53 protein-coding genes and 2 pseudogenes (1 of these 55 only partly in view) are annotated in these 57,084 nt (G+C 58.9%); 21 read left to right on the top strand and 34 right to left on the bottom strand.

Going from position 1 to position 57,084, the window contains the following annotated elements; genetic code table 11:
* Positions 1–791 precede the first annotated feature (791 nt).
* From CAG41_RS28450 to CAG41_RS26395, 5 genes and pseudogenes are all read left to right on the top strand, one after another.
* The gene (locus CAG41_RS28450; RefSeq protein ID WP_139831492.1) at positions 792–1,367 is read left to right on the top strand and encodes a hypothetical protein; all 576 of its coding nucleotides are present in this window, start codon (positions 792–794) and stop codon (positions 1,365–1,367) included.
* A gap of 21 nt (positions 1,368–1,388) precedes the next feature.
* Positions 1,389–1,886: a PAAR domain-containing protein gene (locus CAG41_RS26385; RefSeq protein ID WP_085694693.1), complete on the top strand. Its 498-nt coding sequence runs from the start codon at positions 1,389–1,391 to the stop codon at positions 1,884–1,886.
* A gap of 4 nt (positions 1,887–1,890) precedes the next feature.
* Entirely contained in the window at positions 1,891–2,619 is a 729-nt protein-coding gene (locus tag CAG41_RS26390) for an alpha/beta hydrolase (protein WP_085694694.1), read from the top strand.
* Positions 2,616–3,173 carry a hypothetical protein gene (locus CAG41_RS28455; protein ID WP_139835000.1) on the top strand — a complete coding sequence of 186 codons (558 nt, stop codon included), beginning with the start codon at positions 2,616–2,618 and terminating at the stop codon, positions 3,171–3,173. Before CAG41_RS26390 ends, CAG41_RS28455 begins: the two co-directional genes overlap by 4 nt.
* A gap of 71 nt (positions 3,174–3,244) precedes the next feature.
* A pseudogene (locus tag CAG41_RS26395) lies at positions 3,245–3,514 on the top strand (transposase); the annotation flags it as partial.
* A 399-nt stretch (positions 3,515–3,913) separates the two neighbouring features.
* Here the strand turns inward: CAG41_RS26395 and CAG41_RS26405 are convergent.
* Positions 3,914–5,659: a phosphoethanolamine transferase CptA gene (locus CAG41_RS26405; RefSeq protein WP_085633798.1), complete on the bottom strand. Its 1,746-nt coding sequence runs from the start codon at positions 5,657–5,659 to the stop codon at positions 3,914–3,916.
* A 189-nt stretch (positions 5,660–5,848) separates the two neighbouring features.
* Positions 5,849–6,031, bottom strand: coding sequence for a DUF6026 family protein (locus tag CAG41_RS26410; protein WP_085586905.1), 183 nt, complete (start codon positions 6,029–6,031; stop codon positions 5,849–5,851).
* 274 nt (positions 6,032–6,305) lie between these two features.
* Between CAG41_RS26410 and gnd the strand changes: the two genes are divergently transcribed.
* From gnd to CAG41_RS26425, 3 genes are read left to right on the top strand one after another with little or no spacing between them, the layout of a single operon-like run.
* On the top strand, positions 6,306–7,286 hold the full coding sequence (gene gnd / locus CAG41_RS26415; RefSeq protein WP_085641191.1) for a phosphogluconate dehydrogenase (NAD(+)-dependent, decarboxylating): 981 nt from the start codon (positions 6,306–6,308) through the stop codon (positions 7,284–7,286).
* The gene (gene zwf / locus CAG41_RS26420; RefSeq protein WP_085633800.1) at positions 7,283–8,806 is read left to right on the top strand and encodes a glucose-6-phosphate dehydrogenase; all 1,524 of its coding nucleotides are present in this window, start codon (positions 7,283–7,285) and stop codon (positions 8,804–8,806) included. The genes gnd and zwf overlap by 4 nt, the downstream gene beginning before the upstream one ends.
* On the top strand, positions 8,803–9,624 hold the full coding sequence (locus tag CAG41_RS26425) for a Cof-type HAD-IIB family hydrolase (protein WP_085707681.1): 822 nt from the start codon (positions 8,803–8,805) through the stop codon (positions 9,622–9,624). Before zwf ends, CAG41_RS26425 begins: the two co-directional genes overlap by 4 nt.
* Before the next feature lie 136 nt (positions 9,625–9,760).
* Here the strand turns inward: CAG41_RS26425 and nhaB are convergent, their stop codons facing one another.
* The 3 genes from nhaB to CAG41_RS26440 form a co-directional block, all read right to left on the bottom strand.
* Complete coding sequence (gene nhaB / locus CAG41_RS26430) at positions 9,761–11,263, bottom strand: sodium/proton antiporter NhaB (RefSeq protein ID WP_085586909.1); 1,503 nt, start codon at positions 11,261–11,263, stop codon at positions 9,761–9,763.
* Positions 11,264–11,337: 74 nt separating this feature from the next.
* On the bottom strand, positions 11,338–12,627 hold the full coding sequence (locus CAG41_RS26435) for a hypothetical protein (protein WP_085633802.1): 1,290 nt from the start codon (positions 12,625–12,627) through the stop codon (positions 11,338–11,340).
* Positions 12,628–12,912: 285 nt separating this feature from the next.
* Positions 12,913–13,179, bottom strand: a complete 267-nt coding sequence (locus CAG41_RS26440; protein WP_085586911.1) for a hypothetical protein — start codon at positions 13,177–13,179, stop codon at positions 12,913–12,915.
* A gap of 344 nt (positions 13,180–13,523) precedes the next feature.
* On the opposite strand from CAG41_RS26440, the gene CAG41_RS26445 reads away from it, so the two are divergent.
* Complete coding sequence (locus tag CAG41_RS26445; protein WP_085586912.1) at positions 13,524–14,849, top strand: sigma-54 dependent transcriptional regulator; 1,326 nt, start codon at positions 13,524–13,526, stop codon at positions 14,847–14,849.
* Between the two features lie 82 nt (positions 14,850–14,931).
* On the opposite strand, the gene CAG41_RS26450 is transcribed toward CAG41_RS26445, so the two are convergent.
* The 9 genes from CAG41_RS26450 to CAG41_RS26490 form a co-directional block, all read right to left on the bottom strand.
* Positions 14,932–16,236, bottom strand: a complete 1,305-nt coding sequence (locus CAG41_RS26450; protein ID WP_085586913.1) for a transporter — start codon at positions 16,234–16,236, stop codon at positions 14,932–14,934.
* A 45-nt stretch (positions 16,237–16,281) separates the two neighbouring features.
* Positions 16,282–17,028 (bottom strand): hypothetical protein, encoded by a 747-nt coding sequence (locus CAG41_RS26455; RefSeq protein WP_085707682.1) that lies wholly within the window; start codon positions 17,026–17,028, stop codon positions 16,282–16,284.
* A 43-nt stretch (positions 17,029–17,071) separates the two neighbouring features.
* Positions 17,072–17,752, bottom strand: coding sequence for a C39 family peptidase (locus CAG41_RS26460; protein ID WP_085586915.1), 681 nt, complete (start codon positions 17,750–17,752; stop codon positions 17,072–17,074).
* A 64-nt stretch (positions 17,753–17,816) separates the two neighbouring features.
* Positions 17,817–18,821, bottom strand: coding sequence for a heme utilization protein (locus CAG41_RS26465; protein WP_085586916.1), 1,005 nt, complete (start codon positions 18,819–18,821; stop codon positions 17,817–17,819).
* A gap of 68 nt (positions 18,822–18,889) precedes the next feature.
* Positions 18,890–19,462 carry an adhesin gene (locus CAG41_RS26470; protein ID WP_085586917.1) on the bottom strand — a complete coding sequence of 191 codons (573 nt, stop codon included), beginning with the start codon at positions 19,460–19,462 and terminating at the stop codon, positions 18,890–18,892.
* 1 nt (position 19,463) lies between these two features.
* Positions 19,464–19,913, bottom strand: coding sequence for a hypothetical protein (locus CAG41_RS26475; protein WP_085586918.1), 450 nt, complete (start codon positions 19,911–19,913; stop codon positions 19,464–19,466).
* 358 nt (positions 19,914–20,271) lie between these two features.
* Positions 20,272–20,796: an AAA family ATPase gene (locus tag CAG41_RS26480; protein WP_085586919.1), complete on the bottom strand. Its 525-nt coding sequence runs from the start codon at positions 20,794–20,796 to the stop codon at positions 20,272–20,274.
* Entirely contained in the window at positions 20,793–21,359 is a 567-nt protein-coding gene (pnuC, locus tag CAG41_RS26485; protein ID WP_085707683.1) for a nicotinamide riboside transporter PnuC, read from the bottom strand. Before pnuC ends, CAG41_RS26480 begins: the two co-directional genes overlap by 4 nt.
* A gap of 199 nt (positions 21,360–21,558) precedes the next feature.
* Complete coding sequence (locus CAG41_RS26490) at positions 21,559–23,193, bottom strand: methyl-accepting chemotaxis protein (RefSeq protein WP_085586921.1); 1,635 nt, start codon at positions 23,191–23,193, stop codon at positions 21,559–21,561.
* 301 nt (positions 23,194–23,494) lie between these two features.
* On the opposite strand from CAG41_RS26490, the gene CAG41_RS26495 reads away from it, so the two are divergent.
* Both CAG41_RS26495 and CAG41_RS26500 read left to right on the top strand, forming a co-directional pair.
* Positions 23,495–24,325 (top strand): undecaprenyl-diphosphate phosphatase, encoded by an 831-nt coding sequence (locus CAG41_RS26495; protein ID WP_085707684.1) that lies wholly within the window; start codon positions 23,495–23,497, stop codon positions 24,323–24,325.
* On the top strand, positions 24,322–24,732 hold the full coding sequence (locus CAG41_RS26500) for a DUF1294 domain-containing protein (RefSeq protein WP_085586923.1): 411 nt from the start codon (positions 24,322–24,324) through the stop codon (positions 24,730–24,732). Before CAG41_RS26495 ends, CAG41_RS26500 begins: the two co-directional genes overlap by 4 nt.
* Before the next feature lie 179 nt (positions 24,733–24,911).
* Here CAG41_RS26500 and CAG41_RS26505 read toward each other — a convergent pair whose 3' ends face one another.
* Both CAG41_RS26505 and CAG41_RS26510 read right to left on the bottom strand, forming a co-directional pair.
* Positions 24,912–25,271 (bottom strand): MmcQ/YjbR family DNA-binding protein, encoded by a 360-nt coding sequence (locus tag CAG41_RS26505; protein WP_085586924.1) that lies wholly within the window; start codon positions 25,269–25,271, stop codon positions 24,912–24,914.
* Positions 25,268–26,176 carry a LysR substrate-binding domain-containing protein gene (locus CAG41_RS26510; protein WP_085641201.1) on the bottom strand — a complete coding sequence of 303 codons (909 nt, stop codon included), beginning with the start codon at positions 26,174–26,176 and terminating at the stop codon, positions 25,268–25,270. Before CAG41_RS26510 ends, CAG41_RS26505 begins: the two co-directional genes overlap by 4 nt.
* A 127-nt stretch (positions 26,177–26,303) precedes the next feature.
* Between CAG41_RS26510 and CAG41_RS26515 the strand changes: the two genes are divergently transcribed.
* Positions 26,304–26,915, top strand: coding sequence for an FMN-dependent NADH-azoreductase (locus CAG41_RS26515; protein ID WP_085633810.1), 612 nt, complete (start codon positions 26,304–26,306; stop codon positions 26,913–26,915).
* Positions 26,916–27,151: 236 nt separating this feature from the next.
* Positions 27,152–28,189 (top strand): dienelactone hydrolase, encoded by a 1,038-nt coding sequence (locus CAG41_RS26520; RefSeq protein WP_085586927.1) that lies wholly within the window; start codon positions 27,152–27,154, stop codon positions 28,187–28,189.
* A gap of 142 nt (positions 28,190–28,331) precedes the next feature.
* On the opposite strand, the gene CAG41_RS26525 is transcribed toward CAG41_RS26520, so the two are convergent.
* Positions 28,332–29,516, bottom strand: coding sequence for an MFS transporter (locus CAG41_RS26525; protein WP_085641203.1), 1,185 nt, complete (start codon positions 29,514–29,516; stop codon positions 28,332–28,334).
* 741 nt (positions 29,517–30,257) lie between these two features.
* Entirely contained in the window at positions 30,258–31,844 is a 1,587-nt protein-coding gene (locus CAG41_RS26530; protein WP_085586929.1) for an ABC-F family ATPase, read from the bottom strand.
* Positions 31,845–32,235: 391 nt separating this feature from the next.
* On the opposite strand from CAG41_RS26530, the gene lpxO reads away from it, so the two are divergent.
* From lpxO to CAG41_RS26545, 3 genes are all read left to right on the top strand, one after another.
* Positions 32,236–33,135 (top strand): lipid A hydroxylase LpxO, encoded by a 900-nt coding sequence (lpxO, locus tag CAG41_RS26535; RefSeq protein WP_085586930.1) that lies wholly within the window; start codon positions 32,236–32,238, stop codon positions 33,133–33,135.
* 213 nt (positions 33,136–33,348) lie between these two features.
* The gene (locus CAG41_RS26540) at positions 33,349–33,690 is read left to right on the top strand and encodes a hypothetical protein (RefSeq protein ID WP_085586931.1); all 342 of its coding nucleotides are present in this window, start codon (positions 33,349–33,351) and stop codon (positions 33,688–33,690) included.
* 51 nt (positions 33,691–33,741) lie between these two features.
* The gene (locus tag CAG41_RS26545; protein WP_085586932.1) at positions 33,742–34,893 is read left to right on the top strand and encodes a PQQ-dependent sugar dehydrogenase; all 1,152 of its coding nucleotides are present in this window, start codon (positions 33,742–33,744) and stop codon (positions 34,891–34,893) included.
* A gap of 200 nt (positions 34,894–35,093) precedes the next feature.
* Here the strand turns inward: CAG41_RS26545 and CAG41_RS26550 are convergent, their stop codons facing one another.
* Positions 35,094–36,194: a GNAT family N-acetyltransferase/peptidase C39 family protein gene (locus CAG41_RS26550; protein ID WP_085641205.1), complete on the bottom strand. Its 1,101-nt coding sequence runs from the start codon at positions 36,192–36,194 to the stop codon at positions 35,094–35,096.
* A gap of 92 nt (positions 36,195–36,286) precedes the next feature.
* Here CAG41_RS26550 and CAG41_RS26555 point away from each other — a divergent pair, with 92 nt between their 5' ends.
* The 3 genes and pseudogenes from CAG41_RS26555 to ilvA form a co-directional block, all read left to right on the top strand.
* Positions 36,287–37,861 (top strand): RimK family protein, encoded by a 1,575-nt coding sequence (locus tag CAG41_RS26555; RefSeq protein WP_085633820.1) that lies wholly within the window; start codon positions 36,287–36,289, stop codon positions 37,859–37,861.
* 7 nt (positions 37,862–37,868) lie between these two features.
* Positions 37,869–38,792 (top strand): magnesium transporter CorA family protein, encoded by a 924-nt coding sequence (locus CAG41_RS26560; RefSeq protein ID WP_085633822.1) that lies wholly within the window; start codon positions 37,869–37,871, stop codon positions 38,790–38,792.
* A gap of 202 nt (positions 38,793–38,994) precedes the next feature.
* Positions 38,995–39,981: pseudogene (ilvA, locus tag CAG41_RS26565) on the top strand (threonine ammonia-lyase, biosynthetic); the annotation flags it as partial.
* A 29-nt stretch (positions 39,982–40,010) separates the two neighbouring features.
* Here ilvA and eco read toward each other — a convergent pair.
* Complete coding sequence (gene eco, locus CAG41_RS26570; RefSeq protein ID WP_085707685.1) at positions 40,011–40,496, bottom strand: serine protease inhibitor ecotin; 486 nt, start codon at positions 40,494–40,496, stop codon at positions 40,011–40,013.
* A gap of 373 nt (positions 40,497–40,869) precedes the next feature.
* On the opposite strand from eco, the gene CAG41_RS26575 reads away from it, so the two are divergent.
* Positions 40,870–41,139, top strand: coding sequence for a DUF1652 domain-containing protein (locus tag CAG41_RS26575; RefSeq protein ID WP_085586938.1), 270 nt, complete (start codon positions 40,870–40,872; stop codon positions 41,137–41,139).
* On the opposite strand, the gene CAG41_RS26580 is transcribed toward CAG41_RS26575, so the two are convergent.
* Both CAG41_RS26580 and CAG41_RS26585 read right to left on the bottom strand, forming a co-directional pair.
* Entirely contained in the window at positions 41,140–41,538 is a 399-nt protein-coding gene (locus tag CAG41_RS26580) for a hypothetical protein (protein WP_085586939.1), read from the bottom strand.
* A gap of 90 nt (positions 41,539–41,628) precedes the next feature.
* The gene (locus CAG41_RS26585) at positions 41,629–41,898 is read right to left on the bottom strand and encodes a DUF2790 domain-containing protein (protein WP_085707686.1); all 270 of its coding nucleotides are present in this window, start codon (positions 41,896–41,898) and stop codon (positions 41,629–41,631) included.
* A gap of 492 nt (positions 41,899–42,390) precedes the next feature.
* Here CAG41_RS26585 and CAG41_RS26595 point away from each other — a divergent pair, with 492 nt between their 5' ends.
* Positions 42,391–42,687, top strand: coding sequence for a hypothetical protein (locus CAG41_RS26595; RefSeq protein ID WP_085707687.1), 297 nt, complete (start codon positions 42,391–42,393; stop codon positions 42,685–42,687).
* An 82-nt stretch (positions 42,688–42,769) separates the two neighbouring features.
* Here CAG41_RS26595 and CAG41_RS26600 read toward each other — a convergent pair whose 3' ends face one another.
* The 12 genes from CAG41_RS26600 to CAG41_RS26655 form a co-directional block, all read right to left on the bottom strand.
* Entirely contained in the window at positions 42,770–43,696 is a 927-nt protein-coding gene (locus tag CAG41_RS26600; protein ID WP_256582666.1) for a hypothetical protein, read from the bottom strand.
* 173 nt (positions 43,697–43,869) lie between these two features.
* Positions 43,870–44,835 (bottom strand): tetratricopeptide repeat protein, encoded by a 966-nt coding sequence (locus CAG41_RS26605; protein ID WP_085707689.1) that lies wholly within the window; start codon positions 44,833–44,835, stop codon positions 43,870–43,872.
* Positions 44,836–44,840: 5 nt separating this feature from the next.
* Positions 44,841–45,809, bottom strand: a complete 969-nt coding sequence (locus CAG41_RS26610; protein ID WP_139835001.1) for a tetratricopeptide repeat protein — start codon at positions 45,807–45,809, stop codon at positions 44,841–44,843.
* Between the two features lie 5 nt (positions 45,810–45,814).
* Positions 45,815–46,783, bottom strand: coding sequence for a tetratricopeptide repeat protein (locus tag CAG41_RS26615; protein WP_085707690.1), 969 nt, complete (start codon positions 46,781–46,783; stop codon positions 45,815–45,817).
* A gap of 5 nt (positions 46,784–46,788) precedes the next feature.
* Complete coding sequence (locus tag CAG41_RS26620) at positions 46,789–47,766, bottom strand: tetratricopeptide repeat protein (RefSeq protein ID WP_085707691.1); 978 nt, start codon at positions 47,764–47,766, stop codon at positions 46,789–46,791.
* A 448-nt stretch (positions 47,767–48,214) separates the two neighbouring features.
* Entirely contained in the window at positions 48,215–49,183 is a 969-nt protein-coding gene (locus CAG41_RS26625; protein WP_256582668.1) for a tetratricopeptide repeat protein, read from the bottom strand.
* A 5-nt stretch (positions 49,184–49,188) separates the two neighbouring features.
* Positions 49,189–50,160, bottom strand: a complete 972-nt coding sequence (locus CAG41_RS26630) for a tetratricopeptide repeat protein (protein ID WP_085707693.1) — start codon at positions 50,158–50,160, stop codon at positions 49,189–49,191.
* 5 nt (positions 50,161–50,165) lie between these two features.
* The gene (locus CAG41_RS26635) at positions 50,166–51,194 is read right to left on the bottom strand and encodes a tetratricopeptide repeat protein (protein ID WP_256582669.1); all 1,029 of its coding nucleotides are present in this window, start codon (positions 51,192–51,194) and stop codon (positions 50,166–50,168) included.
* The gene (locus tag CAG41_RS26640; protein ID WP_085707695.1) at positions 51,140–52,108 is read right to left on the bottom strand and encodes a tetratricopeptide repeat protein; all 969 of its coding nucleotides are present in this window, start codon (positions 52,106–52,108) and stop codon (positions 51,140–51,142) included. Before CAG41_RS26640 ends, CAG41_RS26635 begins: the two co-directional genes overlap by 55 nt.
* A gap of 5 nt (positions 52,109–52,113) precedes the next feature.
* Complete coding sequence (locus CAG41_RS26645; protein ID WP_085707696.1) at positions 52,114–53,112, bottom strand: tetratricopeptide repeat protein; 999 nt, start codon at positions 53,110–53,112, stop codon at positions 52,114–52,116.
* A gap of 15 nt (positions 53,113–53,127) precedes the next feature.
* A complete protein-coding gene (locus CAG41_RS26650; protein ID WP_085707697.1) occupies positions 53,128–56,664 on the bottom strand; it encodes a LysM domain-containing protein in 3,537 nt (1,178 codons plus the stop codon).
* Between the two features lie 29 nt (positions 56,665–56,693).
* On the bottom strand, positions 56,694–57,084 hold the end of the coding sequence (locus tag CAG41_RS26655; protein WP_085707698.1) for a DUF4123 domain-containing protein. The gene runs 467 nt beyond the window's last position; only the last 391 of its 858 coding nucleotides appear in the window; the start codon falls outside the window, past its right edge — the gene reads right to left on this strand; the stop codon is at positions 56,694–56,696.

Here is a 57,084-nt window from a genome sequence, read left to right on the forward strand (position 1 = left end):
GGTTGGGGGTGGGTTTGAACATGGTGAAGCTCCTTGATTGATGGAGCCGCCACGATTCGCTGCGAAACGAAGTGAGGTGGCAGCTGTACGCAGGTTCGCAGACCGGGAATCAAGGAACCCGGCATACCCGAGGGTATCCCGCGCACAGCCACCATAATGCAGCGCTGCCATCTACACCGATGGCAGCGGAACAGAACGCTGTGCGTCTTGATTGAGCCAGGCTGCGAAACCCGATCACTGATTTTTTAGTGACAGGCAAACGATAAAACCCGCCCCCAAGGCGTACAAGCCGGCGGATTCTGGCGTAGCTGTAGGCAATGGCGCAAGGTAGTGAAGGGGGATGGAATTCTTTCTAAACTTGTTTAAACAGCATTTTCTGAGTATTGAAAAGATTCTGTGATATCCATGAATGAAAACGGGACGGCAAAATAAATCCGTCCCGTTTTTTGATAGCGCGCCTGACTAGCTCGACTTGATCATCGCATCAAGGCTTAGTTTCATTATTCAATATCACGAACCGCGCAGTGTTGCCTGGCTCATTCATCCTCCGGCAAAAACGGTGAATGGAGCCCATACGCAGCAGTCATTGACACCAAAATCAAATTCGAAAAAGCGATTGAAGCCATGCACCGTCTGGTGCATCCTTTCGCCCCGAAAATTTACATGGACGTAAATAGTTAATGCACTCATCCCCAAGCACCGTGCCGCCCCCCAGCAGCTGCACGCTGCCCCCAGCTGTTCACCCAAGCGGCTTGAAGACTTCGCTTCGCCTTTACGGGGTGGTTCGTATCTTGGGAAGCAGCGACATCCCAGCCCGCGCACCGGTCGAAATTCTTTGCACACCCTGCGGCAATGGTAATGCCATACAAGCATTCGTATCGCGATTGGACGCCGAATTGGTCGCCCGCTCAATGCCAACCAGCGGCTACCGTGCCATCCCTTTGGCGCAATTCGACCCCACTGATGTCATCCACGCCCACCAAGGATGGCTCAGCGTCTTTCTATGCTGCGGGCTCAGCTCACAGCGTGGCTCCCTGTGCCTAGCAAATGGTCGTTTGCCCAGCCTTGGCTGGTTTGTCCATGCCCAGACCGGCCCGTGGGCACCTGGGCGATTCCTGCATTGGGGTGAGGAAGTCGCGCAGACACTGCTTGATGCCTACCGCAGTGTTGGCATGCCCAATTACAACTCCTGGCTCAACCAGCTTGATGATTATTCCAGTCACTCCATGGATGGCTGCACTGAACTCGCCTGGCAAGCACTCAAGGCCTGCAGTGCGCCCCAAGAAAGCTACCGAGCCATGTACAACCCCATGGATGAATGCTGGCGATTTTCAGACGCCCCCATTGACCTCCACTACCCCCTTTGAATACCTGAAAAGGACGTTCCCATGAGTGGCAAACCTGCTGCGCGCATTACCGATCCCACTGCGTGCCCAGTTTTGGGTCACGGCACCAATTCGCTGGTAACCGGCTCATCAGATGTGTTCTTCGAAGGCTTGGGCGCTGCCCGCCTAAACGACACCTCAGCGTGCGGAAGCCCGATTACCGGCAGTGTCTCTTCAACCGTATTAATCAATGGCTTCAATGCCGCCACCGTCGGCAGCGTTGGCGCTCATGGCAATACGGTGACGGCAGGCGCGAGCACTATCATTATCGGTGACACCTTCGTGCCTGCGCCCTTCAGTGGACTATCGTCGATGCCGGTGCACTTCAGCGACAAGATAAAGCTGGTCGACGAATCTACGGGTGAGCCTATTCCTAACCATGCCTACGGTATTCAGCGCGCCAATGGCAGCATTGAACATGGAGTCAGTGATGCGCAGGGCTATACCCATGTGGTGAGTTCGCATCTGGCTGAAAGCATCAAGTTATTTTTGGAAGATTAAGAACATGGAAGCAGAGAAAATCATTTTACCCAGTGGTAACTCAGCAAGTCTGGCGGCAACGCACACACTGACGCCGGTGAATAACTCACAAATAAAGGCCGTGCCTGTATCCACCCCCAAACCCATTATTTTTTACATTGGTGGTGCTGGAGACCAAGAAAGCTATTACTTCCAAGGTGCATTTCACAACATTGATGATGTCGACTTGCTAATGTCAAAAAGGATGGAAAACGCACAGCTTTCCGAAAAATACACAAAATACGTCTGGGGATATAACGAGGCTCGTGGGGACGGTGATATCAAAAAACACATCACCAATCTCATCCCTAACAGATCATGCCCTATCTATATAGTTGGACACAGCCTAGGCGGATGGAATGGCGCTCACCTCTCGAAAATATTGTCTGATGAAGGTTACAAAATCGCGCTCCTAATAACCTTGGATCCTGTCGGCAAAGGCTTTCTGGTTTGGTTGGGCTCTGATATCTACTACTCTGAACCAACTCCCGTTGCCGACATGTGGATCAATATCCGCGCAAACCCAATAAAGTCGGACGCGTCAGACCACGTTGCCAACTTCGGAGAACGATGGGTTGTGAGCCAAGGCCCAACGATAAATGCAACAGTCAACATAAACCACGCGTTTGCGAGCCACATGATGGTTGCCCCGATTCAAGGTGAAAAATGTGCGCTGGACTTCCTTTATGATGCATATGTGAAAAACATAAAATGATTAAAGCTAAAAAATTACTAATATTGGCCACTGCACTAATTTGCAGCGCATGCGCTCGGACACCCAACATCCCGGTTGCGTCATTGACGTTTGTAGGTTTTGCAAACTATGGCGACGCGCTACTTTACGTGACGCTCGAATCAGATCAAAACCTGATCGAGGTTTTCAATATCTACGAAAAACAGAATCAAAACACCCCTAAACTCGTATGCTCCTTGAATCATGACAAAAATTTCAATGTAACCCACACAATTAAAACACGAGGCGTGGGCCTTTTGGAAGCTGACGCCAAACCCAGTAAAGATGGACGCTTTTATTTCCGCTCTTCACTATCATTCAACGCAACCGAAGAAAGAGAGATATCTATCCCGATCTCGATCACCTCGGGCGCAGTATTAGAGACTCTGTTGGCGGGGCAAGAGAGCATCCCATGCCAGGTGTATATCACTGCTTATGGATTCAAGGCTTATTACACTAATACTGTATATATTCCTACTTCAGGCCTGATTGTACATTTAAAAAAAATGAATAATGCAGCTGAACGCCACCAGTAATTGTTTGTCGCTAACGCGCTAATTTACTCGTCGTATGGGAGTATCTTCGATAAAAATGGCACTTCGTAAAGGTCACCAAGCTGGATCTGGGTCAGCTCGGCTTTGAGAAAACTCAGCCCAAGGCCATCGGGCGCCCCGCCTACGACCCCGCCGATCAGCTCAAACTCTACCTTTATGGCTATTTCCAGCGCATTCGTTCGTCCCGTCACCTGGAAGCCGAATGCCAGCGCAACATCGAGGTGATGTGGTTGATCAACCGGATCAAACCCGACTTCAAGACCATCGTCGATTTTCGTAAGAACAACAAAGTCGCTTTCGTTACGACGTGCCGGGCTTTTGTGGACGGCTAAATAAATCCGTCCCGTTTCTTCCCTCTGTGTGAGCTGTAGGAACCTCTATGAGCTGTAGATTCCTCTGTGGCGAGGGCGCTTGCTCCCGCTGGTCTGCGAAGCGGCCCCAAATCCTGCGGTCGAGGTTTGCCTGGAACACCGCGTGCCCCGGCTTTGCGGCTGCTGCGCACCCGAGCGGGAGCAAGCTCCCTCGCCACAGGATCACAGGATCACAGGATCACAGGATCACAGGATCACAGGATCACAGGATCACAGGATCACAGGATCACAGGATCACAGGATCACAGGATCACAGGATCACAGGATCACAGGATCACAGGATCACAGGGATCGGGCCATCGGCCGCACGGGACATGCGCATGAAAAGGGGCCTTAGATGGCCCCTTTGTCTCACTGCTGCTGCACCACCTCGGTGGCCGCCGGTTTCTTCGGCTTCATCAGGCTGAAGTCGATCAACGGACGCTGCTCGCGTTCGTACGGGTTGCCGATCATCAGCGGGCGTGGCTTGAAGCTGTCGCTGACCAGGCTCTTGCTGCGGTCCAGTTCGTCGAAGCTCAGGCCGGCCAGATCCGCCCAGGTGTGGATCAGGTGCGAACTGCTGTAAGGGCGGCTCAGGTCGCCGACGAAGTTCCAATCATGGGTCTGGCGCCACTTCGGCGAGGCCCAGGCCATGAACGGGATGGTGTACATCGGTGCGGTCGGCTTGTTCTCGTTGCGGCCCAGGGTGGTGTGGCCGACCGAGTCGAAGACGTCTTCGCCGTGGTCGGAGAGGTACAGCAGGAAGCCGTTCGGATCGGACTTGGCGTAGTCCTTGATCAGGCTCGACACCACGAAGTCGTTGTACAGCACCGCGTTGTCGTAGCTGTTGTACGTCGGCACCTGGTCGTCGCGCAGGCCGGCCGGCACACCGTCGCGGTCCTGGAACTTGTCGAAGCTCGGCGGATAGCGGTACTGGTAGCTCATGTGGGTACCGAGCAGGTGCACGACGATGAGCTTGCGCGGCGCCGCGTCGGCCAGGGCCTTGTTGAACGGCTCGATCACATCGCCGTCGTACTGGGCGGCGTTCTGGTTGCGGTTGTTGTTGAGGTACACCTGCTCGTCGGCCTGTTCGGAGAAGGTCGTGAGCATGGTGTTGCGCTTGGTCATGGTCTGCTGGTTGGTGATCCAGAACGTCTTGTAGCCGGCCTGTTTCATCATGCTCACCAGCGACGGCGTGGACAGGTACAGGTCCGGGTTCTCTTCGTCGGCAAAGGTCAGCACCTGCTGCAGCGCCTCGATGGTGTACGGGCGCGGGGTGATGACGTTGTCGAAAACCGTCAGTTGATCCTTGAGCTTGTCCAGCTCAGGCGTGGTCTTGCGCGGGTAGCCGTAGAGGCTCATGCGCTGGCGGTTGGTGGACTCGCCGATCACCAGCACCAGGGTCGCCGGCTGGTCGGCGCCCGCATCCTTGAGGTTGTGCAGCGGCGGGATCTTGCTGGCGCTGTGCAGCATGCCCTGCATTTCGCCCAGGGTTTCGAGGTAGCGGTGATAGGCCACGGCCATCTGCCATGGCACGGCCGGCTCGATGCGGGTCTCGAACTTCTCGAAACCGCCGGCGAAGCTGCCGGTGCGCTGGGTCTGCTTGATCAGCGGATAGCCGACCACGGCCAGCAGGATCGCCATCGCCGCCACGAACGCGCGGCCACGGGGCATGTAGACCGGGCGCAGGCGTGTCCACAGGAACCAGGCGAACGCGGTGTGGGCGAGGAACGCCGGAATCATCCACCAGGCGAAGTATTGGGTGATGTACTCGCCGGCCTCGGACACGTTCGACTCGAACATGATGAAGATGACGCTCTGGGAGAACTCCTGCTGGTAGATGAAGAAGTAGCCAAGGCTGGCCATCGAGCAGGCCCACAGCACCACGCCGATCAGCGCGGCGAGCAGGCGGGTGCGTTTGGGGAACAGCAGCATCGGCGCCAGCCACACGGCGCTCATCACGAACGCCTGGCGGAACCCGGTGAACCCGGAGGTGCCGGTCAGCTGGATCAACAGTTGGGTGATGCCCGAAAAGTACCAGAAGAACACGAACAGCCAGAGCAGTCCGGTCCAGTCAAAACCTGTCGCAGTCGTATTGCTGCGTTTGAACAATGCCATTCAGCGCTCCGCTCACTCGTCACAACCACCGCCGGTGCATCCTTTTGCCGACGAACGGAAGCCGAACGCTCTCGCTCGGCTCAATCGGCGGAGTATCAACAAGCGGATGTGAAAACTTTGTGAGTTGCCCGTAAAGGCGAGGCGGGCATCGTGACGGGAACGGCGCGGGCCGCTCCCGGGGCAGAGGGGTCAGGCGTTGGGGCGGCGCTGCAGGGTCGGCAGCGGGGCGGGCTGGGCGCCCTGCGTCAGCAGGCGCAGTTGCGCCAATTCCCGCTTGAGCTGATCGCGTTCGTCCTTCAGCTCGCGCAGTTCATCGCGGCGGATCGTGACGTACAGGGTTTGTGGCGGTGTTGCGGTATGTACTGTGCCCATTGCTCACCTCGCAAACGGCGTGACTCAACCGTGAATCGGCTCCCGTGGCCGGGATCCTGACTCACTATCGGCGCCGATTCTGATTTCTTTTGCTTGTGATGGGAACTTTTTTATTTTTTGCGGTCGTTGTGTCTTCGCCACGTTTCCCGACGTTATCTGTCTGGATCGGGCACAATGCCCGGAAACTTCATCACGACGCTTCGGACTAACCTCCATCAGTCGCGTTGGGCTATAACCATTGACACACTTTTACTGCAGTAAGGAGCATCAGCACATGCAACTCGGGATTATTGGACTGGGCCGCATGGGCGGCAACATTGCGCGGCGCCTGATGCTCGACGGTCACACCACCGTTGTTTACGACCGCAATACCGCTTTTGTGGACACCCTGGCCGCCGAGGGCGCCACGGGCGTCGCCGACCTGCCGGCGCTGGTCGCCGGCCTCGCCAAGCCTCGCGCCGTGTGGGTCATGCTGCCGGCCGGCGCGCCGACCGAAGAGACCATCGAAACCCTGAGCACCCTGCTTGAGGCCGGCGACACCATCATCGACGGCGGCAACACCAACTATAAGGACGACATCCGCCGGGCCAAGACCCTGGCCGAGAAAGGCCTGCACTACATCGACGTGGGCACCTCCGGCGGCGTCTGGGGCCTGGAGCGCGGCTACTGCATGATGATCGGCGGCGACGCCGCGACCGTCAGCCGTCTCGACCCGCTGTTCAAGACGCTGGCGCCGGGCATGGGCGACATCCCGCGCACCAAGGACCGCAAGTCCGACGACCCGCGTGCCGAGCACGGCTACATCCACGCAGGTCCCGCCGGCGCAGGGCACTTCGTCAAGATGATCCACAACGGCATCGAGTACGGCATGATGCAGGCCTTCGCCGAAGGCTTCGACATCCTCAAGACCAAGTCCAGCGACCGCCTGCCGGAAGATCAGCGCTTCGACCTGAACGTCGCCGACATCGCCGAGGTGTGGCGCCGCGGCAGCGTGGTGTCGTCCTGGCTGCTGGACCTGACCGCCGACGCGCTGGCGGCCGACCCGAAACTCGACGGCTTCTCCGGCTCTGTCGCGGACAGCGGCGAAGGCCAATGGACCATCGAGGCGGCCATGGAACAAGCGGTGCCGGTGCCGGTGCTGTCCAACTCGCTGTTCTCGCGCTACCGCTCCCGCGGCCAGGGCACCTTCGGCGACAAGATCCTTTCGGCCCAGCGCTTCGGCTTCGGCGGCCATGTGGAGACCGCGAAGAAATGACCCATGTGATCCGCAGGAAGTCCAAGGCCGAGCCCGCGCCGCCGACCACGCTGTTTCTGTTCGGCGCCCACGGCGACCTGGTCAAGCGCCTGCTGATGCCGGCGCTGTACAACCTCAAGCGCGACGGGTTGCTCGGTGACGGACTGCGGATCATCGGCGTTGACCACAACGCCATCAGCGATGAAGGCTTCGCGAAGAAACTCGAAGACTTCATCCGCGACGAAGTGGCCAGCAAGGTCGGCAAGGGCAACCAGTCCCTTGACCCGGCCTTGTGGGCCCAGCTTGCGAAAAACATCAGCTACGTCCAGGGCGACTTCCTGGACGACGGCACCTATTCGGCCCTGGCGGCGAAGATCGCCGACAGCGGCACCGGCAACGCGGTGTTCTACCTGGCCACCGCGCCGCGTTTCTTCAGCGAGGTGGTGCGCAGGCTCGGCAGCGCCGGCCTGCTGGAGGAAGCTCCGGAAGCGTTCAGGCGGGTGGTGATCGAAAAGCCGTTCGGCTCGGACCTCAAGACCGCCGAAGCCTTGAACGCCTGCCTGCTCAAGGTGATGACAGAGAAGCAGATCTACCGGATCGACCATTACCTGGGCAAGGAAACCGTGCAGAACATCCTGGTCAGCCGGTTCTCCAACAGCCTGTTCGAAGCCTTCTGGAACAACCACTACATCGACCACGTGCAGATCACCGCCGCCGAGACCGTCGGCGTGGAGACCCGCGGCAGCTTCTACGAAAACACCGGCGCCCTGCGGGACATGGTGCCCAATCACCTGTTCCAGCTGCTGGCGATGGTCGCCATGGAGCCGCCGGCCGCGTTCGGCGCCGACGCGGTGCGCGGCGAGAAGGCCAAGGTGGTCGGCGCCATCCGCCCCTGGACCACGGAAGAGGCGCGGGCCAACTCGGTGCGTGGCCAGTACGGCGCCGGAGCCCTGGACGGCAAGCCGTTGGCCGGTTACCGCGAAGAGGCCAACGTTTCGCCGGACAGCACCACGGAAACCTACGTGGCGCTGAAGGTGATGATCGACAACTGGCGCTGGGTCGGCGTGCCGTTCTACTTGCGCACCGGCAAGCGCATGAGCGTGCGCGACACCGAGATCGTCATCTGCTTCAAGCCGGCGCCTTATGCGCAGTTCCGCGACACCGAAGTGGACGAGCTGCAGCCGACCTACCTGCGCATCCAGATCCAGCCCAACGAAGGCATGTGGTTCGACCTGCTGGCCAAGCGGCCGGGGCCTGCGCTGAACATGGCTAACATCGAACTGGGTTTCGCCTACAAGGACTTCTTCGAGATGCAGCCGTCCACCGGTTACGAGACGCTGATCTACGACTGCCTCACCGGCGACCAGACGCTGTTCCAGCGCGCCGACAACATCGAGAACGGCTGGCGGGCGGTGCAGCCGTTCCTCGACGCCTGGCAGCAGGATGCGAGCGTGCAGGCCTATGCGGCCGGCGAAGACGGCCCGGAAGCGGCCAACGAACTGCTGACCCGCGACGGCCGCGTCTGGCATGGCCTGGGATGAGTGACACTGCGCCGCAACCCATCCGTTTTCTGCTCAGCGACATGGACGGCACGCTGCTGCGGGCCGACCACAGCCTGAGCCCGCGCACGGTCGAAGCCGTGCGCGCCTTGCGCGAGGTCGGCGTGCTGTTCAGCCTCGCCACCGGACGTCCACCCAGGGCCATGCGACAGCAGATCGAGGCGTTGGGCGTCGATTTGCCGACGGCGGGCTTCAACGGCGGCACGATCGTCAACCCGGACGGCAGCCTGCTGGCGGCCCACCACTTGCCGGCCACCGCCGCGCTGACGGCGCTGGCGCTGTTCGCCGACCGGCCGGACATCGAAATCTGGGTGTTCAGCGGCGACGACTGGCTGCTCAAGGATCCGCACGGGCCGATGGTGCCGCGCGAGCAGCACGGGCTCGGTTACCCGCCGGTGGTGGTGGACAGCTTCGAACCCTACCTGGAACGCATCTCCAAGATCGTGGCCGCCAGCGACAACACCGAGCTGTTGATCGAGCTGGAGGCGCGCCTGTTGCCGCAGGTCGACGGCATGGCCCAGGTGTCGCGCTCGCAGCCGGTCTATCTGGACGTGACGGCGCTGGAGGCCAACAAAGGCACCGCGTTGGTGACGCTGGCCGAATACCTGGGCATCCCCTTGGCCCAGACCGCCGCCATCGGCGACGGCGGCAACGACCCGGCGATGTTCCACTGCGCCGGGCTGTCGATTGCGATGGGGCAGGCACCGGAGGAGATCCGGCGCCAGGCCGATGCGGTGACCGGCTCGAACAGCGAAGACGGCGTGGCGCAGGCCATCGAGCGGTACATCCTGCCCCGGTAGGGGGCTCATGCTGACGCCATCGCCGGCAGGCTGGCTCCCCCAGGTTTGCTGGGGGAATGCTGACTGTGGGCCACCGCAAACTCTGTGGGAGCCAGCCTGCTGGCGATGGCGGCGTGTCAGGCCCTGAAAATGTCGGCTACAGCCAATAGCTCACCGCATACCAGCCCAAAACGCCCATCACCACGGTGTACGGCAACGCCATCCACACCATGCGCCCATACGACAGGCGCACCAGCGGCGCGATGGCCGAGGTCAGGAGGAACAGGAACGCCGCCTGACCATTGGGAGTCGCCACGCTCGGCAGGTTGGTGCCGGTGTTGATCGCGATCGCCAGCGTCTCGAAATGCTCGCGGCTCATGTGGCCGGACAGGAACGCCTGCTTCACTTCGGTGATGTAGATCGTGGCCACGAACACGTTGTCGCTGATCGCCGACAGCAGACCATTGGCGATGAACAGCATGCCCGGCTGCTGCTCGGCCGGCAGTGCCAGCACCCAGCGGATCAACGGCGCGAACAGTTGCTGGTCGTGAATCACTGCGACCACCGCAAAGAACACCACCAACAGGGCGGTGAAGGGCATGGCGTCCTTGAAGGCGCTGCCCAGCCGGTGTTCATCGGTGATGCCGGTGAAGGCAGTGATCAGCACGATCACCATCAGCCCGATCAGGCCGACCTCGGCGATGTGCAGGGCCAGCCCGGCAATCAGGATCAGAGCGGCGGCGCCTTGCACCAGCAGGGCGGCGCGTTGGCGCGGGGTGCGTTCGGCGTTGTCTTCGGCGGCATAGTTGGCCAGCACGGCGCGAACGTTGTCCGGCAGCAGCGTGCCGTAACCGAACCAGCGCAGCTTCTCCAGCAGCACGCAGGTCGTAAGGCCGGCCACCAGCACCGGCAGAGACACCGGCGCGACCTTGCTGAAGAACTCGGCGAAGTGCCAACCCATCTCATGGCCGATCAGCAGGTTCTGCGGCTCGCCCACCAGCGTGCACACGCCGCCCAGGGCCGTGCCGACCGCGCCGTGCATCAGCAGGCTGCGCAGGAAGGCGCGGAACTGCTCCAGATCCCCGTGGTGCAGCACGGGCAGATGCTGGTCATCGTTGAACTCGCTGTCCTGGCGAGGATCGTTGCCGGAGGCCACGCGGTGGTACACCGAGTAGAAGCCCACAGCGGCGCTGATGATCACGGCGGTGACGGTCAGCGCGTCGAGAAACGCCGACAGGAACGCCGACAGAAAGCAGAACATCAACGCCAGCAGCGCCTTGGAGCGCACGCCCAGCAGCAGGCGCGAGAACAGGAACAGCAGCAGATCCTTCATGAAGTAGATGCCGGCGACCATGAACATCAGCAGCAGGATCACGGGGAAGTTGTGCACCAGCTCATCGTAGATGGCTTGCGGCGTGGTCATGTTCAGCAGCAGCGCTTCGATCAGCAGCAGGCCGCCCGGCATCAGGGGGTAGCACTTGAGCGCCATCGCCAGGGTGAAAATGAATTCGACCACCAGCAGCCAGCCGGCAGCCACCGGGCCTGCCGTCCACAACACCAGCGCGTTGAGTATCAGGAACCCGACGATGCACGCCTTGTACCAACGGGGAGAGTGCCCGAGAAAATTGTGCGCGAACGCTTGGGCCATCGAGCCGGACATCGGTTGCTCCTTGTCTTAAGAAGCGCGCACGGTGCCGCAAGCTTCGATCAAGATCAAGCGTAGGAGTTTTCTCTTTATTGATTCAGATAACGCGCCACGACAGCACGGTAATTGCCGTCAAGCGAGTAGCCGCCGACCAGAATCCCGCCGTCGCGCTCTAGGGCCATGGATGTGGCGGTGTCCAGACTGTGCCCCAGCCGCGTGCGCAGCCAGCCGTTGCCGTCGCCGAAGCACCGGTCCGGCCGGCCATCCGCCAGGTAGCGGGCGACGATGAAATCCGCTTCGACGCCGCCGATAGTGGCGCCGGCCGCGATGATCCGACCATCCGCCATCCGGACGGCGGCGGTCCACTGGCAACCGCTGTGGCCGATTTCCAGCAGGTGCGGTCGCGCGCCGTTGCAATGCACATCCGGGCGGCCGTTGACGTGAAGCGTCAGTGACAGGCAGCGGATCGGATCGCGGCTGCTGCCCAGGCAATGCAGGCGCTCGGCGGATTCGAGGACCTGGCTCACCAGCGCGCTCTGGCCCCCGGCCTTGAACGCCATGAACCCGTCCACGGCGAAGCGCTCGTCCAGTCGGCCGTCCGGCAGGTAACGCGCCAGCAGCCCCTCTTGAGGGAAATCGATGGAGCCGGCGACCACGATGCGCCCGTCCTGCTGCAGCAGCAGGCTGCTGAGCCAGGTGTTCAGCAGCAGGTGGCGAACCATCACGAAGCCGCGGCCATTGAAGGTGCTGTCCGGTTGGCCGCCGGGTGTGAGGCGGATCAGGATGCCGGCATGGTCGGCGAGTTCGAAATGGTGATTGGCGATCAGCAGGATCCGGCCGTCGGGCTGCAAGGCGACGTCGCATGCCTCGGCACCGGGGACGCCGGGCGGCAGCCAAGAGTCGCGCGAGCCCATGGACAGGTCGCCCGGCAAGCGCACGACTTGCCGGCCGTCCTCGCCGAACGCACCGTCGGGGCGGCCGTGGCAGTCAAAGAGGGCGAGGGCGGGCAGGGTGCGGTGGGTGTTTTCATAATGCAGGCCGGCCAGCAGGATCCGTCCGTCAGGCAGTACCAGCACCTTGCCGGCGGTGGCCTCGTAGCCGTCGGCGTAGGCACCGATCACGCTCCCGTGCAGGCCGAAGCTCAGGTCTGCCGAACCGTCCGGCAGCAGACGGGCAAGGCCGAAACGGCTGCCTTGGTCCGTGCCGACCTTGGCGGCCACCAGAATCCGGCCTTGGGCATCGAGCGCCACACCCTGGGTGAGGCTGGAGCGGCTGCCGGCGAAGTAGACCCGGGCGACGCCGTTGGCGGCAAAAGAGGTGTCCAGTTGACCGGCGTTGTCGGGAGGTGCGGGTAACGCATAAGCGGTCTGGGTGGGCATGCACGCGTCTCCTTGCGAGTCGGCCGACACCGGGAAGTCGGTCGGGCAACTGCATGAGCGACCCATTCAATCCTTGAAAGAGTGCAAGTACAACTGACAGAAGTAACAGGTGGAGGGTCGCACTGTGCCAGAACAATGACTTTCTGAACCAGTCGCAAGCCTGCCAAGTATTCGGGCCTTCAACTTGTGAAGAAAGTTGTACGCGAGTGCGCTAATAAAAGAAGGGATGCGGCAACTAAGCGCAAGAGGGGCGGATGACAGGAACGTCATCCGCATCGCCCCGGATCAGTGTGGCATCGACCAGGATTGCAGCGTGTAGCCTTCTTCGCTCAGTTCGGCGCGGGCCCGTTGCAGCAGGTGTTCGAGTTGCGCCGGGTCGGAGTAGGCGCTGCTCGGGATCTTCGTGCGGCCGATCTGGGAGTTGGTGCGGTCGATGACGGTCAGGTTCAGTTCGCCGTTGCCGTCTTGTGGGGCCCAGGCCACGCATTGGAAGGGTTCGAACGCGCGGTTGGCAATCAAAAGAGCTTCGTTGATACGGAGCGGGGCGGTCATGGGGTCTTCTCTCTGTAGTGCCCAATCAAGTGATGTGCCGTCGGTTGGGCTTACCGTTCGGCTGGTTACTTGTACTGATGCACGCAACCGGGGGACGGGTCACACAGGATTCGAAGAAATTTCAACTTTCTTCCGATCCGGCAATTGTCCGGGCGCTTTTGAAAGCCTGGTGAAAGAATCATGTCGATAGCTAACTAATAAACCGGTTACTTATAACTGCTTCACTTGTACGCCTATAAGCAATTGATACAAGGTGCCGTCAAATTCTTGCTAATGTTACAGCCAGGTCTGCCAAATGACTGTTTTTGCGATCATTTCCCATAATTTGGCGCCAAGGAACAGTCATGAGCGAAGCGCCTGCCCTACGACGACTATTGGTGGTCGACCCCTGTGACGATTGTCACCGCCTGCTGCCCGGTTTGCGTGCCGTGGGCTGGGATGTCGACAGCTGTTCGCTGGAAAACGCCGCCGACCGCACCTGCGATGTCGGCCTGTTGCGTTTGCAGCCTTTTCATTTGGAGCGCCCGGAGGCGGTCAAGGAACTGATCAGCCGCAGCGGCACCGAGTGGATCGCCGTCCTCAACCAGGAGGTGCTGCGTCTGCAGAACGTCGGGGACTTCGTCTGCGAATGGTTCTTCGATTTCCATACCTTGCCGTTCGACGTCTCGCGGGTGCAGGTGACCCTGGGCCGGGCGTTCGGCATGGCGCGCCTGCGCGGCCAGGGCACGATCCACGTCGATCAGCCGGAGCACGAACTGCTCGGCGACAGCAAGCCGATCCGTGAACTTCGCAAGCTGCTGAGCAAACTGGCGCCCACCGAGTCGCCGGTGCTGATCCGCGGCGAAAGCGGCACCGGCAAGGAATTGGTCGCCCGCACGCTGCACCGCCAGTCCCAACGTCACAGCAAGCCGTTCGTGGCCATCAACTGCGGGGCGATTCCCGAGCATCTGATCCAGTCCGAACTGTTCGGCCACGAGAAAGGCGCGTTCACCGGCGCCCATCAGCGCAAGGTCGGGCGCATCGAGGCGGCCAACGGCGGCACGCTGTTTTTGGACGAGATCGGCGACCTGCCGCTGGAGCTCCAGGCCAACCTGCTGCGGTTTCTCCAGGAAAAACACATCGAACGGGTCGGCGGCAGCCAGCCGATTCCGGTGGATGTGCGCGTTCTGGCGGCCACCCACGTCGACCTTGAGGCGGCCATCGAGAAGAAACGCTTTCGCGAAGACCTGTACTACCGGCTGAACGTATTGCAGGTGGTGACCGCGCCGCTGCGCGAGCGCCACGGCGACCTGTCGATGCTGGCCAACCACTTTTCGCATTTCTACAGCCACGAGACCGGCCGGCGCCCGCGCAGCTTCAGCGAAGACGCCCTGATCGCCATGGGCAAGCACGACTGGCCCGGCAATGTCCGCGAGCTGGCCAACCGCGTGCGCCGCGGCCTGGTGCTGGCCGAAGGGCGGCAGATCGAGGCCCGCGACCTGGGGCTGATCAGCCAGCAGTCGGTCACGACCCCCATGGGCACCCTCGAAGACTACAAGACCCGGGCCGAACGCCAGGCGCTGTGCGACGTGCTGAACCGCCACAGCGACAACCTCAGCGTGGCCGCCAAGGTGCTGGGCGTCTCGAGGCCGACCTTCTACCGTTTGCTGCACAAGCACCAGATCCGCTAGGGCGCGGTGTTTCCCCGGGGAGGGGAAATTGAAAAGGCCCGCTGCGACAGGGATCGCAGCGGGCCTTTTGCATGGGCGCCCGTCAGAAGTAGTACGGGAATTTCAGGCTGAAGGAGAAGTCCGGGGCATCGTCGGTCATGCCGATGGACAGGTTGGGCACGATGGTCAGGTTGTCGGTGGCCGCGATGGTCATGCCGACGTTGAAGTAACCGGCGTTGGCGTCGCTGGACACCACCGATTCCCAATCCCCGCCGTCCTGCTTGAGCTTGCTCTTGCGTTGCACAAGGTCCGAGACGGAGAACGACATACTCATCTTCTCGTTCAGCGCGAACGCGATGCCGGCGCCGATCTGGAAGCTGTCGCCGATGCGCACCTTGCCCGGCGTCTTCTGGTTGACCGTGGAGCTGATGTCGTCGAAGGACTCCTCCAGGTTGTGGGTATAGGACAGGCTGCCGAACAGCACGGCCGGGTCGAAGGTCTTGACCAGCGAGATGCCGGGCGTGATCGACCAGACGCCGTTGCCGGTGGGCAGGGTGTCCGGCACGAACAGGTTGCTGTTGGCGTCGGTCTGGCGCAGCTTGATGCCGAACGGATCCTTGCCGGTAGGGGCCTTGACCCGCAACGTGACCACCGCATCCGGCGTGTTGACCGACTCGTCCATGAACTTGTAGGCGATGCCGAAGTTGACGTCGCCGATGGTCGGGTCGCGGCTCACGTCCTGTTCGGTGGTGACGTTGGCGGCGCCGTTGTTGCCGCCGCCGGACTGGTAGGTCGAGTCGCGGTACACGACCGGCACGTTCAGGTCGAACTGCCAGCGGTTGTCGAAGTTGTAGCGGCCGGTGAGGTCAAGGGTCCAGGTGTCGGCCTTGATCCGGTCCAGGTTGATGTTGCCCAGGAAGATCGAGTCCAGCGCGAGGAAACCGTTGAGGATCAGCTGGCGCGTGTCGTAGCGCGAATAGGTGATGCCGGTCTCGAAGCTGAACTTGCCGCCGCCGAAGAAGCCGCTGGCCTCGTCGTACAGGTTGGACACGCTCTGCGCCGGTTGCGAGTCGTCGGCCAGCGATTGGCCATAGGATGCGCCGCTTCCCCCCGCTGCGCCCCCCGACGCGGCTGCGGCCCCGGTGCCGGCGACCTGCTTGTTGCCTTTCATGTCGGCCGGCGACTTGGCCAGGCGCTTGGGCGGTGGTGAAGCGGGTTGGTCCTCGACCTGGCGGACCCGCTGCTCGAGCACCGCCAGGGCCTTTTGTTGCACTTCGTATCGTTGCTTAAGCTCCAGAAGTTCCTGTTTCAGGGCCTCTACGTCCGCGTCCGGCGCCGCATGCAATGCTGCGGCGGGAAGTAGAGTACTCAAACATACAGCCGCACGCAGTGAAACTGATCGATACATGAATAAGCCGTCCCTTCAAGCCCAATGGTCGAGACTCAGCGTAGTTCAATATCCGATGTTGCGTAGTGCCCTGAGTTGAGTGAGATTGCAGTCCAGCGCGCCGGCGCTCATGCCGTTGTTGCTGAGGACTACGTTGAGTTGCGTCAGGTTATTGACGACGTTGGCGTTGCCGAGCAGGCGGCTGTTCTGCAAAAGCCCGCCCTGGGCGACCTGTTGCAGGGCCGTCCCTTGGTTGCCGGCGGCCTGAATGGCCATCTGCACGCCTCCGCCGGTGGCGGAGACCGCCACGCTGCCGGCGGCGTTGCTGCCGGAAATGGTCTGTCCGGCCATCAGGGCTTGCCCCTGGGCGGGCACCAGTGCCGGTGCCTGGTTGGCCTCTTTGACGTTGATCGCCACGTTGTTGTAGGCGGTGTTGCTGTCGCCGGCGGCGCGCACGCTTTGCGTCACGCCCTGGCTGCTGTTCAGTCCTGCGCCACCAATGACGTTGCCGGTCCCCGTCTGCAGGGGGCTGCCGTTACCGGTTTCCTTGATGGTCGAGACATAGAATTCGGGTTTTACCGTTGCCACTTGTAGTTGCATCGAGGCCGACGCCCCGATCATGTCGCCGCTGGCGTTGCGCCAGGTGCTGCTCATGACCACACCGAAGCTGATGATCCGGCCCGGCATGACGTAGCGACCGCGAAGCTCGGCGAGCTCTTGGTCCTTGATTTCAATGGGTTTGAATCCTGCATTGGCAAAGCTTGATGCGCTCGCTGCCAGGCAGGCGGCGGCCAGCCAATATGAGGTTTTCATCCGCTGCTCCCGGGACATCCAGCCCCATTCTTGTAATCGGCGATTAGAAGAAGTCGCTCTGTATGAACCCGAAGTCCATCAGTTCAGCATCTTTGACGGGGTTGAAAGTATCCAGCTTGTTCTTGGCCGTCAGCGGTTCCGGAGGACTGCGCAATGCATTGGTCTTGTCGTATCCGGGGCCGACGATGGCAAAGACGATGCCGTTCCAACCTTTGACAAAGTCATTGTGGGCGTAGCGTTTGTGTCCTAAAACCGGGTCTCCGATGTAGACCCAATCCTTGTCCGCCCGCTGCAGCACCACAAAATGCTTGTAGCCGCGAATCTCCATCAGTACCACGACCGGAATGCTCACCGACTCGAGTTTGTCGGCCGGTATCCGGTAGCCTCTGGCGCGCATGCCGATGCTTTCCACGTAGCGCTTCATGTCCAGCATGGAGAAACCTTGAGTACGGACAAGGTCCTGGTCTGCGTTGACCAGCATGCCTTTGATGATGTGCTCCTCATCGACGTCGAGCCAATAGGCCTGGCGCAACACCGTCGCCAGTGCGGCGGCGCCGCAGCTGAAGTCGGTTTTCTGTTCGACGATGTCGGCAAACTTGCGCTCACGCAGGCTTTGCACGTCCTTATAGACCAGTACGCCACCGGGCAGGGCGGCCACCGGTATCTGAGCGGCCTGGGTCAGGCCGGACAGGCAAAGCAGGGCGATGAGGGCAGTTGTACGCATGGTCGGGTACGCCTTGTGGGACCGACGAAAAGCCCCGTTTCCGGGGCTTTCGTTTTGATCGCGGTTACATGCAGGCTTTGCAGCCTGCGGCGATGGACAGCGAGTTGCTTTGTTGGTTGCCCACACCTGCCGATACGTTGGCTCCACCGTTGCCGGAGAAGTTGTTCATCGAACCGGTCATGTTGGCGGTGTTGGTCACAGGGTTTTTCCAGCCGTCTTTGGTCAGCACTTGTTGGGTGGTGACGCCAGCCAGACCGAAGACACCAACGGCTTCGAATTTGGCTTTTTGATCGTCGTCACGACCGCCGCCACGGTTGTCGTTGCCATAGCCGCCGTGGCCGCCATGGTGATCGTCGCCTTCGATGGTTGCGGTGCCTTTGGCGGCGAAGACGCCAGCGGCAGAGAAGGTTCCGGTAAGGGTGTCTTTTTTGTAGGTCTGCACGCCTTTGTTGTCGACGACCAGGCCAGTGGAGGACTGGTTGGCGGCAGCGGCGGCGTTGGCTACACGGCCACCCGAAACAGCGATCGCCAGGTTGTTTTTCTGTTGGTTGAAGTTGCCGGAAGTCACGTTGACGCCGATGTTCCCGGAGCCGTTGTTGCCAGCGTTGTTCAGAGTAGCGCTGTTGGTGGTCGACGAGTTTTTCACATAGTTGTTGTTGTTGACTTGAGTGGCGCTCGAGGCAGCAACAGCGGTACCGAAGATGAAGCTTTCGTCGGCGGTGGCCAGGGCAGCGGCGTTGTCTTGTTGGTTGCCGTCGCCGGCGGCCACGTTGGCGCCCATGTTGCCATTGGAGTTGTTCAGCGAGTTGTCAGCCTTGGCATCGTTTTTGGTGCCTTGGTTTTTCACCACGTTGCCGTCGCTGTTCTGTTCGTCCAGCACAGCGGCGCCGGCGCCGGCGGTGATCTGAAGGATTTGCTCAAGGGTCGGGCCTTTTGGATCGTGGCCATGACCGTTGCCGTGGCCGTTACCATGACCGTGATTGTCATCACGGCCGCCTGCCTGTGCTGCGATTGCCATCACTGCTGCAAGTGCGAAAACCAGTGGTTTGAGGGCCATTGTAGGTTTCATGGTGTTTCTCCGTCGTGCTTATTAGTTGGTTAAGTGTTGGTACTTTCTAATTGCACTGCCTGTTTGGGTCAGTCAGCGACCCGGATGCTCAGGGTGTTAGCCATACGGTTCCCCACCCCGGCACTCTGGTTCACCTGGATCACTCCTCGGCTGCCGGTGAAGGCCTGATCACTCGTCGTGACCTGGCGACTGCCGGGTGAGGTGCCAGTTGCTCCTGAGTTCGGTAAAAGCGCCACGTTCTGTTGCGACAGGGCGCTGTCGTCAACGCTCTGCGGGGCAGCACTGATGCTGACGCGCGTCACGTTGGCCATCTGGTTGTTGGCGCCGGCGCCCTGGTTCACGCCCAGGATCCCGCTGCCGTTGCTGAAGGAGGCGCCGCCGATGGTGGCGCTGGCGTTCGTCGAGCGGTCGGCCGGCGTGTCGATCTTCTGGATCACGCTGGTGGTCGCATGGGCGTTGGTGCCGATGGCGACCGCTTTGGCGTTGGTCTGCTGCATCTGGTCGCCGGCGGCCTGGTTGACGTTGAAGTTGCCGCGGTACTGCATGCCTGAATCTTGAATGTTCGCGTTGTTCACAGAGCTGGGATCGGCCATGGCGCTGGCGCAGCCGATCAGGGCGAGCAGGAGCAGGGAACGATTCATGTCATTGGCCTCCGGCCATGCGGGTCAGCGGCGCCAGGCCGGTGCTCATGGCACGGTTGACCGTGTTGGAGATCGTGCCGCCGGCGCCGCCGCCGTGGCCGGCGCTCATGCCGGGCATGCCGTTGGGGTTGGTCAGGGTGTTGAGGCCCGGCAGGCTGCCGTTGGGGGTCGCCATGTTGCCGCGGATCGACGAGCCGCTGGCGACGCTGGCGAAGTCGCCGTCGTTGAGTTCGGTGTTGTCGATGGTCTGGTTGATCCGCGCCGAAGGGTTGGCGTTGACGGTGGTCGGGTACGGATCTTTGCCGGCGCTGCGGCCGATGGGTGTAGGCTGGACATCGCGGTTGAGGACGATCACGCCGTTGCCGCCGGCCTGAACGTTGAAACTGATGAGTGCACTGGCGGCGGATCCGATCACCAGGAGGCAGGTCAGGCCTTTTTTGATTTTCCCCACGGTGGCTGTTCCTTCTTCAGTGGGCCGAGCCCAGGTCAGCGTTGTGAGGGAGAGAGCGAAAGCTGTGCCGGTTTTTAAAACTCCATGGATTTCAATGGGTTGGTTCCGCGTTGCGCAAGGCTGATACAAAAGCTGTTTCAGCGCTGAAACAGGCGCCGGGCCCGCAAGTGGGCCAAAGCCGATGCAAAGCTCTGGAACAAGGGTTTGCGCGGTGCTGTTTCAACGCTGTAACACAAGGCATGACAAAGCGATGAAGCGCGCCAAGACGGGCACTTTGCAGCGGGGGACGTGTTTCAGGAATGGACACTTTTGCCCCAAAGCAGGGGAAGAGGGCGGGGCAGAGGCCCCGGCGAACGGGTCAGCCGGCCAGCAGGGCCTCGACCGCCGCGAAGGCCTCGCGGCGCCGTTCGTCCCAGTCGCCGCGGATGATCCGCAGCGGCTGACCGTGGCGTTCCAGCCAGGCTTGCGTGGCGTTGAAGAACGCCTGCCGTTCGATCAGTTGCGGCTGGCAGCGCTGGCCGTCGTCGGTCCATTCGATCTGTTCCGGGGACAGCAGCAGGTGCAGGTCGTAGCGGCGGGCCAGCAATTGCTCCTCCAGCCACGCCGGGCAGTCGCCGAACAGGGTCTGGCTCCAGAGCATGTTGCTCAGCAGGTGGGTGTCGAGGATCAGCAGCGGCGGCCGCTGTGCCCGCGCCTGGTCTTCGCGGTGCAATTGGCCGCGGGCGATCTCGGGGATGTCGGCCAGGCACGTGTCCCGGGCCTTTTCCTCGATGAAGGTGCGCACGTACTCGTCCACTCGCACGCCGCCGAAGCGTGCCTGGAGGCTGGCCGCCAGCCAGCTTTTGCCGGTGGATTCGGGACCTGTGAGGACGACGGTCTTCATGCGTGGCGCAACGCCGGGTCGGCCCGCCATTCACGCCAGCCCAGCACCGCGATCAGGGTGAACAGGGCGTACAGCGCGGCGGTGAGGTACAGCGCCTTGTAGAGGAAGAGGGCGACGAAGACCACATCCAGCACGATCCACAACGCCCAGCATTGCAGGCGCTTGTGGGCCATCCAGAACTGCGCCACCAGGCTGAAGCCGGTCAGCGCGGCATCGAGCCAGGGTTGCGCGGCGTCGGTCCAATGGGCCATCGCAGCACCCAGCAGCAGGCTGCCGACGGCGCCGAGGCCCAGGCCCTGCACGATCGAGGACGGGGCAAGCCGACTGACCTGGCGCCCGTCGTGCATCGTCCCGGCGCGCGTCCACTGCCACCAGCCGTAGAGCTGCAGGGCGGCGTAGACCACTTGCAGCAACATGTCCGAATACAGCTTCACCTCGAAGAAGATCCAGCTGTACAGCAGCACCATGACCAGCCCGATCGGCCAGCACCACGGATTCTGTTTGACCGTCAGCCAGACGGCGATCACACCGAGGGCGGCGGCAAACAGTTCAAGCCCGGACATGCACAATCCTTGAAGGGAGCGGAAGAGGGGCCGGATTGTACCCAAAAAAGTCCCGGGCGCGAGCCTGCTTGTGGGCACCGGTTTGTTGGCGATGGCGGCGTTCTTCGCGCAAACGGCAGGCCTGCGCAAATCCTGTGGGAGCCAGCCTGCTGGCGATGGCGTCAGCCAAGGCACCGCCGGGCAGTGCCTTGGCCGATGGTCAGACCCGGAACTGGCGTAGCAGCCCGTTCAGCTGTTCGCTCAGCTGGCCCAGGCGCACGCTGGCGGCGCTGGACTGTTCGGCCGCCAGCGCCGTGCTGTGGGACAGCCCGGCCGCCTGGGTGACGTTCTGGTTGATGTCCTCGACCACGTGGGCCTGTTGCAGCGTGGCGCTGGCGATCGAGGCGTTCAGGCCGTTGAGGTTGCGCAGCGCCTGGCCGATGGCGTTCAGGCTCGCACCAGCAAGTCCGGCCTGTTCGATGGTCAACTGCGAGGCCGTGCTGCTCTCGCCGATGACTTTGACCGCCGCCTCGGAATGGTTCTGCAGGCGTTCGATCATGGCCTGGATCTCCGCCGTGGACTTCTGCGTGCGTTGCGCCAGCAGGCGCACCTCATCGGCCACCACGGCAAACCCGCGGCCCTGTTCGCCGGCCCGGGCCGCTTCGATGGCGGCGTTGAGCGCCAGCAGGTTGGTCTGCTCGGCGATCGAGCGGATCACTTCCAGCACGCTGCCGATCTGCGTGCTTTCGGCAGCCAGGGTGCGGATCACCTCGACGGCCTGGTCGATGGTGCCGGACAGCCTGTCGATCTGCTGCAGGCTGCCGTCGATGTTGATCTGGCCCTGCTGGGCCTGAGCCTCGGCGTCGCGCACTTCGCTGGCGGCGTGCTCGGCGTTCTTGGCCACGTCCTGCACGCCATAGGTGACTTCGTTGACGGCCGTGGCCACCAGTTCCATCTGCTGCGACTGCTGCTGGCTGCGCTCCTGGGCCTGGGCGGCATCGTTGCCCAGTTCGCTGGACGATTGCCCCAAGGCGCTGGCGGAGGCCTGCAAGTCACCGATCACCCGGCGCAGCTTGGCGGTGAAGGCATTGAAGTGATGGGCCAATTGGGTGACTTCGTCCTGGCCGTGGGTGTCGAGGCTGCGAGTCAGGTCGCTTTCGCCGCTGGCGATGTTGGCCATGGCGCTGACGCTTTCCTGCAACGGCCGCACGATGCTGCGGGCGATCAGAATCACCAGCACGGCCATGATCAATGCGATCACCAGGCCGACCGCCGAAGCCTTCAGCACCTGGCCCTGGAACTCGGCCTGCACGTCGTCGATGTACACGCCGGAGCCGATCACCCAGCCCCACGGCTCGAACAGCTTCACGTAGGAGGTCTTGGCCACCGGCTCGCTGGCGCCGGGCTTCGGCCAGCGGTAGTCGACCATGCCGGCGCCCTTGGACTTGGCGATGGCGACCATCTCGTTGAACACCGCAAAGCCGTCCGGGTCGCGGATCGCCGAGAGGTTCTGGCCTTCGAGCTTGGGATTGGTGGGGTGCATGACCATCACGGGGGTGAGGTCGTTGATCCAGAAGTAGTCGTTCTGGTCGTAGCGCAGGCCGCGGATGGCGGTCAGCGCCTGCTTCTGCGCGGCGTCGCGGGTCAGGGTTCCGGCCGCTTCCAGGCCCTGGTAGTAGGTCAGCAGGCCGCTGGCGGTCTGCACCACGTGCTGGGTCTTCTGCGCCTTGGCGTGGTACAGGCCGTCGTGCACCTGCTTGAGCATCAACACGCCCAGGGTCAGCAGCATGACCACCGCCACAATCAAGATGAGCCACAAGCGTCGGCTGATCGACACACTGCGCAAGCTGTTCATAACGCTGTCACTCCGGTTTCTTGTTCTTGTCATAAAACGCCGCCAGCATCCAACCACGTTTCGGGACGGGCGCCTACGCGACCCAAGTCGTATAACGCACAGCGTTATTTCGGCTTGTCTGTTAGGATTTCGGCCCCGCACGGAAAAACCTGAATGGCGATTGATTCTTCACGGAATTTTGACCCTTTGATGTGGATCCTGTGCGTGTGCGCACCGCACCGCAGCGGCTACGCTTCTCGCAGTGAACGATTGAAAAAATATTATCGGGGCATGCCGCCGGGCATCGCTCTTTGGGGGATCGATGGATCTTTGGACCGCCTTGCAGGCATTGATTCTAGGAGTTGTAGAAGGGCTGACGGAGTTTTTGCCCATTTCCAGTACCGGACACCAGATCATTGTCGCCGACTTGCTCGACTTCGGCGGCGAACGGGCCATGGCGTTCAACATCATCATCCAGCTCGGCGCCATCCTGGCGGTGGTCTGGGAATTTCGTCGCAAGATCTTCGACGTGGTCGTCGGGCTGCCGACCCAGCCGGGGGCGCGGCGCTTCACCGCCAACCTGCTGATCGCCTTCCTGCCCGCCGTGGTGCTGGGGGTGGTCTTCGCCGACCTGATCCACCATTACCTGTTCAACCCCATCACCGTGGCCACTGCGCTGGTGCTGGGCGGCTTCGTCATGCTGTGGGCCGAGCGCCGGCAGCATGAAGTGCACGCCGAAACGGTCGATGACATCACCTGGACGGACGCGCTGAAGATCGGCTTCGCCCAGTGCCTGGCGATGATCCCCGGCACCTCGCGTTCCGGCTCGACCATCATCGGCGGCCTGCTGTTCGGCCTGTCGCGCAAGACCGCTACCGAGTTCTCGTTCTTCCTGGCCATGCCGACCATGGTCGGTGCGGCGGTGTATTCGGGCTACAAGTACCGCGACCTGTTCGTGCCGGCGGACTTTCCGGTGTTCGCCATCGGCTTCGTCACCGCGTTCATCTTCGCCATGATCGCTGTGCGCGGGCTGCTCAAGTTCATCGGCAGCCACAGCTACGCGGCGTTCGCCTGGTACCGGATCGTGTTCGGCCTGGTGATCCTGGCGACCTGGCAGTTCGGCTGGGTGGACTGGTCGTCGGCCAAGCCATGAGCGATCCCCGCGCCCGCCGCGGGGGCGGTGTCCAGCACCTGAAGGTCAAACTGGCGGTGTTCCTGGCCGTGTGCGCGCTGCCGCTGTACGGCTCGCTGTCGATGTGGCTGCACGGGATCTCGTTGATCCCGCTGGCGGCCTACGGCGTCGTCAGCGCGGTGGCGTTCTTCCTGTACTGGGGCGACAAGCGCAAGGCCCGCAACGAGGCCTGGCGCACGCCGGAGAACATCCTGCACGCGGTGGAGCTGGCCGGCGGCTGGCCGGGCGCGCTGATCGCGCAGCAGGTGTTCCGCCACAAGACGCGCAAGGCGTCGTTCCAGATCGTGTTCTGGATGATCGTGGGGCTGCACCAGATGTTCTGGATCGACCGGCTGTTCTACGGGGCGGCGCTGTCAGCGGTGTTTTGAGCGGTGGTTGGCCTTTGGCTCGGCGGTCGGCCTGGTCCGGCGAGGCTGGATGGGTCGCCGCTATCGCCAGCAGGCTGGCTCCCACAAGGGATGGCTGTTGAACGCAGAGTCTGCGGTCACTGCAGAACCCTGTGGGAGCCAGCCTGCTGGCGATGGGCTCGCCCCAAAGCGCCAACCGATCAAAGCAACAACCCGACCTGCGTACGCTTGGGCAGCTTGCCCACCACCAACTGGTGCGAGCGCTGCAGCAACCCTTGCAGTTCCTCGGCGCCCAGCGGGTAGGGCGGGTGCATGATGATCCACTGCGCCCGCGCCAGGTACGGCGCCGGGCCGATGCCCGGGCGGTCGCAGTGGCCGAGGAACAGATCCTTGTCGACCTTGAAAGCGAGCGACTCACCGCGCAGCCCCTGCAAGGCGAACATCTTGTTGCCGGCCACCGAAAACACCCGCACGCCACCCCATTTGTAATCCTCCCGCACACCGGGCAACGTCAGGCAGAACGCGGCGACGTCCGTTTCGCTCATCTTTCCTTGTTTCATAACAGGCGCTCTCCGCAGGCATTGAACGATTCGACCAGGTGGTCGATCCACGCGCGCACCGCCGGCATCACCCCGCGCCGGTGCGGATACACCGCTTGCAGCCAGCCGCCGGGCAATGACCAGCCCGGCAGCAACTGCACCAGCGTGCCGTTGTTCAGCTCCGCTTCGCAATACATCATCGGCAGCAGGGTGAAGCCTTGCCCGGCCAGCACGCAAGCCTTGCGCACGATGAAGTCGTCGATGCCGAGGCGGGCCTCCAGCGCCAGGTCGCAGCTCTTGCCGTGTTCGTCGAGCAGGCGCACATGCACCATCCGGTCAGGTTCCAGGGCGCCGAGCACCGGCAGGTTTCTCAGGTCCTGGGGATGCCGGATCTCGACGCCCTCTATAAAGGAAGGGCTCGCCACCACGACCATCTGCGCCTGACGCAAACGGCGGGTGACCAGCATCGGGTCTTCGTCGCCGTGCTCGCGCACGCGCAGGGCGATGTCGACGCCTTCGGTGATCAGGTCGACCCGGCGGTTGAGCAGGATCACTTCCAGCTGCACTTGGGGGAACTTGCCCAGGAAATCGCTGATGACCATCGGCAGCATTTCATGGGCCAGCCCCGTCGGGCAGGACACCCGCAACCGGCCCCGGGGCTCGCTGGACATGCTGGCGACGGCTTCGTCCGCCATTTCCGCCTCCAGCAGCATGGCCTGACAGTGGCGCAGGTAGCGTTCGCCGACGGCGGTGAGCTTCAGTTGGCGGGTGGTGCGCTGCAGCAGCCGGGCGCCGAGGCGCTCTTCCAGCTCGGCGATCCGCCGCGACAGGCGCGACTTGGGAATGCCGAGCAGGCGGCCGGCGGCGGCGAATCCGCCGGCCTCGACCACCTTGGCGAAATAGTAGAGATCGTTGAGGTCTTGCATGGTGAAATCCGACTGTTCTATCAGTGGGACAAACTATCGCATTGTTACCGTCTAATCATCTATTGGTTTCGTCTGTAGGATTGTCTCCATTCCGTCGCCATCGGCGATTCTTTCCAGGAGATTCCACATGAAACTGCTGCACATCGATTCGAGCATTCTGGGCGACAACTCTGCATCCCGTCAGCTGAGCAAGGAAGTCGTGCAAGCCTGGCAAGCCGCCGAGCCAAGCGCCGTGGTGACCTACCGCGACTTGGCCGCCGACGCCATCAGCCACTTCTCGTCGACCACCCTGGTGGCCGCCGGCACCACCGCCGAACTGCGTGACGCCGCCCAGCAGCACGAAGCCGAACTCAGCGCCACCACCCTGGCCGAATTCAAAGCCGCAGACGCCATCGTGATCGCTGCGCCGATGTACAACTTCACCATTCCGACCCAGCTCAAGGCGTGGATCGACCGCGTCGCCGTGGCCGGCCAGACCTTCCGCTACACCGAAGCCGGTCCCGAAGGCCTGTGCGGCGGCAAGAAAGTGGTGATCGTGTCCACCGCCGGCGGTCTGCACGCCGGCCAGGCCAGCGGCATCGCCCACGAAGAGTACCTGAAGCTGGTGCTGGGCTTCCTCGGCATCACCGACATCGAAATCGTCCGTGCCGAAGGCCTGGCCTACGGTGAGGAAGTGCGCAACAACGCCATGAACGCCGCTCACACGCAGATCAGCGAGCAACTGTTCGCCGCCGCGTAAGGCTTGCGTAAAGAACAGCGTCTGTTCAGGTAAACCTCAAAAAACTCTGTATTCTGGTTCTGCAAGGGCCGAATACGGAGTTTTTTGTTTCTGACTGTTACATAATCTGGCCCGGGTTATGCAGTCAAACGTTCGACGTCTGAGTGCAGCGACGCGCAGGAACGCCAAAACCACGGTGTTTCGCGCATCGGACCGCAACGGATCTTTCGATTGAGTAACACAGGGTGGGGCATCCCATGATGCGTCTTTGTGCAACGTTACTGATTTGCCTGCTCGGCAGCCTGAACTCAGTGCACGCGGCGCCTGGGCAGCATCCTCGCTGGAGCGTCGGCTTCCACGAGATGACCTTCCTCGACCCCCTGGATCTGCAGCCGATGCGCGCCATCGCGTTCTACCCGTCCAGCGACCGAGAGCACACCAGCAAGCTTGAGGGCTACACGGTCGAGGCCGGCGAAGACGTCAAGGTCGCCATCGGCCGCTTCCCGATGCTGATGCTGTCCCACGGCAACACCGGCACGCCGCTGGCGCTGCATGACCTCGCCACGTCGCTGGCGCGCAAGGGGTTCGTGGTGGTGGCGGTGATCCACCCCGGCGACAACTCCAAGGACCACAGCCGCCTCGGTACCTTGAGCAACCTGTACGGCCGGCCGATCCAGATTTCCGAAGCCATCTCCGCCACCCTCGGCGACCGCATGCTCGCGCCGTTCGTCAACGCCGAGCAGGTCGGGGTGATCGGCTATTCGGCCGGCGGCGAGACGGCGCTGATCCTTTCGGGCGCCACGCCGGACCTGGATCGCCTGCGCCGCTATTGCCAGGAGCGCCCGGACGACCGCGACGCCTGCAACACCCAGGGCGAGCTGATCGTCGACCGCGACGACCTCCAGCCGGTGGCGGATCCACGGGTGCATGCCTTGCTGCTGATGGCGCCGCTGAGCCTCAAGTTCGGCCGCCAGACGCTGGCCGACGTGCATGTGCCGGTGCTGATGTACAGCGGCGACGGCGACAAACTGGTGGCCTTCGACAAGAACGCCGCCGCCCTGGCGCGCAAGCTGCCGACCGCGCCGGACTTCAAGCTGCTGGCCGGGGCCGGGCACTTCGTGTTCATGGCGCCGTGCAACGAAGAGCAGATCGTCGCCATGCCCGCCCTGTGCACCGACGCCGACGGTGTGGACCGCGAAGACATCCACCGCAACCTGATCTCCGAGGCCGGGCGGTTCTTCTCCCGGGTGCTGGGCCGGCCCAGCCGGGCGGGGATGCAGACCGCAGACCAATGAACCCCCGATATCCACTGTGGGAGACCGCAGACCAATGAAACCCCGATGTCCCCTGTGGGAGCCAGCCTGCTGGCGATAGCCATCTGTCATTCAACGCCTGGTTGACCGTTTCGCCAGCAGGCTGGCTCCCACAAGGGCAAGATCAGGCCGCACGTCGTTTGAGCATCAGCGTCAACCCCAGTCCGCCCACCGACAGCACCGCCGCGCAGAAGAAAATCCACGAATACCCCAGGTTCAGCGCCACCGCGCCCATCAATGGCCCGGCGATCGCCAGCGCCAGGTCGAAAAACACCGCATACGCGCCCAGGCCCGCGCCGCGGCTGGAGCCTGGCACTTGTTTGATGGCCTCGACGCCGAGCGCCGGGTACACCAGCGACAGGCCGAGCCCGGTCAGCCCTGCACCGATCAGCGCCGTGAGCGTGGAAGGCGCCAGCCACAGCAGCACCAGGCCCAGGGTCTCGATGATCATGCAGGCAATGGCCGAGGTAAAACCGCCGAAACGGTTGATGGCCGAGATGAACACCAGACGCGACAGAATGAAGCAGACGCCGAACACCGTCAGGCAGTAGGCCGCGCCCGTCCAGCCACGGTTGAGGTAATACAGCGTGATGAACGTGGTCAGCGTGCCGTAGCCGATGGACGCCAGGCACAGGCTGGCGCCGTAGGGGGCGATCCGGCCGAACACGGCCCGGAACGGCAGGCGTTCGCCGCGCACCACCGGCACCGACGGCTTGTTGCGGATCAGCAGCAGCGCCCCCGCCGCCAGCGCCGACAGGGCGATGCCGAGGCTGGCGAAGCCGTAATCGGCCACCATCACCACCCCCAGCGGCGCGCCGATGGCGATGGCGCCGTAGGAGGCGATGCCGTTCCAGGAGATCGAACGGGCCGTGTGCTCGGCGCCGACCTGGCCCATGCACCAACTGATGGTGCCCACGCCGATCAGCCCTTGGGCGATGCCGAGCAGCAGGCGGGCGGTGATCAGGATCACCAGGCTCAGCAGCGGAACGCTCTGCAGCAACGTGGAGACCAAGGTCAGCGCGCCGCTCAGGACAATCCCCGACAAGCCGTACACGATCGCCCGCTTGGTGCCGACGCTGTCCGACATGCGCCCGGCCATCGGCCGGCTGAGCAGGGTGGCCAGGTACTGCGAGCCGATGGTCAGCCCCGCGATCACCGCGCTGAAGCCGAGCTGCTCGTGGACGTAGCCCGGCAACACCGCAATCGGCAGGCCGATGCAGAGGAAGGCGATGAAGGTGTAGAAGACGATGGAAACGATCTGCAGGGTGATCGACAGGGAGCTTTGCGACGGCGGTTGCTGCGCAGACATGGGGACTCGTTCGCGGGCGGCGGTGGGAGATACGGCATCATGGCTTTTGTGCGGGGTAAAAGGAAGCAGGCTAACGATATGACTGACCGAAAGAGGTCGACAGTGCGGGCCTCATCGCTGGCAAGCCAGCTCCCACAGGTTTTTGGGGTGTACCGGGATCTGCGGACGACCGGGATCCACTGTAGGAGCCAGCCTGCTGGCGATGGCGGCAGTCCAAGTTCCATAGATGTTGGCAGTGCGGGCCTCATCGCTTGCAGGCAAGCTCCTACAGGTATTTGGGTTTACCGGGAACTTGTGGGCGACCGGAATCCCTGTGGGAGCTGGCTTGCCAGCGATGGCGGCAGTCCAAGTTCCATAGATGTTGGCGGTGCGCGCCTCATCGCTTGCAGGCAAGCTCCTACAGGTATTTGGGTTTACCGGGAACTTGTGGGCGACCGGAATCCCTGTGGGAGCTGGCTTGCCAGCGATGGCGGCAGTCCAAGTTCCATAGATGTTGGCGGTGCGCGCCTCATCGCTTGCAGGCAAGCTCCTACAGGTATTTGGGTTTACCGGGAACTTGTGGGCGACCGGAATCCCTGTGGGAGCTGGCTTGCCAGCGATGGCGGCAGTCCGGGCAGCGCAGGGCATGATCCAGACAACTGCCCCCCTGAGGAAAATCCCAAGGCCGCAGAATGCAAAAAGCCCTGTCACCAGGACAGGGCTTATCACATGCAGCTTGCGGCTTGAGGCTGACAGCAGCCCTTAGAACACCACACCCTGGCTACGCAGGTAATCATCGTAGGTGCCGCTGAAGTCGGTCACGCCGTTCGGGCTCAGTTCGATGATGCGGGTGGCCAGGGACGACACGAACTCACGGTCGTGGCTGACGAAGATCAGCGTGCCCGGGTAGTTCTCCAGCGCCAGGTTGAGCGCCTCGATCGATTCCATGTCCAGGTGGTTGGTCGGTTCGTCCATCACCAGCACGTTCGGCTTCTGCAGGGTCAGCTTGCCGAACAGCATGCGGCCTTGCTCACCACCGGAAATGACCTTCACCGACTTGAGGATCTCGTCGTTGGAGAACAGCATCCGGCCCAGGGTGCCGCGGATCATCTGCTCGCCCTGGGTCCACTGGCCCATCCAGTCGAACAGGGTGACGTCGTCTTCGAAGTCGTGGGCATGGTCCTGGGCGTAGTAGCCCAGCTCCGCGCTTTCGGTCCACTTCACCGAACCTGCGTCCGGGGTCAGCTCGCCCATCAGGGTGCGCAGCAGGGTGGTCTTGCCGATGCCGTTCGGACCGATGATCGCCACGCGCTCGCCGGCTTCGACGGTGAAGCTGAAGTTCTTGAACAGGACCTTGTCGTCGAAGCCTTTGGACATGCGCTCGATGGTCACGGCCTGACGGTGCAGCTTCTTGTTCTGGTCGAAACGGATGAACGGGCTCACGCGGCTCGATGGCTTGACCTCGGCCAGTTGGATCTTGTCGATCTGCTTGGCGCGGGAGGTGGCCTGCTTGGCTTTCGAGGCGTTGGCCGAGAAGCGGCTGACGAACGTCTGCAGTTCGGCGATCTGGGCTTTCTTCTTGGCGTTGTCGGCCAGCAGCTGCTCGCGGGACTGGGTCGCCGCGGTCATGTACTCGTCGTAGTTGCCCGGGAACAGGCGCAGTTCGCCGTAGTCCAGGTCGGCCATGTGGGTGCAGACGCTGTTCAGGAAGTGCCGGTCGTGGGAAATGATGATCATGGTGCTGTTACGCGCCGTGAGAATGTTTTCCAGCCAGCGGATGGTGTTGATGTCCAGGTGGTTGGTCGGTTCGTCGAGCAGCAGCACTTCCGGATCGGAGAACAGCGCCTGGGCCAGCAGCACCCGCAGCTTCCAGCCCGGGGCGACTTCGGTCATCGGGCCGAAATGCTGCTCCAGCGGAATGCCCAGGCCCAGCAGCAGCTCGCCGGCGCGGGATTCGGCGGTGTAGCCGTCCATCTCGGCGAACTCGGTCTCCAGCTCGGCCACGGCCATGCCGTCTTCTTCGGTCATTTCCGGCAGCGAGTAGATGCGGTCGCGCTCGGCCTTGACCTTCCACAGCTCTTCGTGGCCCATGATCACGGTGTCGATCACGGTGAATTCTTCGTAGGCGAACTGATCCTGGCGCAGTTTGCCCAGGCGCACGTTCGGTTCGAGCATCACCTGGCCGGCGGACGGTTCGAGGTCGCTGCCGAGGATCTTCATGAAGGTCGACTTGCCGCAACCGTTGGCGCCGATCAGGCCATAGCGGTTGCCGTTGTTGAACTTGACCGAAACGTTTTCGAACAGCGGCTTGGCGCCGAACTGCATCGTGATGTTAGCTGTAGAAATCAAAGGTTTTTCCTGCGAGGCAATCTGAAAAGCGAGGAGGCGGCGGGTGCGCTGGGCCCGAGTCGAAGCACGCCGAAGCGGGGTGCGTCCCGTCATCAGCCCAGGGGCCTGTAAAGTTTGGCGGCGATTGTACTGGTCTGGCCGTGCGAGCGATAGGGCGATCACGCCTTGTTCGCGCGATCGGCGCCTTAGCGGGACAGTTTTTCACAGATGAAGGTTCACTATTGGTTACAAACTGTGGCTAAAATGCCATCCATTCACCCAATGCCCGGTGCGGCATGGGCTCAAGGATGCGCCATCGGGACGCTGTTTTGTTTTCAGACCACTGCCGCAGGCCGCTGGCCGACGCCTTCGGGGCGCGCAGTTTGTTCACTTCTGACGTGTGACGATTTCCGTGAAACTCATCATTGCCGCTGTATATGTCATTTCCATTGCATACGTGCACCTGCGCGGTCGCGTGCGCCACAAGCTCGGTCGTCAGTTGAGCGACCACTCCACGTTTCTGGCGCCGGTCAATTGCTTCCTTTATCTGTTCTCCAAGATGCCCAACAAGCCTTACCTCAATCCGGCGGACTTTCCGGACCTGAGCCCGTTGCAGGCCCACTGGGAAGAAATCCGCGAAGAAGGTCAGAACCTTCTGCGCGCCGGTGAGATCAAGCGCTCGAACCAATACGACGACGTCGGTTTCAACTCGTTCTTCAAGACCGGCTGGAAGCGCTTCTACCTGAAGTGGTACGGCGACAGCCACCCGTCGGCCATGAAACTGTGCCCGCGCACCACAGAGCTGGTGCAGAGCATCGGTTCTATCAAGGCGGCGATGTTCGCCGAACTGCCGCCGGGCTCCAAACTGGTGCGCCACCGCGACCCGTACGCCGGCTCGTACCGCTATCACCTGGGCCTGGAAACGCCGAACGACGCCGGCTGCTACATCAACGTCGACGGCGAGAACTACCACTGGCGCGACGGCGAAGCGGTGATGTTCGACGAGACCTACATCCACTACGCCGAAAACACCACCGACCAGAACCGCATCATCCTGTTCTGCGATATCGAGCGTCCGATGAAGTACCGTTGGGCGGCGGCGTTCAACAGCTGGTTCAGCCGCACCGTGATGTCGGCGGCCGGCGCGCCGAACGACGCGGGCGACCGCACCGGCGGGATCAACCGCCTGTTCACCAAGATCTACAAGGTGCGCCTGCGCGGCAAGGAACTGAAGAAGCGCAACCGTGCGCGCTACTACATGGAAAAGTGGGCGATCTTCGGCGGTCTGCTGGCGATCTTCATTCTGATCTGAGTTCGGTGGCGTTCTTGCGGACGCCATCGCGGGCAAGCCCGCTCCCACAGGTTCCGGGTCGTTCACTGATGTTGTGTTCGACACGAACCCGACACCACCCTCAACGGCAATCACGCCCTGTTACAGGTTGCCCGTCCCTCACGGGTTAACAAATCCGAACCCTCGGCGTAGCGTGGACTCGAACGCTTCAGTCCACGCGCCCCGAGGTCGATCATGAACCGTTATCTGTCAGGCATCGCCGCCCTGATCCTCAGTGGCGGCCTGGCGCAGGCCGACGTCACTGCGCCGCCTGCCATGCCGTTGCTGGCCCAAAGCCCGACCGGCAACAGCAACAACCCCTACAACAGCCCGATCCGCCGGGCCAATCCCAACAGCATGCAGGGCACCCAGCCCAGCGCGCCTGCCCTGCAAGGGCCGAACACCGTTCCGGTGCCGCGTCCGCCTACCCTTGAAAACCGTGGCATCGGCAATGGCCAGCCCCAGCGCTCGGTGCCGGCCACACCGCCCACGTTCATTCCCAATCCGCCGGTGCGGGACACCGGCAGCAACCGTTGATCGGCGGAGGCCGTTTCCGTCAGCCCTTCAAGCGAACAAAAGGAATCGTGCATGTTGCGTAAAACCCTGTTGGCCGGCCTGTGCGCCGGAGCATTGGCGAGTTTCACCCTGTCGGCGACCGCTGCGCCCGTGAAGGAACTGCAGAGCGAGCAGGGCACCCTGCAAGTCACCACCATCGCCCAAGGCCTCGAACACCCCTGGGCGCTGGCGTTCCTGCCGGACGGCCAAGGCATGCTGGTGACCGAGCGCCCCGGCCATCTGCGGCGGGTGAGCGCGGACGGCAAGACGTCTGCGCCGATCGGCGGCGTGCCCAGCGTGTGGGCCAAGGGGCAGGGCGGCCTGTTGGATGTGGCGCTGTCGCCGTCGTTCAAGGAGGACCGGCTTGTGTACCTGTCCTACGCCGAGGGTGGCGGCGCCGGCGACAAGGCGGGAACGGCGGTCGGTCGCGGGCGCCTCTCGGACGACATGCAGACGCTGAAAGACTTCCAGGTGATCTTCCGCCAGGAGCCCAAGCTGTCGGTCGGCAACCATTTCGGCTCGCGGCTGGTGTTCGACCGCGACGGCTTCCTATTCATCACCCTGGGCGAAAACAACGACCGGCCGACCGCCCAGGACCTGGACAAGCTGCAAGGCAAGATCGTGCGGCTGTACCCGGACGGCAAGGTGCCGGACGACAACCCCTTCGTCGGTCAGTCCGGCGTGCGGCCGGAGATCTGGTCCTACGGCCACCGAAACCCGCAGGGGGCGGCGCTCAACCCGTGGAGCGGCACGCTGTGGGAAAACGAGCACGGCCCGCGCGGGGGCGATGAGGTGAACATCATCGAGCGCGGCAAGAACTATGGCTGGCCGCTGGCGACCCACGGCATCAACTATTCGATGCAGCCCATCCCGGAAGCTAAAGGCAAGACCGCCGAGGGCACGGTCGGCCCCCATCATGTCTGGGAAAAGTCACCGGGCGTGACCGGCCTGGCGTTCTACGATGGCGACCGTTTCAAGACCTGGCAGCACAACGCGTTCATCGGCGCGCTGGTGGGCCAGGAGCTGATCCGCCTGCAGTTCGACGGCGACAGGGTAGTGCACGAAGAGCGTTTGCTGGGTGAGTTGAAACAGCGGATCCGCGATGTGCGCCAAGGGCCGGATGGCTACCTCTACGTGCTGACGGACGAGACGGACGGCTCGCTGTACAAGGTCGGCCTGAAATAGCCCCGTATCCTGTGGGAGCGGCGGTGCCGGCCATCGCCAGCAGGCTGGCTCCCACAGGATTTGCGCACGGCACAGATCCCCTGTGGGAGCGAGCCTGCTCGCGATGAGGGCGGTGCATCTGGCATCAGTGTGTCAGGCAGGCCGCTATCGCCAGCAGGCTGGCTCCTACAGGAATTTCGCACTGCACATGCCATCCGGCATTACTCCTGACAGGCAAACACCACCACCGCCGCCCGGAGCTTCCCCCGGCCGAAGCGGCTCATCTTCTCGAACTCGCCATGGCTGACCGGCACATGCTGGCAGTCCATGGGCTGGCGATGCAGGCTGTGGTCGACATCCGGGTCGTGCAGGTAGACGAACTCCTCGTCGCAGTCGGTGACGATCACCCAGTGCGGTGATTTGGAGCGGGTCAGGCGGTAGCTGCTGATCAGCACAAGGGGTTGCCCGCCAACCTCCAGCAAACGGGGCAGGTCCAGTGCCGAACCGACGGTCTGTTCGACATCGGTCTCACGCAATTGCGCGATGAACGCCTCGTGCACCAGGCGCATGACGTCCTTTTTATGCTCGCCACGCACGCCGTCGAGGAACAGCGGCCCGGCCATGCTCAATTGCAGGCGCACCCGAAAGCCCCGACGCCACGCCGCCAGCGCCAGCCCCTGCGGGCTGCAGCCGCCATGGCCGGACGTCATGAACACCGTGGTCGCCTCGCGCCAGAGCTGCACTTCTTCCTGGCGCTCCAGCGTCCGCCCGGGCTGCAACGTGCCCATGGCCATCAGCAAGCAGGCCGGGCCGCAGGTGAAATCGGTGGTTTGCCGGTAATAGGGGACGTTGACGCTGCGGGAATCGCGGTGCTGAAGGATGCGCTTCTCCAGGCGCAACGCGTCGGCATGGTCCTCGTAGTAATCGTGGATCAGCGCAAAGCGCCGATAGCCGTTGCGCTCGTACAGCGCGATGGCTGCGGGGTTGTCGGTGCGCACTTCCAGCCGCAGGTAGGCGCAATCATGCTCCAGCGCGCAGGCCTCGATGCGGTTCAGCAATTGCTTGCCCAACCCGGCGCCCCGTGCCGAGGCCGCGATGGCGATGGAATACAGCCGGGCCAGCGACGTGCCGCGATGAAACAGCACCAGCGCATACCCCGCCAATTGCCCAGCGTGAGTGGCCACCCACAGTTGCCCGTGGGCACGGGTGATCATCCACTGGAAACTGCGGGCGGTGAGCCGGTCCGTGGTGAAGCATTGCGTCTCCAGCGCCATCAGCGCCGGCAGGTCTTCGGTTGTCGCCAGACGAAAGACAGGGTTCATATGACCACCGTAAAAGTTGCGTAACGAAACGGGACTTTCGAAAAACTTCGTGCTTAATAGAAATGGTCTTGTTCTCCAACGGATCGATTTCTATGTCAGCGGTACAGGGTCATTGGCGCGAAGTATCCGGGCAAAGTTTGCCGGCGGCAACTTATTTAAATCCGGTCGTTGCAACTTCCAGCCGGGTGCTGATCATTGTCGAGCGCAAGGAAGATTGGGCCTCTTACTTCCCCAGCGAAGACATCGTCACCGCCCAGGAATACCTGGAGCAAACCCCCGGCAGCGAGCCGGGCAAGCGGGTGCAGGTGATCAACCTGTGCCGCAGCTACAAGTACCTGGGGCACGGTTATTACTGCTCGCTGCTGGCCGAGGCCCGTGGGCACAGGGTCATTCCTTCGGTGAAGACCATCAGCGAGCTGACGCGCAAGTCGCTCTACGGGTTGGCGCTGGAGGATCTGGACAAAACCCTGGAAAGAGCCCTCAGCCATCATCTCTACAGCGATACGGAAGGGTTTACGCTGACGCTGTACTTTGGTCGGACACATATTGAACCCTTACAGGATCTGGCCCGTCAGTTGTTTGAAGTGTTTCCGTGTCCGATCCTGTTAGTTGAATTCAAGCGAACTAACGGTTGGCACATCGAGGGCATCAAGTCGGGGTCGCTGCACAAGTTGCGTGACGACCAGGAAGACCAGTTCGCCAATGCCCTGGACGGTTTCAGCCGTAAAGTCTGGCGTCTCCCGCGCTCCCGTCAGGTGGCCCGTTACGACCTGGCGATCCTGCACGATCCCCAAGAGGCGCTGCCGCCGTCCAACGCCCGTGCGCTGGCCAACTTCGTGCGGGTCGGCAAAGGCATGGGCATCGACGTGGAGCTGATCGAGCGCAAGGACTACGCGCGATTGGCCGAGTACGACGGCCTGTTGATCCGCGAGACCACCAGCGTCGACAACCACACCTACCGCTTCGCCAAGAAGGCCGAGAGCGAAGGGCTGGTGGTGATGGACGACCCGGCGTCGATCCTGCGCTGCACCAACAAGGTGTACCTGACCGACCTGCTCGGCAGCCATCAGCTGGGCATGCCCGCCACGGAAATCCTCTACAAGGAGCGACCGGAAGACTTCGAACGGGTCGGCGAGCGCCTCGGCTTTCCGCTGGTGCTGAAGATCCCCGACGGCTGCTTCTCCCGTGGCGTGATCAAGGTCGAAAGCCAGCAGGCGCTGCTGGAGGCCACCGCCGAACTGTTCGAGCATTCGGTGCTGTTGCTCGCCCAGGAGTTCTTCTACACCGAATACGACTGGCGCATCGGCGTGCTCAACCGCAAGCCGATCTTTGCCTGCCAGTACTTCATGTCCAAGGGCCATTGGCAGATCTACAACCACAAGGCCAAGGGCCAGGACGTCAATGGCGAATGCCGCACGCTGCCGATCCACGAAGCGCCGAGGGCAGTGGTGGAGCTGGCGGTGAAGACGGCCAACCTGATCGGCGACGGGCTCTACGGCGTCGACCTCAAGCAGGCCGGCGACAAGGTGGTGGTCATCGAAGTCAACGACAACCCGAACCTGGACGCCGGCATCGAAGACGCCTATCTGCAGGACGATCTGTATTCGCTGGTGCTGGAGGAGTTCGTGCGGCGCCTGGAACTCAAGCGCCGCGGTCAGGCCTGGTGACGCGCCGATGATCAGCGGTTTTGCGCTCAGCCATGGATCGTTGCACCGGGTCGAACGGCTCGACGCCGACGTCATGCTGTTCAGCGACCCCGACGCCGCCGAACGGGATCTGCTGCACAGTCACTTCAAGCTCGACGCACATGCGTTGGCCTCGGCGCTGGACCCGGACGAGGTCTCGCGGATCGAGTTCCACCCGGACCATCTGTTCCTGATCTGGAAACGCCCCGAGAAGTACGCCGGCGGCGGCAGCCTGGCGTTCGAGGTGTCGTCCTGCGGCCTGCTGTTCTCACCGGGGCAATTGCTGGTGATCGCCACCGACGACACGCCGCTGCACGGCCTGGGCACGGGGCGGCCGCTGAACACGCCGCTGGACGTGTTGCTCGATCTGCTGTTCAACAACATCCATCACTACCTCGGGCATCTGAAGGTGATCAAACTGGTCGCCCGGGAGCTGCAACAGAAGTTCAACGCCTCGATGCAGAACCAGCACCTGATGCAGATGTTCAACCTCAGCGAAAGCCTGATCTATTACATCAACGCCCTGCACAGCAACGGCGCGGTGCTCACCCGGCTGCGCAACCACGCGGAAAAGCAGCACTTCGGCAGCGAAGCCCTCGGCCTGATCGACGACCTGATCATCGAAAACAACCAGTGCTACAAGCAGGCGGAAATCTATTCGACGGTGTTTTCCGGGCTGATCGATGCGCGGGGCAACCTGATGAACAACAGCACCAACGGCCTGCTGCGCAAGCTCACGCTGATCAACGTGGTGTTTCTGCCGCTCAACCTGATCGCGAGCATCGGCGGGATGTCCGAGTTCAGCATGATGACCGCCGGAACCCCGTGGTGGGTGTCGTACCCGCTGTTTCTCGGGGCGATGGTGCTGGCGGCGGGCGGGATGCTGCTGGGGCTCAGGCGGCTGGCCAGGTGACGGCATCCGCCATTGACTTGCCAGCCGGCCTCAGGCTACTTTCCAGCCCATGACCTGCACCGTACTGCTTCTTCAGCCGAGCATTATTATTACCGCCATTCCTCATCTGGCGGGCTAGCGCACGGCTGCAGCACCGAACCCGCCCTTGAGGCGGGTTTTTTCTTTCTGTCTCCGGGGCTCCAACCAACGTCAGGAGACGACCATGCGCCACAGCCCCGCCCAGCAAGCCCTGCTTGAACAGTATGTGAAAAGGATCCTCGCCGCGCCGGTCTACGAACTGGCGGTGCGCACGCCGTTGCAGGCGGCGCCGGCCTTGTCCGCCATGCTCGGCAACCGCATCCTGCTCAAGCGCGAGGACCTGCAGCCGACGTTCTCGTTCAAGATTCGCGGCGCCTACAACCGCCTGGTGCAACTGACCGACGAGCAAAAGGCCTGCGGCGTGATCACCGCGTCGGCGGGCAACCATGCCCAAGGCGTGGCGTTGGCCGCCCGCGAACTGGGGATCGCCGCCACCATCGTCATGCCGACCACCACACCCGAACTGAAAGTGCTGGGAGTGCGCAGTCGCGGCGCCGAGGCGCTCCAGCACGGCGAGAGTTTTCCGTTCGCCCTGGCCCATGCGCTGCAACTGGCGGAGCAGACCGGGCGCACCTTCGTCCCGCCGTTCGACGACCCGGACGTGATCGCCGGGCAGGGCACCGTGGCCATGGAGATCCTGCGGCAGCACCAGGGCGAACTGGATGCGATCTTCGTCCCGGTGGGCGGCGGCGGATTGATCGCGGGCATCGCCGCTTACGTCAAATACCTGCGGCCTGAGGTGCGGATCATCGGCGTCGAGTCGGAACACTCGGCCTGCCTGAAAGCTGCGATGGCGGCGGGGGAACGGGTGGTGCTGCCCAGCGTCGGCACCTTCGCCGACGGCGTGGCCGTGGCGCAGATCGGCGCCTACGGTTTCGAGGTCTGCCGGTTCTGCGTGGATGAGGTGGTCACCGTCAGCAACGACGAACTCTGTGCGGCGATCAAGAACATCTACGACGATACCCGCTCGATCACCGAACCTTCCGGCGCGCTGGCGGTGGCGGGGATCAAGCGGTATGTGGCGCAGACCGGCGACCGGAACCGGACGTTCATCGCCATCGATTCCGGCGCCAACATCAACTTCGACAGCCTGCGCCATGTGGCGGAACGTGTGGCGGCGTGCGGTTCAGCGGTGTGAGGTCATTCCGGGAGGGCAACGCCGACCTTGTCGGCGGCCGACCAGACGCGAAAGCGCACTTCGACGTCGCTCGGCGCGTACACCACGATCGGCAGCTTGCTGTTGTAGCGCAGCAGGAAGCCGTCGCCGACCACCGGCACGAACGCGCGTTTCTTCTTGGACTCCGGGGGGCAGGCCATCAGGGTGCTCACCGGGCCGGAGACCTTCTCCAGGCGGTAGAACGGATAGCCCCAGCCTTCGAGGTTCTTTTCCTGCAGGCTGCCGCCCAGGTGCTGGCGGTTGCAGTCCACCTCCAGGGTCTTGCCGGCCATGATCTCGACCTTGAAGTTGTCTTCGTCGGCCTGCTGCGGCAGGTGGATGACCTGGCGGGTGAAACCCGCTTCAGCCTTGGGGTAGGGCGCCACGTCTTCGAGTTTGGCGGCCTGGGCGAAGGTGGACAGGCTGGCGACCATCAGGCCGGTGGCCGCGTAAGCGGTAAAGGATCCCATGTAAGCCTCCTGGCGGGCGTCGGATAAATTGGCGGGCAGTTCTACCAGCGTAGGCGATGAATGCAAACCCTTGAAGTGTTGCAAAATGCGGTGCGCAAAGCGGGCAATCCTGCAATCTGCAACAGGCACAATGCTGGCCCGTGCCGCCAAGTGCCTGATTTCCCAAAGGCACGGCACTAACCGATGAAAGGCACGTTTTATGCGTCGTTCCGGTGCGGCGCACCGAGTTTGTGCGCCTACACTCCAATGGGCATTTCGCAGTACCGCCGCCTGAAGCCACCAAGGAACCAGCGGAGAGACATCCGCACGGGTAAGCCTCAGCGGTCGACGTGAATACTTGATTGGCAGTCTCACAGTAAGGAGAGGGTTCGCCATGTTTCTGTCTGCCTTGGAACTTCGCAACATCATTGAAAGCAGCTTTCTGCCGAAACGCTGCCAATGCACGCTGACCCCGGAACTGTCGATGACGGTGAAGGTGTTCGGCGACCACCAGACCGACCAGGTGGATCTGCTGGTCAGCGGCATCGACGCCAGCCACCTCAACGGCTGCCGTGAGATCAACGACCTGATCGCTGGCCTACGTTCGGACCTGGCGCAGCAGACTTCAGCGCATCAATACGCGCCACGCTCGAAGGCGGGTTGACTAACCTACCGTTTCACTCAGTTCGACCGTCACGCGCCGGGCCTGCATGAAACCAAGGCCCAGCGCGAACTCGACCAGCACCGCCAACAGGATCGCGGGGCCCGCGTGGCCATTGAGCCACTCACCGAACCCCAGCACCGCCAGCCCGAAGCACCCGACCGTGAAACCGTTGCCCAGCGCATGGCGAGTGGCCGACGGCGGCGCATTGCGCACCAGCCAGAACATCACCCCCAACGCCGCGAACAGCACCGCGCTACGCCGGGCGACGAACCCCGCCGCCGGCGAGTAGTCGATGCTCCAGATCGCCAGCAGCCCGTCAGGCACAAAGCCCCAGACGATGGCCAGGAGAAAGCACAACAGGGCGGTGAAGGTCGACAACGTGCGGAACGACAACTGCATGGCGGATCCTTGCGGCAGTAGGGAGGGCCCCGAGCATAACCGCCGGGGCCTTCGCTCGCCTACCGCCAGGCCGCAAATCAGAACGGTCTGTCAGTTCTGGAAACTGCACGCGTCAGACAATTTCCGGTAGCTGATTTCCTCGGGCTTGCCGTTGTTGTCGATGTACTTCATGTCGGCGGTGATCACCTTGCAGTCCTGGGTCGGCGGCTCGGTGAGCGACACCACTTTGGCCACGTGCAGCGGCATGCCGTACTGGTAGGGCACGGCCTTGGACGGCGCGGCGGTGTCGTTGGCCTGGGCGAGCCCGGCGAAGGCGGTGCAGGCGAGGGTGGCGGCGAGGAACAGGGGACGGATGTTCATGATGCGACTCCGGTGCGAGGCAAAGGGTATTCGGCCGATGGCAGGCCGAACCTGCCGCACTGGGCGTCAGCGGACGACTGAGGGCGTGCGGTTGGGTAGAGTCTTGGACCGTGGCGTTAAGCGCCGGTTAAGCGGGCTGAATGGAGGCTGTCAGAGTGCGGGGCGATTTCTGAGGCAAGTGCGGAGCGTTCCTACAAGGGCGGATGCCTTGTCTGCTTTCGGGGGGTGGAGCGGGGCGGATATCGTTGGGCGTCGCTGCAAAATCAGCGACCTGGGTTTGGTCACCTGGAGAAATCACCTGCGCATTTGTGCCATCATCCGCGCCGCGGACATCCGTGTCCTCGGAATGCATTGCTGTGGTGGCTGTGTGCAGGGTCGCCTTCGGGCGAACCGGATTGGTGGTTCTCCGGTGACCAAACCTGTACACAGTCCGCCTCCCCACCGTTTGGTCACGGTGCTGGCGGTTACTTTCAATTCGTTTGAGTAATCACCATGCCGACACTTAATCCGCTTCCCGATCGTTATCACCGCCTCAACAGCTGCGTCACCGAAAGCGCCCCGATGGTCATCGACACCGAGGCCAACCCCAAAGACATTTTCGAAGCCGGCGTCCAGCGCGTCCGCGCCTGCAGCGACCTGCTCGAAACCCTGCATTGCCTCTGCTTCAAACACGCCGACGTCCAGGACATCCCCCACATCACCCACGCGCTGTACCTGCTGGCGCAGGACGGCAATGACCTGTTGCAGGTTGCTCAGCAGCGGATGCTGAACTGGCAGGCGCCTGCTTAAGCTTAAGGCTGCGGTAGAGGAGGGAGTCCGGACTCCCTCTGGTTCGTTCCGACTGTTGTCAGGTCTATAGGGCTCCAGTCAATTAGACGGAGATGCCACGCTCGCGCTCCAGATCAATAAGCCTCGTAGTCGGGCCATCTACTTGCAACCTTTCGGTAACGATGAGTGGCCAGGTGTTGCGAGAGCGGCGCCTTGCGACTTTGTAAACAAAACCCTGAATTTTGTTTGATGGATAAAATATTAAATTGTTGAAGAAGAATAGAGCGTCGGCAGCGGTGAGAAAGTTTTTCCCGCTTCCGGATTTCTTCTTTTCATGAATGATGTATTTCCAGGTGTTTAGGCTTTCTGATTGTTTTTTGTTTAATGCGAGCTGGCTCTTTACGAACTCGTCTGATTCGCTGTGCGTGCCGTCTTTGTCGAACCAAGGCCCGTTGTTCATATAGGATCGGATGTACTCCCAAAACCCTTTCTGCATTTGCAATGATTTACCTGCTGCACTTCCGATGCTGACCATGATCGCATTCTCGGGCTCTCCCAGTCGTTTCATCAGGACTTCAAGGGAGGCATGCCTGACGCTGCCAGTGTAGATGCCTACAATATCAAATTCGCAGGCGACAGCTTCTATGTCTTGCCACGGCGTATGATAAAGCTCTCCGTCCTTGTCGAAATATACTTCCTGTGTTCTTCGGTTGAAAATGATAGGAAGTGGCAGATTCCGTTTGGTCTCAATGATGATTGGGATAATAAATAAAGGGAGCCCGAACAGTAACATCCAGCCTACGCCATCCCATTTTCCGAGCAGCGCCATCCATACGCCCAGCACAGTTGCAAGCAAGGCTGAGATGCCTCCCAGTAGCCCGCTAAGTAAGCCGCGATTTTGATCGCTGGCGACTTTGACCGACAGATACTGCTCTGTGTGTTCGTCAGTCGAAAATAGCTCTAGCGGCTTTTCACCTGTCGGTTCGTTCTCGCGAAGAATCACGGTTGGAGCGGTTCCGTACTTTTCCATAGTCTTTATATTCTGGCCATTCCGAACCATGCCAACTCCTTGGTTTAGATGGTGGTAGTGCCATGCCCTTTAGTGGAAAGTAAAAAATTTGCCGTTTATGATCTTGATGGCTGTATTTCACTCTTTCCGCTTTTTCTACGTGTTTTTTTCGTAGGCAGAATTTCGAATTAGCGTCAAAGTTTGTCAGGAAAAAAGGAAAGCGGTGGATGAGTGGCTTTCCATTCCCTTGCCACGGCCTTTGACTGTTCAATCTGTTCGGCACTCATCTTGCTTCCAATCTCTTCGAGCGTATCCTGGACGAAATCTTGAATTGCACCGCCTCCATCCAGCTCTTTCAGTAGACTGATTAGTGCATAGCCCTTGACCTGATCCAATGGATAACCCACTTGGTCGGGGGCATGGGCAATGTAAGATCCATAACTGCTGATTGCTTTTTGATCCCCTGTTTCAGCTGCAGCTTGAAGCCAATACCGAACTCCCTCAAGATCACCTTTTTTATAAAGGATCTCAATGTAGTCCATCATCGCTTTTGGATTTCCTCCCTCTGAAGCCATTTTCAGCCACTGACTTACGGCCTCTTCGCGTTTTCCGGGTATCAGGAATAATCCCTCACCTTGCCGGTCGCCAACAGCCATCCAGTACTGTGCGAGCGGATAACCAGCGCGCGCAGATTTTTCTAGCCATTCACGATCCAGTGTTATTTCGTACATTAAATACAAAGACTCCGGATCTCCTTCATTGGCTTTTGCAAGCGCTAAGTCATTGGCTATTTTCAACCAATCAGCCGGGCTTTTCTCGCTCATTGGGCAGTTTTTTATTTGGCGGCAGAGGTCGTGGTTACTTCGATTCAGCTGGATCATCGCGTAAATGTTGCCGTTATTCGCAGCTGCTTCATACCAGTGTTGCGCTTCGGAAGTCATATGGCGATAGCGTTTCCTGAGCGCCTCGCCCAAGTAATACTGTGAGTCTACGTTTCCGGATTGTGCTTCCTTTTCCAGCTCTGAGATGGCTGAATCAATTTTAAGCTGATTGTACAAAATCATGCCTAAGGTTGGCGCGCTTCCTTGCGGGGTTGCAAAGCCAATTGCACTGTAGGTGGCAATGATTAATGCCAAAATATGGCGACGTATCCGCAGCATCGGTATTAGTTACCTAGCTTGTCAGGAAAGAAAGAGAGCGGCGGGTGAGTGGCCTTCCACTGTTCTGCCAAAATTTTTGATTCCTCAATTTGTGCGGGAGTCATTTTTTCACGAATCTCTTCGCTTTTTCGCTCAACATATCTTCCAATTCCACCACTGTCATCAAGCTCGCCAAGCAAGGTGAACAGTGCGTAACCTTTGATCAGATCTAGTGGGTAACCAACTTTATCCGGCGTATGTGCTATGTAGGCGCCGTAATTGCTTATGGCGGCTTGGTCACCAGTTTCTGCCGCTATCGCCAGCCAATGGCGAATGTTTTCCACGTCTCCTTCTTCGTATAAAATTTGAAGGTAGTCCATGATGGCCTTTGGGTATCCGCCCTCAGACGAAAGTAATAGCCATTTTTTAACAGAGGCATCACGTTTTCCGGGAATCAAAAAGAACCCTTCGCCTTGTCGTTCGCTTACAGCCATCCAGTATTGAGCAAGGGCATATCCCGCATTCGCGGATTTCTCGAGCCAAGTGCGATCTAACGTTATTTCATACATTAGGTACAGCGATTCAGGGTCACCGTTATTGGCCTTTACCAGCAGCAACTTCTTGGCATGTGTGAGCCATCCGGCTGGAGATCTGGCGCTGGTTGGACAGTTGTCCATAGCTCTGCACAAGTCTTCATTTTTACGGCCTAACTGGATCATTGCGTATATGGAACCATTCACCGCAGCCGTTTCATACCAGTGCTGTGCTTCCGGCGTCATGTAGCGATTGCGTTTTCGCAGAGCCTCTGCCAAGTAGTATTGTGAATCGATATTTCCAGATAGCGCCTCTCTTTCTAATAACGGGAGGGCGGATTGAAGTTTTAGTTGTTTGTATAAGATTACTCCTGGGGTAGCCTTGTCTTCCTGTGGGCTAGCCGAAGTAGCGTCAGCAGTGATGATGGCCGTTGCAACTAAAATACATGTCAATATCCGCACAGATGTTAGTCGCCCAGCTTATCAGGGAAAAAAGAAAGTGGTGGATGGCTGGCTTTCCACTGCGCAGCTACACGCATGGATTCTTTAATCTGTTCCGGGGTCATTTTTTCACCAATTTTTTCGATTTTTTGCTCGACATAATCCTGGATTCCACCATTGTCACCCAGTTCTTTTAATAGCGAAAATAGTGCATAGCCTTTTATCAGGTCTAGTGGAAATCCAACTTTGTCTGGAGTGTGCGAAATATAGGCGCCGTAGTTGCTTACGGCTTCTTGCTCTCCTGTTTCTGCAGCTACTTTCATCCACTGGCGAACGCTTTCCATGTCACCTTCTGTGTAAAGGATTACAAGGTAATCATTCATTGCCTTAGGGTAGCCGCCCTCCGATGAAAGTTTTAACCACCTCCGAACTGACTCTTCACGGTTGCCTGGAATAAAAAAGAAACCTTCGCCCTGGCGTTCGCTTACAGCCATCCAGTATTGTGCGAGCGGATAGCCTGCATTCGCGGATTTCTCCAGCCATTCGTGATCCAGTGTTATTTCATACATCAAAAATAATGATTCAGGGTCGCCATTAGATGCTTGCGGGAGCGTTAAGATTTTAGCTTGCGTCAACCACTGTGCCTGCGTTTTCTCACTTGGAGGGCAGTTGTTCATTTTCTTGCAAAGGTCGTTGGTACTTCGCCCTAATTGAATCATTGCGTATATGTTTCCGGCCGATGCTGCCGCTTCGTACCAGTGCTGTGCTTCGGAGGTCATGTAGCGATTTCTCTTCCTGAGCGCCTCTCCGAGGTAATACTGTGATTCGGTGTTTCCTTTTTCAGCTTCGAGTTTTAGTTGGGGGATGGCGGCGTCTATATTGAACTGGTTGTATAAAATAAGCCCTGAGGGAGGAACCTGTTCTTGCTGATTTGCCAAGCTGCTTTCATTGAGGATGAAAAATGATGCAACTAAAACGCATGTCGAAGCTTTCATTGAAATTAACGGCTTAGCTTGTCTGGAAAAAAAGAAAGCGGTGGATGAGTTTTTTTCCACTGAACTGAAAAAGCCTCCGCTTCTTTGATTTGTTGTGGAGTCATTTTTTCTGCTATCTCTGGGAGTACTTCCTCCACATAGGATTGCATGCTTCGACCTTCGTCAAGCTCTTTGAGAAGGGAGGTAATTGCATATCCTTTTATTAAGTCGAGCTCAAACCCAAAACGCTCTGGGGCATGTGCTAAGTACGCACCGTAGCTAGTAACTCCTCCTTCATAACCATATTCGGCGGCAGCTTTTATCCAGTGACGTGCGACTTCAAGATCGCCACCGTTCTCATATAAAAAAGCCGCATATTCCATCATGGCCCTAGGATTTCCACCTTCGGCAGATGCTTTGAACCAGTTGCCTACAGATTCTTTACGTTTCCAGGGAAGTAAAAATCCCTCACCTTGCTTGTCACCAATGGCCATCCAGAACTGTGCGATTGAATGTCCAGCATTCGCGGACCTTTCCAGCCAGTCACGATTCAGAGTTATTTCATACATAATGTACATTGCCTCTGCATCGCCTTGTTCTGCTTTGGGTTCCGCAAATCGGCGTGCCTCTTGCAACCAGTTAGCTGGGGGGGGGCTGGATTCTGGACAATTGTTCATTGTTTTACAAAGGTCATTACTACTTCGGCCAAGTTGAACCATTGCATATAAGTTTCCTTGGGAAGCTGCGGCTTCATACCACTTGCGTGCGTCCGCTGTCATATAGCGATTTCTTTGTCTGAGAGCCTCGCCAAGGTAGTATTGAGAATCTTGGTCGCCAGCATTAGAGGCGATTTCTAAATAGGGTAGGGCGGATGATATTTTGAACTGATTAAAAAGTATTAACCCTTTTTCTTTTGCAATAACTTGCTCTTGAGTAAGGGCTGCAAATGCATTCATGCAAAGAGTGGAAAGAGCAAGAAACAGAAGGGTTATTGTTTTTTTCATGGGTGATGGCTCTGTTTTTGTGAGTGTGGCCGACATAGGTTGATCTCGGTGTAGGGGTTGCTTTTTTTCATAAAAAATACTGCGCCGCCACGTTTCTTCTAAAAGTCATTAGCCGCGAGCCGAGATCTGCCGGAATTCACAATCCACTCTTCAAGGGAAAGTAATACATATATTCTAATAAAGGCATCACGTTTTCCGGGAAAAACCTTCGTCTTGTCGTTCGCTTACCGCCATCCAGTATTTAGTAAGGGTATATTCCACGCTTTCGGAGTTCTCGAAGTTTCTAGGCTGTGCCTAATTTTCTAACTTAGAGAAGGCTTCGCTGAGCTTTAATTCATTGAGTATGGCGATGCCTGAAGAGACTTCGTGCGCCGGTTCCGAGAAAAAATAGATGTACGGCATATAGAAGCTGTCGATATCAAGAGGCGTATGAATAACTTCACTGGATTCAATATCCTAGCTTTTCCGGATAAAACGAGAGAGGTGGATGGGTAGATTTCCACGTTTTTGCGAGTTTTTTTGCTTCTGCAATCTGCTCTTTGGACATGCTTTTCTCAACCTCAGGCAGTGTGTCGGTAACATTGTTTATCATATTTCCGCCGCCATTAAGTTCTAGCAGGTTTGTTAGTAAAGCATATGACGTTACTGGATCAAATGTGAAGCCGTAGGTTGGCTCTATACCCCCAATATATAACGCATAGCCAAAGACGCCTGATACATAGCCCGATGCCGCAGCTTTTTCATTCCAGAACCTGAAAGACGATAAATCATTTTTTTCAATTCTGGATGCTGCGTAGCCCATCATGCCCGGCGGATAGCCATTCTCTGCAGATGCCTTCATCCATTTTTCAATCGCATCAGATCTTCTTGATGGTAATAGGAATGTACCTCCTCCTTCTTGGTACTTAGTGGCCAAACGGAACTGCGCCAACGCGAACCCACCTTCAGCAGATTTTTCTAACCAGTCATCGTTTCCTGTTATTCCCCATAACAGATACATTGACTCAGCGCTTCCTTTTGAAGCCTGTTCAGTTGCAAATATTTTAGCTTTGTTTGTCCACTCTTCGGGAGAATGCTCCGTAAAAGAACAATTTTTCATAATTGTGCACAAGTCTTGATCCGCTTCGCCAAGCCGAATCATTGAATAGATGTTGCCTTTTTTTGCAGACTCCTCGTAAGCTTTTTGGGCATCCGGCGTCATATAGCGATTGCGTTTTCGCAGAACCTCTCCCAAGTAATACTGTGATTCGATATCTCCGGATAATGCCTCTTTTTTCAAAGCGGGAAAGGCAGCGTCCAGTTTTAGCTGGTTGTATAGAACTACCCCTGAGGAAGGAGCTTGTTCGCGCTCTATTGCGAAGCTGGTTTCATAGAGAGTGAAAAGTGAAACGAACAAAAGGTATGTCAACGGTTTCATAGAAATCAACGACTTAACTTATCAGGAAAAAAAGAAAGCGGTGGATGAGTTTTTTTCCACTGAGCTGAAAAAACCTCCGCTTCTTTGATTTGTTGTGGTGTCATTTTTTCTGCGATTTCTGGAAGTACTTCTTCGACATAGACTTGCACATTGCCCCCGCCGTCAAGTTCTCTTAATAGTGACGTGATGGCGTATCCTTTAACTAAGTCAAGTTCGAAGCCAAATCGATCGGGAGCATGTGCCAAATATGCACCATAACTGCTCACGCCGCTTTTGTATCCTTTTTCTGCCGCTAGCTGTATCCAGCGTCGAGCAACTTTAAGGTCACCTTCGTTCTCATAAAGGTACGCCGCATATTCCATCATGGCTCGCGGGTTCCCTCCTTCTGCGGATGCTTTAAACCAATTCCCTACCGCCTCCTTACGTTTCCAAGGAAGTAAAAAGCCTTCACCTTGCTTGTCACCAATGGCCATCCAGAACTGTGCAATTGAATGTCCAGCATTTGCGGACCTTTCCAGCCAGTCACGATTCAGAGTTATTTCATACATAATGTACATGGCCTCTGCATCGCCTTGTTCTGCTTTGGGTTCCGCAAGCCGGCGTGCGTCTTGCAACCAGTTGGCAGGGGATTTGCCGGACTCTGGACAATTGCTCATTATTTTACAAAGATCATTACCACTGCGGCCTAGCTGAATCATTGCATACAAATTGCCTTGAGAAGCAGCGAGCTCATACCACTTTTGAGCTTCTGAAGTCATGAAGCGATTGCGATTCCGAAGTGCTTCTCCTAAGTAGTACTGTGATTCTACATTTCCGGATTGTGCTTCCTTTTCCAGCTCTGAGATGGCTGAGTCAATTTTGAGCTGATTGTACAAAGTCACTCCTAAAGTCGGCACGCTTCCTTGCGGTGTTGCTAAGACAGTTACAGTATGGATGGAGATGATTAATGCAAAAACAAAGCGACGTATCCGCAGCATCGGTGTTAGTTACCTAGCTTGTCAGGAAAGAAAGAGAGCGGCGGATGAGTGGCTTTCCACTGTTCTGCCACAATTTTTGACTGTTCAATTTGCTCTGGCGTCATCTTTTCAGCAATACTGTCTAGTTTTTTCTCGACGAACCTTTTTATTCCTCCACCTTCATCAAGTTCTTTTAGTAAAGAGTAGAGCGCATAGCCTTTTACAATATCCAGTGGATAGCCCACCTTGTCTGGCGTATGCGAAATATAAGCTCCATAACTACTTACAGCTGCTTGGTAACCGGTCTCCGCTGCTAACTTAAGCCAATGGCGTATGCTCTCTGTATCACCTTCTGTATGCAGTATTTCCAGATAATCCATCATTGCTTTGGGATAACCGCCTTCAGAAGAAAGCAAAAGCCATTTTCTAACAGATGCGTCACGTTTTCCTGGGATAAAAAAGAAACCCTCACCTTGCCGCTCGCTTACAGCCATCCAGTATTGGGCGAGGGCATATCCTGCATTTGCTGACTTTTCGAGCCAAGTGCGATCAAACGTTATTTCATACATTAGGTACAATGACTCAGGGTCACCGTTGTTGGCCTTTGCCAGTAGTAACTCCTTGGCATGTGTTAACCATTCAACAGGAGATTTGGCGCTGGCAGGACAGTTATCCATGCTTTTGCATAAATCTTCATTTTTTCGACCTAACTGGATCATTGCGTATATGGAACCATTCGCCGCAGCTGTTTCATACCAGTGCTGTGCTTCTGGCGTCATATAGCGATTGCGTTTTCGCAGAGCCTCTGCCAAGTAGTACTGAGAATCGACATTTTCAGACAAAGCCTCCTTTTTCAATGCGGGAAATGCAGCGTCAAATTTTAACTGGTTGTATAGAATCACCCCGGCAGAAGGTGCTTGCTTTTGCTGTTGACCTAGACTGGCCTCGCTGAAAATTAAAAGTGATGTGGCAAAAAAATATGTTAACAATCTCATTGAAATTAGCGACCCAGCTTGTCTGGGAAGAAAGAAAGAGGTGGATGAGTCTTCTTCCATTCTTTTGCCACACCTTCAGCTTGCTCAATTTGTTCAGGTGTCATTTTTTCAGATATTTTTTCTATTTTTCTGTCAACGTAGTCTTTTATTCCACCAGCATCGTCAAGTTCTTTCAGTAAGGAAAAAAGAGCGTAGCCTTTAACGAGGTCTAACGGGTAGCCGACGCTATCTGGAGTGTGTGAGATATAAGCGCCATAGTTACTCGTAGCTGTTTGATCTCCGGTTCCGGCTGCCACTTCAAGCCAATGGCGAACGCTGTTCATGTCTCCCTCTTCGTACAGTATTTGCAGGTAGTCCATCATGGCTTTAGGATTGCCTCCCTCAGATGAAAGCAATAGCCACTTTTTGACAGACGCGTCACGCTTGCCTGGAATGAAAAAGAACCCTTCGCCCTGTCGTTCGCTTACTGCCATCCAGTATTGAGCAAGGGCATATCCCGCATTCGCGGACTTCTCGAGCCAAGTGCGATCTAACGTTATTTCATACATTAGGTACAACGATTCAGGGTCACCGTTATTGGCCTTTGCCAGCAGCAACTTCTTGGCATGTGTGAGCCATCCGGCTGGAGATCTGGTGCTGGTTGGACAGTTGTCCATAGCTCTGCACAAATCTTCATTTTTACGGCCTAACTGGATCATTGCGTATATGGAACCATTCACCGCAGCCGTTTCATACCAGTACTGTGCTCCCTGCGTCATATAGCGATTGCGTTTTCGCAGGGCCTCTCCCAAATAATACTGTGAATCGACATCTCCAGATAACGCCTCTTTTTCCAAAACGGGAAAAGCAGTGTCCAGTTTTAGCTGGTTGTATAGAACTATCCCTGAAGAAGGGGCTTGTTCGCGCTCTATTGCGAAGCTAGTTTCATTGAGAATGAAAAGTGAAAGGGCCAAAAGGCATGTCAAGATTTTCATTGAAATTAGCGGCTTAACTTCTCTGGGAAAAAGGAAAGCGGTGGATGAGTGGATTTCCATTCCCTTGCCACGGCTTTTGACCGTTCAATCTGATCGGCACTCATCTTGCTCCCAATCTCTTCGAGCGTATCTTGGACGAAGTCTTGAATTGCACCGCCTCCATCTAGTTCTTTCAGTAGACTGATTAGTGCATAGCCCTTGACCTGATCCAGTGGGTAACCAACTTGGTCGGGGGCATGGGCAATGTAAGATCCATAACTGCTTATTGCTTTTTGATCACCTGTCTCAGCTGCAGCTTGAAGCCAATACCGAACTCCCTCAAGATCGCCTTTTTTATAAAGAATCTCAATGTAGTCCATCATTGCTTTTGGATTCCCTCCTTCCGAAGCCTTTTTCAACCACTGACTTACAGCCTCTTCGCGCTTTCCTGGAATCAGGAATAATCCCTCACCCTGTCGATCGCCGACGGCCATCCAGTATTGTGCAAGTGAGTAGCCTGCATTTGCAGATTTTTCTAACCAGTCACGGTCGAAGGTTATTTCATACATTAAATACAGAGATTCTGGGTCTCCTTTATTAGCTTCCTTCAAAACTCTGTCTTTGGCTTGTTCTAACCACTCGGCACTTGAGTGTTTGCTGGGGGGGCAGCTATTAATTCTTTTGCAGAGGTCGTCATTTAGCCGACCTAGCTGAATCATTGCAAATATGGATCCGTTATTTGCGGCTTCCTCATACCAGTGTTGTGCTTCAGTGGTCATATAGCGATTCCGCTTTCGCAGAGCTTCGCCTAAGTAATACTGAGAATCTATTTTTCCAGCTTTGGCCTCTGCTTCTAGTTGTGGAATAGCGACATCGATCTTTAGTTGGTTGTAAAGTGTTATTCCACGGCTCTGGTTGTATTTCTGTTGGGTATTTGTGATAAAGTTGCTTGTCTCGGTGCCTAAGGCTTGGGAAGAAGCAAAAAGCAATACTATCAGCGATAGAAATGGATTAAGAATATTCATTTTATGCAATACTCATTAGTAATTTTTCAGGAATGGTGAAGCGCCGCTACTGGAGTAGCTCGGCCGAGGAGTAAAATTTTTCTGGCAGTATCCTGAAAGGTTTGCGCCGAGAAGCTCCACGTGTTTTTTGTAACGTTCTCTTGCGCTATTACTTTGTTTGTCTAGTAAATTTTGAACGCCTTCTGCCATGAAGCTATCCAAAGCAAATCGATTCTTACAGTAGTCTTGCTCTGAATCAGTGGTCTTTATTCCGAACTCATTCATCGACATGCATGTCATCTCAAACTGACTTTGTGCTTTGTCTACGGTGTTGTTCTTTTGTGCGTTTTTAACTATCCAGCCTAAAATTCGCTCAATTGCTTTCTGCTGAAGTGCGTGAGCTTCCGATTGCGAATATGTACGTTTTGAGCCTTCACTATTTACAGTGAATTTCTCAGGCGGGCTAATTAGTGTCCTGAATAGCGGTCCCAAAGCACTAGGGATTGCGTTAATACACCAATCCTCTAGTTCGCTCTGGTTGCCGTACTCAACAACAGCATCCGCAATCGGCCCCCCCTTGCCACTCCGCGTCAACGCTTCATACAGACTCATCACGACATCCCAAGGCATCATGTAAGCCATCGCCACGTTCAATCCAGCAACGCCCAAAGCGTTGAGCGCGGAAGCATATTCACTTGCTTCAGGATCCATCCACTCAACCTTGCGGCCTTTGGTTTTGTGCAGTTCTTTACGATACAGGTTGATGATGTCAACCACCGCCTCATACCCAATCTCGAACTTAAAGCTACCGTTGGCACCTGGCCCCAGTACCACAGCTGCTTTCAGGTTGAGAATGAAGCGGCCTTTATCCAGGGAAATCTGTGCGGTTCCCTGGAATCCCCCACCCAGCGCAACCCCGACAGACCCACTCAGCTTGGCGAGGGTCAGCCATGGGTTGGTTTTTTTCGCGTCTTTGTCGCTGCCGATACCCATGGTGGGGGCGGTGCGCAGTGCGACGAGATCTTTGGGTGGGGCCCAGTTCAATGCGCCGGTGAGTTCGATGGCCGCTTGCAGACCACCGAATACGTTGAAGGTGGCTTTTGCCCCGTTTTCAATTTGCACGTTGGCCTTTTTGCCGGTGAGTACCTGGTCCGAGCTTTTGGTATCGACATAGGTGCCGGACTTTGATTTGTGCTCAAGCTCCGGAGTAGGGCTGTTGTCTCCGCTGTCGGCCTTGGCCTTCTTGGCCGCATCGTGATCTGCACGTTCTTCTTTGGCCGAGGCGTCCTCGCGCTGTGCGCGTTTGACGGGGCTGAGGGTCGCCCCGTATTTGACGTTGCCGAGGATAGGGTTCAACTCGACGCTACCGGCCAGCAACAACGACGCGCCGGCGTATCCCCAGGCTTTCACACCAAAGTGAAAGGAGAAACGGCCAAAATTCATCTTCTGGGCTTTGCCGTCCAAGAGGTAATCCAGGGTGATGTCTTTGGCGCTTTCCTTGGCGGGCATGTCGACTTTCATCAACTGCACTTCGCCGCGGGCCAGGTCAAGGCTCAAGCCCATGTTGGCCGACATTTGAAAACCTTCGGCGGCAGTCATTTTCGGGCCTTCCAGCTTGACTTCACCGTGAATGCTCGGCTGGGGAGGGGTCAGGCAGCGGACGAATTGAGCCTGAGGGCTGTTGTCGAACAGTCGGATTTTGCCGCGCACACTTTTCTGGAAGACCAGTTGCTGAAGATGCTTCCCCCAACTGGTTAATGTTGCACTGTTCTCCAGTTCGGTGACTGTATAGCCCTGCTTTTTCAGATAGGCATAAAAGTCGTTGGCCTTGAACCAGCCTCTTTCATCAAAACAGTCACCTGTCTGATCGCTGAACTTGATCGCGCCCTGCGCAAGAAGCCATTGGCGGAACGAACTGTTCTCACTGTTTTTATCCGAGTCTTCTGTGGCATCGGTGGGTGCGCTTTCGCCCATTTTCTTTGGGGCGAGAAGGGCCTTTTTCCCATCTTCCCTGATGATTTTTTTGAAGTCTTTCAGGTTCGTCATGCTGAGCCATCCCAAGGGTGTGCCCTTGGCATCCGAGAGACTGACTTCACGCAAAGGAAACCCGGGTTTAACCATGCGGTCGACGGGCTTGGGCTGAAACTCTTCCGGTTCCCAGACCAGATGGCGAGCCGGTGTGCCCGAAGCCGCGTTCCGCTGGGCTGTCGCCTGAAGGTCGTCCTTGATTTTCTGCAGGCGATCCCACTCGGCTCGCTCGGTATCAACCAGACCCGCCGGTGCCTGGGCATTTTGCCCGGTGGCTTCGATCCAGCGTTTGTACTTCTCCTGGAGCTGTGCGGTTACTTCCGCCTGTTTCTTCTCGGTGTCCAGGTACAACTTGAATTGCGCAATGCCCGACGGCAGACCATCACTGATCAGTGCGAACTCTGGAAGCGCAATACCGAACTCTGAAACTTTGATAATGGATTCGGTGTAATCGTGATAATCCAGCGCTTCGGCGTTCTTGTGTAACGTGTACACGTAGGCAGCGAGGTCGGCTCTGCAGTCGGTCATGCCGGAGCAGATGTTCTCGTAACTTTTTTTCTTTTCAGCGAGGGCCTTGGCGACGTCGTCCATTGGCACCTGCTTGAAGTCCCCCTTGGCGAAGAGCTTTTTTCGGGCCTCAAGATACGCTTGCACGCGGGAGCGGGCTTCAATTGCATTCTTGGAGTACAGCGTCCCGCTTTCGTAGGTGTAGCCGTCAATTTTCGCAGCCGCTACCGCTTCTTTTTTCAGCGCAAGCCACTCAGTCCGCCGCTTGTGAAAGTCGACGAATTCTTTGCGGATGCTTTGATCGGAAGCGAGATCCGCATTCAAACGATCCATGCGGGATTGGGCAGTGTCCTCCTGAGGAGGTTGCGCAGGCGCAGGCGCGGCCGCGGGCTTGTTCCGATTGGCTTCGTTCTGTCTTTTTTTGGCGGTGGCTGGATCGATTTCGATCTCATCGCCCATCGCTTCGAACTCTTCCATGCGGGCACGTTTTGCGCCTTTGAGGAAGTTGCTCAACTTGGGTTCGAGGAAATATTGAAGCAGACCTGATTCTTGCAGTCCGTTGAGGCGCGCGTCACGTGTCTTGTTCGGCGCAATCATTTTTTCGAGTGTGAACATCGACTCTTTGATGGCGGACAAGGCACGTTCAGGGAGCAGCCAGAACTCTTGCTCCTCTGTTGCATAAATGGCGCTGGCAAAGGTTTTGCTGCAGGGAGGGGCATGAGGTTTGAAAGTCTTCGAGGCTTTGTCTGGCGTTTCCTTGAGAGGATCCAGTTCGACCAGATCCTCGGCCGAACACTGAGCCGGCGCATCGGGGGATGCCTGGGCAGGCGCTTGAGACGCAGCAGGAGCCTGAGCGACCGGTTTGGCGGTCGCGGCTTGCGCGCTTTTCGGTACGCTCAAATTCCATCCGACTTTGATGTTGTTCGGATTGGTGATGAAGGGGTTGAGCTGGCGAAGTTGCGCCACGGTGCTGTTGTAGCGCGAGGCAATCTGGCCCAGGGTTTCGCCGGGCATGACGGCGTGATTCGTGATTTCCATGGTGATTCCGTTCTGTTGCCGCTTCGCCGTTAACGTTGGACGACGGCGGCTGATTCCAGGAGCCGATCTACTTTGATAAACGACTCATCCGTTGATTGCAGGATCGTCATGATCTCAGGCTGCGTTTCAAACAGTGGACCGTTTATGGCATGACCCAGCTTGAGCAAATGGTCGCCTTCATAAATATTGCTGTTGAGCAGCAGGTCGAGATTGTCAGCGATATCGTTCATACGATCATCGCCGGGCTCGCCAAACGCCTCGTACTCTTCATCCACCCAATACAACCATCCAAGGCGCGCCTGAACCTGAGCGGTCGCTTGCGGAAGGTTGAATGCCGCCTGGTCAATCAACCAGGTCGATTCCGTGTTGGACACCCAGGCTAACCATGGACCACGGTGTTGGCCGAAGTTTCCTGGTGCG

Origin of the sequence: Pseudomonas sp. B35(2017) (assembly GCF_002113645.1) — a bacterium.
Taxonomy (GTDB): domain Bacteria; phylum Pseudomonadota; class Gammaproteobacteria; order Pseudomonadales; family Pseudomonadaceae; genus Aquipseudomonas; species Aquipseudomonas ekonensis.

Bases quoted from the DNA above. Each gene is read 5' to 3' on its own strand.
- CAG41_RS26385 (WP_085694693.1), top strand. From the start codon at position 1,389: ATGAGTGGCAAACCTGCTGCGCGCATTACCGATCCCACTGCGTGCCCA.
- CAG41_RS26390 (WP_085694694.1), top strand. From the start codon at position 1,891: ATGGAAGCAGAGAAAATCATTTTACCCAGTGGTAACTCAGCAAGTCTG.
- CAG41_RS28455 (WP_139835000.1), top strand. From the start codon at position 2,616: ATGATTAAAGCTAAAAAATTACTAATATTGGCCACTGCACTAATTTGC.
- CAG41_RS26405 (WP_085633798.1), bottom strand. From the start codon at position 5,659: ATGGCATTGTTCAAACGCAGCAATACGACTGCGACAGGTTTTGACTGG.
- CAG41_RS26410 (WP_085586905.1), bottom strand. From the start codon at position 6,031: ATGGGCACAGTACATACCGCAACACCGCCACAAACCCTGTACGTCACG.
- gnd (WP_085641191.1), top strand. From the start codon at position 6,306: ATGCAACTCGGGATTATTGGACTGGGCCGCATGGGCGGCAACATTGCG.
- zwf (WP_085633800.1), top strand. From the start codon at position 7,283: ATGACCCATGTGATCCGCAGGAAGTCCAAGGCCGAGCCCGCGCCGCCG.
- CAG41_RS26425 (WP_085707681.1), top strand. From the start codon at position 8,803: ATGAGTGACACTGCGCCGCAACCCATCCGTTTTCTGCTCAGCGACATG.
- nhaB (WP_085586909.1), bottom strand. From the start codon at position 11,263: ATGTCCGGCTCGATGGCCCAAGCGTTCGCGCACAATTTTCTCGGGCAC.
- CAG41_RS26435 (WP_085633802.1), bottom strand. From the start codon at position 12,627: ATGCCCACCCAGACCGCTTATGCGTTACCCGCACCTCCCGACAACGCC.
- CAG41_RS26440 (WP_085586911.1), bottom strand. From the start codon at position 13,179: ATGACCGCCCCGCTCCGTATCAACGAAGCTCTTTTGATTGCCAACCGC.
- CAG41_RS26445 (WP_085586912.1), top strand. From the start codon at position 13,524: ATGAGCGAAGCGCCTGCCCTACGACGACTATTGGTGGTCGACCCCTGT.
- CAG41_RS26450 (WP_085586913.1), bottom strand. From the start codon at position 16,236: ATGTATCGATCAGTTTCACTGCGTGCGGCTGTATGTTTGAGTACTCTA.
- CAG41_RS26455 (WP_085707682.1), bottom strand. From the start codon at position 17,028: ATGAAAACCTCATATTGGCTGGCCGCCGCCTGCCTGGCAGCGAGCGCA.
- CAG41_RS26460 (WP_085586915.1), bottom strand. From the start codon at position 17,752: ATGCGTACAACTGCCCTCATCGCCCTGCTTTGCCTGTCCGGCCTGACC.
- CAG41_RS26465 (WP_085586916.1), bottom strand. From the start codon at position 18,821: ATGAAACCTACAATGGCCCTCAAACCACTGGTTTTCGCACTTGCAGCA.
- CAG41_RS26470 (WP_085586917.1), bottom strand. From the start codon at position 19,462: ATGAATCGTTCCCTGCTCCTGCTCGCCCTGATCGGCTGCGCCAGCGCC.
- CAG41_RS26480 (WP_085586919.1), bottom strand. From the start codon at position 20,796: ATGAAGACCGTCGTCCTCACAGGTCCCGAATCCACCGGCAAAAGCTGG.
- pnuC (WP_085707683.1), bottom strand. From the start codon at position 21,359: ATGTCCGGGCTTGAACTGTTTGCCGCCGCCCTCGGTGTGATCGCCGTC.
- CAG41_RS26490 (WP_085586921.1), bottom strand. From the start codon at position 23,193: ATGAACAGCTTGCGCAGTGTGTCGATCAGCCGACGCTTGTGGCTCATC.
- CAG41_RS26495 (WP_085707684.1), top strand. From the start codon at position 23,495: ATGGATCTTTGGACCGCCTTGCAGGCATTGATTCTAGGAGTTGTAGAA.
- CAG41_RS26500 (WP_085586923.1), top strand. From the start codon at position 24,322: ATGAGCGATCCCCGCGCCCGCCGCGGGGGCGGTGTCCAGCACCTGAAG.
- CAG41_RS26505 (WP_085586924.1), bottom strand. From the start codon at position 25,271: ATGAAACAAGGAAAGATGAGCGAAACGGACGTCGCCGCGTTCTGCCTG.
- CAG41_RS26510 (WP_085641201.1), bottom strand. From the start codon at position 26,176: ATGCAAGACCTCAACGATCTCTACTATTTCGCCAAGGTGGTCGAGGCC.
- CAG41_RS26515 (WP_085633810.1), top strand. From the start codon at position 26,304: ATGAAACTGCTGCACATCGATTCGAGCATTCTGGGCGACAACTCTGCA.
- CAG41_RS26520 (WP_085586927.1), top strand. From the start codon at position 27,152: ATGATGCGTCTTTGTGCAACGTTACTGATTTGCCTGCTCGGCAGCCTG.
- CAG41_RS26525 (WP_085641203.1), bottom strand. From the start codon at position 29,516: ATGTCTGCGCAGCAACCGCCGTCGCAAAGCTCCCTGTCGATCACCCTG.
- CAG41_RS26540 (WP_085586931.1), top strand. From the start codon at position 33,349: ATGAACCGTTATCTGTCAGGCATCGCCGCCCTGATCCTCAGTGGCGGC.
- CAG41_RS26545 (WP_085586932.1), top strand. From the start codon at position 33,742: ATGTTGCGTAAAACCCTGTTGGCCGGCCTGTGCGCCGGAGCATTGGCG.
- CAG41_RS26550 (WP_085641205.1), bottom strand. From the start codon at position 36,194: ATGAACCCTGTCTTTCGTCTGGCGACAACCGAAGACCTGCCGGCGCTG.
- CAG41_RS26555 (WP_085633820.1), top strand. From the start codon at position 36,287: ATGTCAGCGGTACAGGGTCATTGGCGCGAAGTATCCGGGCAAAGTTTG.
- CAG41_RS26560 (WP_085633822.1), top strand. From the start codon at position 37,869: ATGATCAGCGGTTTTGCGCTCAGCCATGGATCGTTGCACCGGGTCGAA.
- eco (WP_085707685.1), bottom strand. From the start codon at position 40,496: ATGGGATCCTTTACCGCTTACGCGGCCACCGGCCTGATGGTCGCCAGC.
- CAG41_RS26575 (WP_085586938.1), top strand. From the start codon at position 40,870: ATGTTTCTGTCTGCCTTGGAACTTCGCAACATCATTGAAAGCAGCTTT.
- CAG41_RS26580 (WP_085586939.1), bottom strand. From the start codon at position 41,538: ATGCAGTTGTCGTTCCGCACGTTGTCGACCTTCACCGCCCTGTTGTGC.
- CAG41_RS26585 (WP_085707686.1), bottom strand. From the start codon at position 41,898: ATGAACATCCGTCCCCTGTTCCTCGCCGCCACCCTCGCCTGCACCGCC.
- CAG41_RS26595 (WP_085707687.1), top strand. From the start codon at position 42,391: ATGCCGACACTTAATCCGCTTCCCGATCGTTATCACCGCCTCAACAGC.
- CAG41_RS26600 (WP_256582666.1), bottom strand. From the start codon at position 43,696: ATGGAAAAGTACGGAACCGCTCCAACCGTGATTCTTCGCGAGAACGAA.
- CAG41_RS26605 (WP_085707689.1), bottom strand. From the start codon at position 44,835: ATGCTGCGGATACGTCGCCATATTTTGGCATTAATCATTGCCACCTAC.
- CAG41_RS26615 (WP_085707690.1), bottom strand. From the start codon at position 46,783: ATGAAAGCTTCGACATGCGTTTTAGTTGCATCATTTTTCATCCTCAAT.
- CAG41_RS26620 (WP_085707691.1), bottom strand. From the start codon at position 47,766: ATGAAAAAAACAATAACCCTTCTGTTTCTTGCTCTTTCCACTCTTTGC.
- CAG41_RS26625 (WP_256582668.1), bottom strand. From the start codon at position 49,183: ATGAAACCGTTGACATACCTTTTGTTCGTTTCACTTTTCACTCTCTAT.
- CAG41_RS26630 (WP_085707693.1), bottom strand. From the start codon at position 50,160: ATGCTGCGGATACGTCGCTTTGTTTTTGCATTAATCATCTCCATCCAT.
- CAG41_RS26635 (WP_256582669.1), bottom strand. From the start codon at position 51,194: ATGGAAGAAGACTCATCCACCTCTTTCTTTCTTCCCAGACAAGCTGGG.
- CAG41_RS26640 (WP_085707695.1), bottom strand. From the start codon at position 52,108: ATGAAAATCTTGACATGCCTTTTGGCCCTTTCACTTTTCATTCTCAAT.
- CAG41_RS26645 (WP_085707696.1), bottom strand. From the start codon at position 53,112: ATGAATATTCTTAATCCATTTCTATCGCTGATAGTATTGCTTTTTGCT.
- CAG41_RS26650 (WP_085707697.1), bottom strand. From the start codon at position 56,664: ATGGAAATCACGAATCACGCCGTCATGCCCGGCGAAACCCTGGGCCAG.